This window comes from Winogradskya consettensis (assembly GCF_018332715.1).
GTDB lineage: Bacteria > Actinomycetota > Actinomycetes > Mycobacteriales > Micromonosporaceae > Actinoplanes > Actinoplanes consettensis.
In genome coordinates this window covers 56,417-114,087 of sequence record NZ_BOQP01000002.1, presented here as the reverse complement: position 1 = coordinate 114,087, position 57,671 = coordinate 56,417, and the positions used below count along the sequence as shown (strand labels likewise).

Genomic DNA, 57,671 nt, shown 5'->3' with positions numbered 1-57,671 from the left:
CTCGACCTCGCGGTCGCGGACGGCCTTGTCCCAGCCCAGCGCGTCGCCCATGATGGCCGCTGCGTGGACGGCGGTCTCGCTGCCGCGGTGGGTGGTCTCGAAGGAGATGCGGGTGCGGCGGGTCAGGACGTCGTCGAGGTGCAGGGCGCCTTCGGCGGTGGCCGCGTATGCGATCTCGGCCGCGAGGTATTCGGGGGCGCCGGCGAGCGGTTCGGCCAGCGCCGGGTCGGCCTCGATCATCGCGAGCAGGTGCACCGTGAGGGTGCCGTAGCGTTCGAGCAGGTGCTCGATCACGCCGGTCGTGACGCCGTGCCGGCGTGCTGCGTCCTGCCGGTCCCGCCAGGCGGAGGCGTAACCGTCGGCGCCGAGCAGCGGGAGCTGGTCGGTGACCGAGGGGCGGTCCACGCCGAGACGGCGGACGGCCTGGTCGATCACGTCGGCGGCCATCACCCGGTAGGTCGTGTACTTGCCACCGGCTACCAGGAGCAGGCCGAGCATCGGCTCGACCACGGCGTGCTCGCGGGAGAGCTTCGACGTCGAGTCGGCCTCGCCGGAGAGCAGGGGGCGCAGACCGGCGTACACCCCTTCGATGTCGTCGGTGGTGAGCGGGCGCTCGAGGATGGTGTTGACCTGGTCGAGCAGGTAGCTGATGTCGCGCGCGGAGGCGGACGGGTGGGAGCGGTCGAGCTCCCAGTCGGTGTCGGTGGTGCCGATGATCCAGTGCCCGCCCCAGGGGATGACGAAGAGCACCGAGGTCGGGGTCCGCAGGATCAGCCCGGCATCGCCGGTGATGGCCGAGCGGGGCACCACGAGGTGTACGCCCTTCGATGCCCGCACCCGCAGCCCGGGCCGCACGCCGACGTCGCTGAGCATCCGCGACATGTCATCGCTCCACACCCCGGTGGCGGCGACGACCGTGCGGGCGCGCACCTCGAACTCGGGGGAGTCGGGGGATTCCAGGTCGCGGACCTTCACACCGACCACCTGGCGGGCCTCGCGCAGGAAGCCGGTGACCCGGGCGCTGGTGACGACGGCCGCGCCGAGGCTGGCCGCCGTGCGGGCGATGGTGACCACCAGCCGGGCGTCGTCGACCTGCCCGTCGTAGTAGCGGATCGCCCCGGTGATCTTGTCGGCGCGCAGGCTCGGGAAGAGGTGCCGGGCGCCGTCGCGGGTCAGGTGCTTGTGCAGCGGCATGCCCCGGCCGGTGCCGAAGACGCCGGCGAAGACGTCGTACGCCGCGACGCCCAGCCCGTAGTAGAACCTGTTCCAGACGCGCGCGGGCGGCGAGGCCGGCTCCAGCGGCACCAGGATCGGTACCGGGCGCACGAGGTGCGGCGCGAGCCGGCTGGTGAGCAGCCCCCGCTCGGTGAGCGCCTCGTGCACCAGGTGCAGCTCGAGCTGCTCCAGGTAACGCAGGCCGCCGTGGATGAGTTTGCTGGACCGGCTGGAGGTGCCGGCCGCCAGGTCGCGGGCCTCGACGAGGGCGACTTTCAGCCCGCGTGAGGCGGCGTCCAGGGCAGCACCGGCGCCGGTGACCCCACCACCGATGACGAGCACGTCGAACTGCTCGTCACGCAGCCGCCGGAGATCGGCGACACGACGCACCGGCGAGAGCCGACCGGCGGAATACCGGGAATCCGAAGGAGAACGCACGCCCCCACCGTAGCGCCGTCCGGCCCCTACCCGAATCGGTGTGCCGCGACGTACATGAGCATCTCGGTGACGGAACCGGCCGGATCGGACACCGGGAACTGCACGGATCTGATGACGGAGCCCTCATCGGCCAGCAGGGTGAGGCGTTTGAAGCGGTCCGTGCCGCCGGCCCGGAACGTCGGTAACCGCAGGCTGGCCGCCAGTTTGCCGTCCTGGTCGGAGAGGAGCGGGAAGGGCAGACCCGCATGCTGGGCGAAGGCCTCCAGCTGATCGGGGCGCTGAGTGCTCACCCCCTTGATGAGTACGCCCTGAGCAGCGAAATCCCCGCTCCGAGCCGCATATGTCGTCGCCTCGAGCGTGCACCCCGCAGCCCCCGGGATCTCGCCCCAGCCGGGCGGATAGCCCTGCGATCCGGGCGCATAGGCCCCGGGAAAGAAGAACAGCACCGTCGGCGCTTCGAGGGTGAGCCCGGGGATCCGATGGCCGACGAGGTCGTGCACGCGGTGTGCCTCGGCGGATGTCGGCGCGGCGGTGGCCGTGAGCGTGCCGTCGCCCATCACGTGCCGCGTCCCCCAGTCCTGCAGGGAGATCAGCACCGGGAGCAGTCCCTCACCCTTCGGTGTGAGCAGGTAGTCGTGGCGGGGTGGGTTGTCCTGGTAGGCGACGCGACGCAGCACGCCCTGCTCGACGAGGCCGCCGAGCCGTTCGGTCAGTGCTCGCCGGCTCATGCCGAGCTCGCGCTGGAGCGCGTCGAAGCGGGTCACTCCCCCGGCGACGTCGCGCACGATCAGGAACGTCCACCAGTCGGTGAGCACGCTGAGGGCCTGCTCGATGCCGCAATCGGCATTTACCAGGTCGACTCGTCGCACCATCCCCACTATAGTCCGTTCCAGATTGGAACTCAGTAGGGATGAACGGGGGTCGGGGACCGTGGACGTCTTCTGGCGGTGGTGGACGGCCGGGACCATCAGCGGTCTGGGCTCGGCGGTCGGCGGCGTGGCGCTGCCACTGACGGCGCTCGCGGTCCTCGACGCGACCCCTTTCCAGATGGGTCTGATCGCCGCGGCGCAGTACGCGGCGTGGATCGTCATCGGGCTGCCGTCCGGGGTGATCGTGCAGCGCCTGCCGCTGCGGGGCGCCCAGCTCGGCGCCGACCTGGCCCGCGCCGTGGCCGTCGGGTCCATCCCGCTCGCCTGGTGGCTCGGCGAGCTCACGATCACGCAGCTGGTGGTGACCGCGCTGGTTGTGAGCTTCGCCAACGTGATCTTCGACGTGGCGAACTCGACGTTCCTGCCCGAGATCGTCGACCGGGACCAGCTCCAGTCGCGCAACAGCCTCAGCTCCGGCACGCACGCCACGACCTCACTCGCCGGCCCGTCGCTCGGCGGGATCGTGGTGCAGGCCGCGGGGTCCGTGCCGACGCTGCTGGTCGACGCGGCGAGCTATCTGGTCTCGGCGGCTTTTCTGCGTACGCTGCCCGCGCGGCGCGTGCCCCGGCCCGACCGGTGGCCGCCGATGGGCGAGCTGATCCGCGAGGGCTTCACGTTCGTGGTGCGGCACCCGGCGATGGGCCCGGGCATGTGGGCGGCCACGGCGGTGAACTTCGTGTGCGGCGCCCAGTACGCCCTCTACCCGCTCTACCTGGTCCGCGAGCTGCACGCCCCGGCCGGCGTGGTCGGCGTGCTGCTGGCCGCGGACGGCGTCGGCACCCTGATCGGCGCCGCGCTGACCACCCGGTTCACCGACGCGGTGGGCACTGCCCGGGGGCTGATCGCTGCCGGGTTCGTGGCTGCCGCGGGTGCTGTTCTGGTGCCGTGGGGTGCGGGGCTCTGGGCGTACGCCATCTTCGTGGCCGGGAATTTGTTGTTCTCGGCGGGAGTGGTCGTGCTGAGCGTGACCACCCGCACGTACCGGCAGATCGCCAGCCCGCCGGAGCTGCTCAGCCGGGTCATGGCGACGGTCCGGTTCGTCTCCTGGGGTGCCATTCCGGTCGGTGGCCTGGTCGCGGGCGCTCTGGCCGGGGCGATCGGCGCTCGCGGCGCCCTGCTGGCGATCGGCGCGGTGGCCGCGTGCGCACCGCTGGTCTGGCTGGCCTCGCCGGCGCGGAGCGTCCGGGACCTGACCGATCTGGCCCCGGCCCCGACTCCGCAGCACAGCAAGCTCTGAGGCTGCGCCTGCGCTGCACCTGAACAGCACTTTTCGGTTTCTAGCGTCAGTGGGGCCCGGACCAACAGGTCCGGATCTCAGCGCGCCCCGCGGCGCCGACACCACTGAGGCTGGCATGCAAGCTCTGCGTTCCGCTCCGCACCGCGCGCTCGCCGTGCTCGTGGTCATCGCCGTCGGCGTTGCCATGACGTTCTACATGACCCGGGCCGAGGCGGTGATCACCAACCCGTTCAGCTCCGAGTTCTCGACGGATGCCAACGGCGCCATCCTGATGCGCGGCAACGCCAACCTCACCTGTCCCACGGCCACCGCCGGTTGCACGGACGCCCTCAACGGCACGGGTGCCACCGCCGACGCGCTGAACAACAACGCGTACGTGATGGAGAACCTCGGCGCGAACGTCGGCCAGGGGATCTTCAACTCCAGCAGCGCCACGGTGACGCTGCCGGCGAACAGCACCGTGCTCTTCGCCGGTCTGTACTGGGGTGCGGACACCAAGGCCGGCACGAGCGGCGTGGTCGCCCCGACGGCCGCGGACAACAACAAGGTCAAGCTCAGCATCCCCGGCGGCGGTGGCGCCTGGACCAACGTGACCGCGACGAAGATGTTCACCGACCCGTCGCTCACGGCGTACCAGGGTTACGCGGACGTCACCTCGACGGTTGCCGGCGCCGGCAGCGGGTCGTACTCCGTGGGCAACATCCAGGCGGGTACGGGCAAGGACCGGTACGCCGGGTGGTCGCTCGTCATCGCGTACCAGAACGCCTCCCTGCCGATGCGCAACCTGCGCGTCTACGACGGTTTCGGCGTGGTCAGCAGCGCCTCGAGCAGCGTGAACATCCCCGTCGACGGGTTCAAGACGCCGCTGACCGGCACGGTCAAGACGAACATCGGCGCCGTGGTCTACGAGGGTGACCTCGGCAAGACCGGCGATGTGCTGCAGCTCGACAGCACCTCGATGAGCGACTCGAAGAACCCCGTCGACAACTTCTTCAACAGCACCGTCAGCGAGGGTGGCACGCTGATCGGCGACCGTACTCCGAACAACCCGAACCTGCTCGGCCTCGACGTCGACCAGTTCGACGCGACCGGCAAGCTCGCCAACGGCGCGACCAGCGCCTCACTGACGCTCACGACCACCAACGAGACGTTCTACCCGGGCGTGGTCACGTTCGCCACCGACCTGTACGCCCCCGACCTCACCACGACGCTGACCGGCACCGACAAGACCGGCGACCCCGCGCGGCTGATGCCCGCTGACGAGATCGAGTACTCGATCAGCGTCGTCAACAAGGGCACCGACAACAGCGGCGGCACCGTGCTCACCGACGCGGTCCCCGCCGGCACGACCTACGTCCCGGGCTCGCTCAAGATCGCCGGCACCGCGATGACCGACGCCGCCGCGGACGACACCGCCGAGTTCGTCACGGACTCCGCGCAGGGCAAGACCGTGTTCCGGATCGGTACGGGCGCCACGTCCACCACCGGCGGCACCCTCGCGACAAACGCCACCGTGGTGGTCACCTACCGGGTCAAGGTCAAGGACACCACCCCGTCCGGGACCACGATCACCAACGTCGCCGCGCTCTCCTACTCCGGCGCGTCGACGGGCCGCACCATCACCGGCACCAGCAACGTCGTCAACGCCACCGTCGACAAGCCCGTCGCCGACCTCGCCGCGACGGTGACCGCGTCCACGAACACCGTGCAGCGCGACGCCCTTCCCGCCGCGATCACCTACCAGCTGACGGTCACCAACAACGGCACCGACCGCGAGCCGCTCCCGGTCGCGAAGCTGACCCTGCCGACCGGTGTCACCGTGGTCACGCTGCCCGCCGGCTGCACCCAGTCGGGCCAGGACATCACCTGCGCCCTGGGCGCGCTCGCCAGCGGCACGGCCGCCACGGTCACGATCAACGCGACCGTCGGCTCGACCGCGGCGCTGAGCTCGCCGGCCACCGCGACGGCCTCGGGTTCCGGCACCGACAACACCCCGGGCAACAACACCGCGACCGCCTCGCTCTGGGTCAACACCGCCCCAACGGCGGCTGACGACACCGCCGGCACCGCAACCGGCACTGCCAAGACGATCAACGTGCTCGGCAACGACAACGACCCGGATGCCGGCGACACCTTGGTCGTCACGATCCCTGCCCAGCCTGCTCACGGCACCGCCATGGCCAACGGCGACAACACGATCACGTACACCCCGGCGGCTGGATGGGCCGGCACCGACACCTTTACGTACCAGCTGAATGACGGTCACGGCGGCACCGCCACGGCCACCGTCACCGTGAACGTCGACAACGCCCCGCCGGTCCCAGCCGACTATCAGGTCGCCACCGCCGCCAACACCGCTAAGACGATTGCTGTCCTGGCCAATGTGACGGACCCGAACGGCGACCCGCTGTCGGTCTCCGCTGTCACCCAGCCCGTCAGCGGCGGCTCGGTTGCGATCACTGGCGCCACCGTGACGTTCACCCCGAACGCGAGCTTCCGTGGTGTGGCTACGTTCAAGTACACCGCCTCCGACGGCCGCGGCGGCACGGCCAGCGGCAACGTCGAGGTAACCGTCGCCAACGCCGGCCCGGTCGCGCAGGACGACATCGCGACCACCCCGTACCACACGGACAAGGTCATCGACGTGCTCGCCAACGACACCGACGCCAACAACGACCCGCTGACCATCACCTCGAACAGCTCGCCGGCGCACGGCACCGCGGACCTCATCGGCGGCAAGATCACCTACCGGCCGGCGGTGAAGTTCTCCGGCACGGACACGTTCACGTACACCATCTCCGACGGCAACGGCGGCACCGCGACCGGGACTGTCACCGTGACCGTCGCGAACGCCCCGCCGACCGTCACCGACTCGACCGTGACCACCCCGTACGGCACTCCGGTCAGCATCGACCTCACCACGACCGCCAACGACCCGAACGACGACACGATCACCGTCATCGGCACCGTGAACGGGGCGCACGGCCTGGTCGGCGTAGACGCCGACGGAAACCCGGAGTACACGCCCGACGCCGGCTGGTCCGGACCGGATTCCTTCAGCTACACGATCAAGGACGGCCACGGCGGCACGGCGACCGCCACGGTGAACGTCACCGTCGCCAACGGCAAGCCCGTGGCGGTCGACGACCCGGTCACCGCGCAGGCGAACATCCCGCTGGTCATCCCGGTGAAGGCGAACGACTCGGACCCGAACGGCGACCCGCTGACCGTGACGGTCGACGTCGCGCCGGCGCACGGCACGGCCGTCGTCAACCCGGACGGGACCGTGACCTACACGCCGGCGAGCCCGGGCTTCCGCGGCACCGACACGTTCCACTACACGGTCAGCGATGGCACGGACTCGGCGGGCGCGACCGTCACGGTCACCGTCGTCAACTCGGCGCCGGTCGCCCAGGCGGACGCGGTCAGCACCGCGACCGACACCCCGGTCACGGTGACAGTGCTCGGCAACGACACCGACCCCAACGGCGACGCGATCGCGGTCAAGGGCTTCACCAACGGCGCGCACGGCACGGTCACCCTGACCGGCGGCAACCTGGTGTACGCCCCGAACACCGGGTTCGCGGGCACGGACACGTTCACGTACACGATCGAGGACCCCGAGCACCAGACCGCCAACGCGGTGGTCACCGTGACCGTGCTCAACGCGAACCCCATCGCGGTCCCGGACACCGCTCTGGGCCAGCCCGGTGTCCCGCAGATCCTGAAGGTGCTCGACAACGACACCGACCCGAACCTCGGCCAGTCGCTACGGGTGATCTCGGTGACCCAGCCGGCCCACGGCACCGCGGTGCTGAACGCGAACGGCACGGTCACGTACACGGCCGACGCGGGCAGCTCCGGCATGGACACCTTCGACTACACCGTGACCGACGACGCCGGCGGCACCGACACGGCGACCGTGGTGATCAGCATCGACTCGGCGCCGGTCGCGACCCCCGACACCGCCGCGGCGGGCGCGGGCACACCCGTGGACATCGACGTGCTCGCCAACGACACGGACGCCGAGAACGAGGCGCTGACCCTGGTCTCGGTGAGCCAGCCGAAGCACGGCACGGTGAAGATCGTCGACGGCAAGGTCCGCTACACCCCCGACGCCGGGTACGCCGGCACGGACACCTTCACCTACGTGGTGCGTGACGCCGCCGGCGGCCAGTCCACCGGCCAGATCTCGGTGACCGTCGCCAACGCCGCCCCGGTGGCCGTGACCGACCAGGCCGCGGTGCTGAGGAACGGCAAGGTCGACATCGACGTGCTCGCGAACGACACCGACGTCAACGCCGACCAGAAGCTGACCGTGACCTCCGTCGGCAACCCGGCGCACGGCACGGCCACGGTGACCGCCGACGGCAAGATCCGCTACGTGCCGGAGACGGGCTTCATCGGCACCGACCGCTTCGACTACGTGATCAGCGACGGCAACGGCGGCACGGCCACCGGCACGGTCTCGGTGACCGTCACCGGCGGGTCGGCGGTCGCGCTGCCCGACAGCAGGTCGACGCCGTACCAGCACGCCGTCTCGGTGAAGGTGCTCGACAACGACCTGAACCCGTACGACGCCACGCTTCTGATCGTCGGGGTGACCCAGCCGGCCAGCGGCACGGTGACGTTCACCGGCACCGAGGTCCGCTACGAGCCGCCGGCGGGCTTCTCCGGCACCGTCTCGTTCACGTACACGATCAGCGACGGCACCGACCGGTCCACCTCGACGGTGACCATCAAGGTCGGCGCGCCCCCGGCGGTGCCCGACAAGAGCGTGACCGCCAAGCCGGCCACGCCGGTCACCGTGACGCTGCCCAAGGTGGACAAGAACAACAACGCGGTCACCGTGGTGAAGGTCGGCAAGCCCGCCCACGGCACGGCCAAGCTCAACGCCGACGGCACCGTCACCTACACCCCGGAGGCGGGCTTCGCGGGAGCGGACAGCTTCTCGTACTCCGCGGTGGACGAGGACGGCAACATGGCGTACGGCACGATCAAGGTCAAGGTCGACGGCCCGAACAGCGCGCCCAAGGCCAAGGACGACACGGCAACGGTCGACGCCGGCAAGTCCGTCGTGATCAAGGTGCGGGCCAACGACAGCGACGCCAACGAGGACACCCTCAAGGTGATCAGCGTGGCCAAGCCCAAGCACGGCCACGCCGTGATCAACGCCAACGGCACGATCACGTACGCCCCGGACGACTCGTACCAGGGCGGCAAGGACAGCTTCACCTACACGGTCAGCGACGGCCACGGCGGTTACGCCAAGGCCACCGTCACGGTCACGGTGAAGCAGGTCGCCGACGCCACCACCGGCACGGTGATCAAGCTGCCGAAGACCGGTGCGGACATCATGTCGGTGGGCGGCGTGGGCGTGCTGACGCTGATCGTGGGCGCCGCGTTGTTCTTCTTCGGCGGGCGTACCCCAAGCTGGCTGGTCCTTGCCGGTGGCCGTGACCGCGGTCCGGGCCGGCACCGGCCCGGGAAGCATGCGCTGCGGATGTAGAGCTCAGCCCTTGATGCCGGTCTGAGCGATGCCTTGGATGAACTGGCGCTGCAGGAACACGAAGACCGCGATCACGGGTACGGACGCCAGCAGCGAACCGGCCATCAGGATCGGATAGTCGGTCTGGTACTGCCCCTGCAGCGAGGCCAGCCCCGCGGAGAGCGTCATCTTCTCGGGGTCGGTGTTGACGACGAGCGGCCAGAACAGGTCGTTCCAGGACCAGAGCAGCACCAGCACGGCCAGGGCCACCATCCCGGGCCGGGCCAGCGGAAGCACGATGGACCAGTAGATCCGCCACGGCCCGGCCCCGTCGATGCGGGCGGCTTCCTCCAACTCGATGGGCAGCCCCAGGAAGAACTGCCGCAACAGGAAGACGCCGAACGCGCTGAACAGCCCCGGCACGATCAGCGCCGGCAGACTGTTCAGCCAGCCCAGGTCGGCCATGATCTGGTACTGCGGGATGATGAACAGCTGCGGCGGGACCATCAGCACGGACAGGAAAATGGCGAAGAGCGCGTTGCGGCCGGGGAAGCGCAGCCGGGCGAACGCGTAGGCCGCCATCGAGCAGAACAGCACCTGGCCGGCCGTGCGAGCCACCGCGGTGATGGCCGTGTTGAGGAACTGCGTGCCGAACGGCAGCAGGTCGAAGACCTTGCCGAAGTTGGCCCAGTGCCCCTCCGGAAGCAGCGTCGGGGGCACGGCGGTGGCACTGCTCAGCGTCTTCAGCGACGTGATGATCTGCCAGAGGAACGGCAGGACCATCAGGACCGAAGCGATGATCAGTACGCCGTGCAGCACGATCCGGGGAACCCGTTCACGCATAGTGCACCCACTTCCGCTGGAGCCGGAACTGCAGCGCGGTCAGCACCGTGATGATCAGCAGCAGCATGATGACGATCGCCGCGCCGTACCCGCGGTCGTTGGTGACGAAGGCCCGGTCGTAGAAGAGCTGCACCACCGTCTCCAGCCGCGGGTACGCGGGGTTCGCCCGCGCCGCGTTGCCGGACCCGGCGATGATGAAGACCAGGTCGAAGAGCTGCAGCGACCCGATCACCGACACCACCGAGACGAAGAACGCGGTGGGTGAGAGCAGCGGCAGCGTGATCCGCAGGAATTGCCGCAGCGGCCCGGCGCCGTCCAGCTCGGCGGCCTCGTAGTAATCGGCCGGGATCGCCTGCATGCCCGCCAGGAAGATGATCAGGTTGTAGCCGACGCTGGTCCACACCCCGATGACCACCAGCGCGTAGAGCGCGGTGTCCGGGTCGGCGATCCAGTTCGGACCGTCGATGCCGACCAGCGACAACACGTAGTTGATCAGGCCGTAGTCACCGTTGTAGAGCCAGCGCCAGACCATCGCCACGGCGACCGGCATGGTCACCACGGGCAGGAAGAAGAAGGTCCGGTAGATGCCGACACCGCGCATCTTGCGGTTCAGCAGGGCGGCGAAGACGATCGCGAGCGGGATCGAGAGCAGGCCCAGGAACGTGTACGCGAACGTGTTGACCAGGGCGCGGCCGACCTCGGGATCGTGGATCAGGCGCACGTAGTTGTCGGTGCCCGTCCAGGTGTGCCCGCCGAACGCGCCCCATTCGGTGAACGAGTAGTACGCCGTCTGCAGCACCGGCCAGAGGTAGAAGACGGCCAGCCCGAGGGCCGTGGGGGCGATGAACGCGTACCCCCACAGCGCCTCGGTCACGCGATGCCTCTGCATCTTCATTCCTTGGCCAGCAGCGCGTTCATGTCGGCGGCCAGCGCGGTGGCCGCCGCGTCGACCGGCTGCTCGCCGCTCCACGCCTTGGTCAGGTGGGTGAGCTCGGCCTCGTTCCACGCCGCGGTGTTCTTCGAGACCGGGTAGGGAACCGCATAGGCGACCTCGTCGAGGAAGGTCTGCAGCTTCAGCTCCGGGTGCGCGGCGACCCAGGCCGTCTGGGTGCCGTTGTACGCGGGGATGGGCCCCGTCTTCCCGAGGATCTCGGCGGCCGGCTGCGACCCGAGGAACTTCACGAACTCCCACGCCTGCTTCGAGTGCTCGGACTTGCCGCCGACCTGGTTGGAGACACCGTGGATGATCGTCGCCTGCTTCTCGCCCCTGGGCAGCGGCGCGACGTCGATCTTGCCCTTCGTGTAGTCGTTGCCGCTGAACTCGGAGACGTTCCACGAACCGCCCCAGTACATCGCGACCTTTCCGGCCTCGAAGAGCTGGATCGGCGTGGTGTCGGTCATCGTCTTCAGGTCCGGCGACTGCTTGCCGGCGATGAGATCGGTCCAGAACTTCAGCCCGGCGATGGTCTTCGGGTCGGCGTACCCGGAGGTCTTGCCGTCCGGGGAGATCACGTAACCGCCGGCCTGCGCGATCGTGTCGTACTGGTACTCCTGGAAGCTGCTCAGCGGCGCCGCCGTGCCGAAGACGCCCTTGGCGGGGTCGGTCAGCTTGGCGGCCGCTGCCTGGAAGTCGGCCCAGGTCCAGTCATCCTTCGGGTACGCCACCTTGGCAGCGTCGAAGAGCGTCTTGTTGTACCAGACCCCGACGGTGTCCATGTCCTTCGGCAGCCCGTAGCTCTTGCCCTCGAACGTGTAGAGATCCGCGAGCGCCTTCGGGTAGACGCTCGTGTCGACCTGCTCGGGGTTGGGGCTGATCACGCCGTTGGACGCGTACAGCTGGAAGTTGGGCCCGTTCATCCAGAAGACGTCCGGGGCCGCGCCGCCGGTGGCCGCCGCCTTGAGCTTGGTCCAGTAGCCCTCCCACGGGGTCAGCTGGACGTCGATGGCGATGTTCGGGTGGGTCTTGGTGAACTCCGCGGCGAGCGACTCCATCGCGGGCTTCTGGTTCTGGTCCCAGACCGCGTAGGACAGCGTGACCTTCTCGTTGCCCGACTCATCGTCCCCGCCGCCCGAACAGGCGGCGGTCAGCGCCAGGGCCACGACCCCCAGCAGTGCCGTTCCGATTCTCGTTGTCCCGCGCATCCGCATGGTCCCCTCAGACTCCGCCGCGGCCCGGCGGCCCAGCGCTATGGGGAATTATCATGGGAACCCTGAAAATTAAATCAAGACCGCACTTGGTTACGACTTTGTCAACCTTTGGCCGGCGACCCCCTCAGGCCCGGGCGAATTGGTCGATCGAGGTCAGCCCGGAGCCGGACGCCAGGACCGTGCCGACGTGATCCGCGGCCAGTTTCACGGCGCCGAGCGCCACCCCCCGGTCGGCCAGGGTCGAGACGCGGATCTCCGGCGTCCGGATGCACCAGCGGTCCAGCTCGGCGCGGAGCGGGCCGATCAGCAGGTCGGCCGAGCCGGCGAACCCGCCGCCGACGACCACCAGCTCCGGGTCCAGGGTCAGGACCAGCGCCGAGACGCCGACCGCCAGGTCCTTCACGTAACGCTTGATCGCCGCAACCGCGCGCCGGTCACCATCTCGGGCGGCCGCGAAGATGTCGCCCTCGCCCGGCCAGTCGCGCAGGTGCTCGGGCGCTCTCGTCCAGCCCACCGCGGGCAGCGCGCCGATCTCGCCGGCCGCGTTGCCGAAGCCCCGGTGCAGCTTGCCGTCGATGATCAGACCGGCACCCGTGGCCACGCCCGAGAGGATGAACACCACGTCCCGGGAGTGCCGGGCGACGCCCTGCCAGCTCTCCGCGAGCGCGGCCAGCTTGCTGTCGTTCTCGACCAGGACCGGGCCCGTGACCAGCCGGCCCAGGTGCGCGGCGAGGTCCACGCCGGTCCACTCGTGCAGCGCCTCGGAGAGCATCACCTTGCCGGTGCCGTCGACCAGGCCGGTGGTCGCCACCCCGCTGGCCCACAGCCGGTCGCCGCTCAGAGCGCCCGCACGCAGCACCCCGCGCACGGCGTCGTCGGTCGCGGCCAGCCGCTCGATCCGGCCCAGCCCGGGGGCGGCCTCGACCCGGTGGCTGTGCAGCACCTTGCCGTCCAGATCGGTGAGCAGGGCGAGCACCCGGTGCCGACCGATGTCGACGCCGAGCAGGTGCCCGGCGTCCGCCCGGAAGCGGTAACGCCGCGCCGGCCGGCCCACCCCGCCCGCGGTCTTCTCCGCCTCCGCGACCCAGCCGCGCTCCGTCAGATCCCGCACCACGTCCTCGGTCGAGGCCCGGGACAACCCCGTGCGCCGGGCCAGCTCGGTCAGTGTGAACCCGGCCTCATCGGCACGCAGCACCCGGATCGCGGTGAGCGCGTTGAGGTGACGTAGCCGGGAGAGATCGCCACCCGTGGTCTCCGCGGTCAACGCCGTCCCCCTTGACTTCAGCCGTCAGTCGCCTTTAATGATGGTCTCCATCATAATGAAGCCCGGAGGCTCCATGTCCGCAGTGACTCTAGCTCTCGCCGGGGCCGGTCTCCGGGGTCAGGCGTATGCCCGGCACGCCGTGGCCTCGGGTCACGCCCGGGTCGTCGCGGTCGCCGAACCCGACCGGCACCGCCGGGAGAGCATCGCGGCCGAGTTCGGCATAGCCCCCGAGCACGTGTACGCGGACTGGCGCGACCTCGCCGCCGAACCCCGCCTCGCCGACGCCGCGATCGTCGCCACCCAGGACCGCATGCACGTCGGCCCGGCGGTGGCGTACGCCGACCTCGGCTATCACATCCTGCTCGAAAAACCGATGGCACCGACCGACGCCGAGGCCACCGAGATCGCCGACGCGGCCCTCCGCAACAAAGTGATCTTCGCGGTCTGTCACGTCCTGCGGTACACGCCGTACACGCAGATGCTCAAGGGCCTGCTCGACGAGGGCCGCATCGGGCGCCTGGTGAGCGTCCAGCACCTCGAACCGGTCGGCTGGTGGCACCACGCCCACTCGTTCGTGCGCGGCAACTGGAACAGCTCCGTCACCTCGGGCCCGATGCTGCTCACCAAGAGCTGCCACGACATCGACTGGCTGGTCCACCTCTTCGGCCGTACCCCGCAGCGGGTCAGCTCCTTCGGCAGCCTCACCCACTTCCGGGCCTCGGAACGCCCGCCGGGAGCCGCGGACCGCTGCCTGGACTGCCCCCTGAAGCAGACCTGCCCCTACGACGCGGAGAAGTTCTACCTCGACGCCCTCGCCGACGAGGAACAGCACTTCTGGCCGCTCGGCGCGATCACCGCGGAGTTCACCGAGCCCGCCGTCCGCGCCGCGCTGCGAACGGGCCCCTACGGCCGCTGCGTCTACGCCAGCGACAACGACGTGGTCGACCACCAGGTGGTGAACATGGAGTTCGAGGACGGCGCGACCTGCTCCTTCACGATGAGCGCCTTCACCCCGATGGAACACCGCCGCACCCGGCTGATGGGCACCCACGGTTACCTCGACGGTGACGGCCACTCGGTCCGCTACGTCAACTTCCGCACCGGCGCGGAGGAGACCCTCACCGCCCAGGGTGTGAGCGGCCCGGACGCCGGCGACGGTCACGGTGGCGGCGACGAGGCCCTGGTCGAGGCGTTCCTGGCTGCGGTGGCCTCCAACGACCCGGCCCTGCTCTCCTCGGACGCCACCCAGAGCCTCGCCACCCACCGCGTCGTCTGGGCCGCGGAGCAGGCCCGCCTGACCGGCACGGTCGTCCGCCTGACCCCCTGACCGGCGCTGTCGTCCGCCTAACCCCCTGACCGGGCCGCGGTCTGCGATCGTCCTTCCTGGCGCAGCTCCACGCCGGTCGGCAGGAACCGGATCTCCAGGTCGAGCCCCGGGTGCACGTGGTGACCCTCCGGGTGCGCCACCAGCACCACCGGGGGCTGACCGGCGGCGGAGAAGGTCAGCCGTTCGCCGACCACCGCGATGTCGATCGGGTAGTCGTCGCGCAGCACGTAGCGGCCCGTCACGTCACTCAGCGGCGCGGCCGGGACGGCGGTGGCGTACAGGCGGTCGGCAGCGGCACGGATGCTGGCCAGCACCTCCCATCCGTCCTCGGAGTTCGTCATGGCAGCGACGGCGGTGCCGCGGTCGGGCCACGCGAACGAGAAGCAGGTGTAGCCGACGTTCTGCCCGGTGTGCCCGAACCGCCTGCGCCCGGCGCTGTCGTCGACCTCCGTGCCGAGTCCGAAGCCGCCGGGCACCTGCTGCGTCACCATCTGGGTGGCCAGATCGTGGCTGAGCAGCTTCGAGTCGCCCGCGACCGCCCGCGCGATCTCGAGCTCGAGCAGCAGCAGGTCGGTGGGGGTGCTCCACAGTCCGGCCGCGGCCAGCTCCGGCTGCGTCCGCCACCCGCCGGCGATCGTGGCGCCGCCGCCGTGATGCCCCCGGGCCACCGGATGCCGGTGCGGGAATCGCTGGTCGAAGCTGCTGCCGGCCATCGCCACCGGCTCCAGCACGAGGGTGCGCATGAGCTCGTCGAACGAGGACCCGGTCGCGTCCACCATCACCTGCTGCAGGACGGAGTAGTGGCTGCCCGAGTATCGGAACCGGCTCCCCGGTAACAGCGCCGGCCGCACCGGCGGAGTGCTCGCCGGACCGCTGCCCTCCAGGACCTGCAGCAGCGACGGCGCATCGCAGTCCTGGGCATAGCCGCGGTACCAGGTGTCGGACAGCCCAGCGGTGTGCGCCAGAAGCTGTCGCACCGTCACGCCGCGCAGTTGCCACGAGGCCAGGTACTCGGCGACATCGGCATCCAGCTCCAGCACACCGCTGTCGGCCAGTCGCAGCGCGCCGAACGCCGTCACATGCTTGCTGATCGAGCAGGCCGGGAACGCTGTGTCCGCGGTCACCGGCGCCTCAGCACCCGTGCTGCCGTACCCCGCCGCCCAGACCCTCCCGGTCACGTCTCCGACAGCGATGCTGACACCCGGCACCCGGTAGCCTGCCATCAGCTCGGCCAGCGTCGCCACGTCCGGTGAGAGCCGCCCGGACGTCACCTGCCGGTCGAGCTGGTCCAGCACCCGTTCCCATTCGTCGTCTGCCATGCCGTCGAGTTTCCCGCAACGCAGCGCGGGCCGCCCCCGGAGGGACGGCCCGCGTCGGTGGAACTGGTGGTGCAGGGTGGGGCTGGACTCAGAAGTCCATGTCCCCGCCGCCGGGGGCGCCGGCCGGGGCCGGGTTCTTCTCCGGCTTGTCGGCCACGACGGCCTCGGTGGTGAGGAAGAGCGCCGCGATGGAGGCGGCGTTCTGCAGCGCCGAGCGCGTGACCTTGGCCGGGTCGATGATGCCCGCGGCCAGGAGGTCGACGTACTCGCCGTTGGCGGCGTTCAGGCCGTAGCCCGGCTCGAGGTTGCGCACCTTCTCGACCACGACACCGCCTTCGAGGCCGGCGTTGACGGCGATCTGACGCAGCGGGGCGTCGAGGGCGACCTTGACGATGTTCGCACCGGTGGCCTCGTCGCCCACCAGGTCGAGCTTGTCGAACGCGGTCTTGCCGGCCTGGACCAGCGCCACGCCACCGCCGGGGACGATGCCCTCTTCGACGGCTGCCTTCGCGTTGCGAACGGCGTCCTCGATGCGGTGCTTGCGCTCCTTGAGCTCGACCTCGGTGGCCGCGCCGACCTTGATGACCGCAACGCCGCCGGCCAGCTTGGCCAGGCGCTCCTGCAGCTTCTCGCGGTCGTAGTCGGAGTCCGACTTCTCGATCTCGGCGCGGATCTGGTTGACCCGGCCCTGGATCTGCTCGGCGTTGCCGGCACCGTCGACGATGGTGGTCTCGTCCTTGGTGATGACGATCTTGCGAGCCGAGCCGAGCAGGCTCAGGTCGGCGGTGTCGAGCTTGAGGCCGACTTCCTCGCTGATGACCGTGCCACCGGTGAGGATGGCGATGTCGTCCAGCATGGCCTTGCGGCGGTCACCGAAGCCCGGGGCCTTGACGGCGACGGACTTGAAGGTGCCACGGACCTTGTTGACGACCAGGGTGGCCAGGGCCTCGCCCTCGACGTCCTCGGCGATGATCACGAGGGGCTTGCCGCCCTGCATGACCTTCTCCAGGACGGGGAGCAGGTCCTTGACCGCGGAGATCTTGCTGTTGGCGATGAGGATGTAGGGGTCGTCGAAGACGGCCTCCATGCGCTCAGCGTCGGTCATGAAGTAGGCCGAGACGTAACCCTTGTCGAAGCGCATGCCCTCGGTGAGCTCGAGCTCGAGACCGAAGGTGTTGCTCTCCTCGACGGTGATGACGCCTTCCTTGCCGACCTTGTCCATCGCCTCGGCGATGATCTCGCCGACCGTGGAGTCACCGGCGGAGATGGAGGCGGTGGAGGCGATCTGCTCCTTGGTCTCCACATCCTTGGCAAGCGCCGACAGGGCCTCGGACACGGCAGAGACAGCAGCCTCGATGCCCCGCTTGAGGGCCATCGGGTTCGCACCCGCGGCGACGTTGCGCAGACCCTCGCGGACCAGCGCCTGGGCCAGGACGGTCGCCGTCGTCGTGCCGTCGCCGGCCACGTCGTCGGTCTTCTTGGCGACCTCCTTGACCAGCTCGGCGCCGATCTTCTCGAAGGTGCCCTCGAGCTCGATCTCCTTGGCGATCGACACACCATCGTTGGTGATGGTGGGAGCGCCCCACTTCTTTTCGAGGACGACGTTGCGGCCCTTGGGACCGAGCGTCACCTTGACGGCGTCGGCGAGCTGGTTCATACCACTCTCGAGGCCGCGACGAGCTTCCTCGTCAAATGCGATGATCTTGGCCATACGGCTGTGTCCTCCTGGACATTCGCGGTGCCGGGCCTCCTCGGCCCGCTCTCCGCTGGTTGCGGAACGCTTTGGACGTCGCCACCTGGCGATGCGACGTCCTCAGGTCGAGCCGGATAAGCCCGCGACGACCGGTCCCGCACCCCGGCGCCGATGGCGGCACCGCGGCCAGGGACCCCACCGTCCCGACCTGATTGGCACTCACGCATCGCGAGTGCCAATGACCTGTTTAGCACTCTGCCAGGGCGAGTGCAAGGACAACGGTCATGTCCAGGGGGCCCGCGCAACCCCGATCCGACCGCCCCACCGCTGCCCTTGGCCGGACTGAAGGCCCACCTTCTTGATCACGATGCGTGAACAATTCCCGGCCCGGGGATCAACGGCGCCGGCAGTCGTGACGGCGGTCACCCCATTCAGGGATGGACCGATCGGCCGGTGAGCCGTAATGCAACCGGTCCATACCTCGGCGCGTGTTCCGTAATACGTTTTTTGCCCGTTTCAATCCGGGCAGATCAATGCTAAATTTCGCATTGCCGCAGGTTGACGCGGAGTGGGCGGCAAGTTGACGTTGCCTGTACGGTGCGGGTGCGGCTGGCATGCCGCGGGACTACGGACACCCCGATGGTCTGGGGAGGGCGATCCGGTTATGCCCGGATTGAGGAGTGAGCGGAGTGGACAACCGTATCGTCGGCGCCGGCAAGAGCGCCCACCTACGGGAGCCGGACAGCAAGCGGATTCCGGCACAGCGATCACCCAGCGTCACCGACTCGGTCGCCGAGTCGCCACAGTCCCCGAGCACCGGCGCCAAGCCCCTGCTCAGCGTCGTGGTGCCGGCTCACGACATCGACGCCTATCTCGATGAGTGCCTCGCTTCGATCGCCGCGCAGACCTACCACAACCTCGAGGTCGTGGTGGTCGACGACGGCTCGGTCGACGGCACCGGTGCGATCGTCGACGAGTGGGCCGCGAAGGACCCCCGGTTCAAGGCCGTGCACCAGAGCGAGGCCGGCCCCGGCAAGGCACGCAACGTGGGCATCGCCATCGCCCAGGGGACGTTTCTCACCTTCGCCGACGGCGACGACGTGGTTCCGCCGTATGCGTACGAGATGATGATGACCACCCTGGAGCACAGCGGCTCCGACTTCGCCTGCGGCGCGGTCCGGTCCCTGACGTCCCGGGGTGCGAACGCCTCGCACATGCACACCCCGATCTTCGGCAGGACCGTGCTGCGTACCCATGTCAGCCAGCGGCTCACCCTGCTCAAGGACCGCACGGTCTGGAACAAGGTCTACCGCCGCAAGTTCTGGGACGAGCACGGCCTGACCTTCCCCGAGGGCGTCGTCTTCGAGGACGTGCCGGTCGCGCTGACCGCGCACGCCATGGCCACCGCCGTCGACGTCGTCAACGTGCCGGTCTACTACTGGCGCAAGCGCGAGAGCGGCGAGAAGTCGATCACGCAGCGCCGCACCGACTGGGAGACCACCGCCGACCGGCTGCGCGCGGTCGACCGGGTCAGCCGCTTCCTCGGCGAGCACCACCAGGGCGAGGTCAAGCAGGCCTACGACTCGAACGTGCTGGTCGACGACTTCGCGATCGTGCTGGGCGCGCTGCCCGACGCCGACCCGGAGTTCCAGGCGAAGTTCATGCGCGAGGTCAACCTCTTCCTTGCCCGGGTTCGTCCCGGCACGATCGAGAGCCTGCCGCCGAAGTTCGCGGTCTGCTGGTCGCTCATCCGCGCGGGCAAGCTCGCGGAAGTCATCGAGGTCCTGCTCGCGAGCCGCCCCGGCATGCCGATCGAGACCAAGAACGAAGGCAGCCGCCGCTTCGCCGACCTGCCGTTCCTGGACGACCCGTCGGCCGGTGTCCCGCGCGATCTCTACGACATGGGCAAGCCCGCTGTCCGCAGCCGGGTCACCAACGTGTTCTGGCGTGACGGCAAGCTCGTCATCCAGGCCTATGCCTACATCGACGGCACCGCCGCCAACTCGCGCTGGACGTCGGCGCGCATCGTCCGGCTGCGCGAGCGCAAGTCCGGGCGCACGCTCACGCTGCCGGCCAGCCCGCGCCGCGACCCCGAGGCGACCGCGACCTCCACCCACCCGGACAAGTCCTACGACTGGTCCGGCTTCGAGGTCACCATCGACCCGGCGCAGCTGCAGTCCGGCGGCGGCTGGGAAGAGGGCCGCTGGCAGATCGCGGTCGGCATCATCGCCGGCACCAAGCTGCGCAAGGGCCGGCTGAAGCTGGGTGCGCACCCGACCCGGCTGAACCTCGTCCCGCAGTACATCGACGCCACCACCCAGCTGACGCCGGTGGCCGACGGCTCCCACATCCTGCTGCGCGTCGACAAGGTCACCGCCAAGGCCACGGCCATCACGTTCGAGAACGAAACGATGGTCATCGACGGTCTCGTGATCGGTGCCCCGCCGAGCGGCGGCAAGCTGCGCCTGTGCCGGGTCACCGACGTGGCGGAGACGACCGCGGCGGTCGAGTTCGGCACGACGAAGAACGGCGCCACCCCGTTCCGCGCGGTGGTGCGTCTCAACGAGCTGTTCGAGCACGCCGGTCCCCCGGTCATGCCCCCGCCGGGCGGCCCGATGGACCGCTGGCGCATCCAGATGACGTTCGCAAGCGGCGGCAAGCAGTCCGTGCACCTGCTCAGCGACGAGCTCGACACCGCCCGCTCGGAGATCTACGACCGGCACATCTTCATCCGGCGTACGGCTGCGGGCTTCCTCTGGCTCTGCGCCCGCGCGCAGGGTCCGGTGGCCGACACGGCCGCGTGGTCCGCCGACGGCACGCTGACGCTGACCGGTGACTTCCGGCCGGTCGACGGGGCCCCCGAGATCAAGCTGCGGATGCGCGGTGCGGCCGAGGAGCGCTCGCTCGACGTCGCGATCGACGGCAACCGGTGGACCGCGAAGATCAACCCGAGCCGGGTGCCGTCCTGGGGCGACGCCGTCGAGCTGCGCCCCGGCCTCTGGGACCTGCTTGTCAGCCATCGGGCCGGCGGCTCCTACGAGGTCACCAACCTCGTCGTGGCCAACGCCGTCCGCGCGATCTGCCCGGCCTACTCCCCCGACGAGCACCGCGAGTTCACGCTGGAGCTGTCCGAGGGCGACTTCGTGGCGCTGCGGGCCGGTTCGGTGCTGCAGGTCGAGGAGCGCGGGGCGTATGCCCGCACCCAGCTGCGGCAGAAGCGCATCGCGACCCTGCGGCGCAGTCCGCTGCGCGACGCGGTGCTGTTCGAGAGCTTCGGTGGCCGGCAGTATTCCGACAGCCCCAAGGCGATGCACGAGGAGCTCGTCCGCCGCGGGCTTCCCCTGGAGGCGCAGTATCTGACGGTCCGCGACGGCCAGGCCGCCACGCCGGAGACGCTGTCGACCGCCCGTCTCGGCGGCACCGAGTGGTACGACGCGCTCGCCACCAGCCGTTACATCGTCACCAACTCCCACCTGCCGGACTGGTTCGAGCGCCGCCCCGGCCAGATCGTGGTGCAGACCTGGCACGGCACCCCGCTGAAGCGGATCGGGTTCGACGTCACCGACATCCGCCACGCGGACCGCAACTACCTGCAGCGGGTCGAGAAGGAGACGCCCAACTGGACGTTCCTCGTCTCACCCAACCGCTTCAGCACCCCGATCCTGCAGCGGGCGTTCCGCTACGGCGGGGAGATGCTGGAGTCCGGCTACCCGCGTAACGACGTGCTGTTCCACAACGACCCGGTCGCCACGGCGGCCATCGGCAAGCGCATCGGCCTCCCCGCGGGCAAGCGCGTCATCCTGTACGCCCCGACCTGGCGCGACGACGAGTTCTACGGTCAGGGCCGCTACAAGATGTCGATGCAGCTCGACCTCGCCGCCGCCCGCCGGATGCTCGGCGACGACCACGTGCTGCTGGTCCGCCGGCACCCCAACGTCGTCGACCCCATCCCGGACGACGGCTCCGGCTTCGTGATCGACGTCTCGACGTACCCCGACATGGCCGACCTGCTCTCGGTGACCGACGTGCTGATCACCGACTACTCCTCGGTGATGTTCGACTTCGCCAACACCGGCCGGCCCATCCTGCTCTTCACGTACGACCTCGAGCACTACCGCGACAAGCTGCGTGGTTTCTACTTCGACTTCGAGCGTGAGGCCCCCGGCCCGCTGCTGATGACCTCGGAGGACGTCGTCAAGACGCTCGCCGAGATCGCGGTGGACCCGGGTGCGTACGCCGACGAGCGCGCCGCGTTCCAGGCCCGGTTCTGTGACCTGGACGACGGCTCGGCGACCAAGCGCGTAGTCGATCGGATGCTCGAGCTGGGCTCCTGAGCCTTTCCGGCACGCGGCAATCCGGCTATCCGGGTTGCCGCGTTCTGTTTCAGGGGGTAGGCAAGGCAGCATGACCAGCGTTCTGGCACCGCCGATGACCGTGCACCGGGTCACGCCCGAGGATGCGGCACGGATGCGCGCCCTGCGGCTGGAGATGCTCGCCGACAGCCCCCTGGCGTTCCTGGAGACGCTGGCGCAGGCCGCGGCGCGCTCGCACGCCGACTACCGGCGCCGGATCGTGCAGGCTTCCCAGGGCATGCACCTCGCCCAGTTCGTCGCGGATCCCGCGGGCGGGCGGCTCATCGGGCACGCCGGCGGCACGGTGCTGCCGGAGCACCCGCGGGCCACGGTGATCTTCGCGGTCTACATCACCCCGGCGCGGCGCGGCTCGGGTGTGCTCGGCGCGCTCGTCGACGCGGTCGCGCAGTGGTCGGTGGAGGCCGGGCGGCACGAGCTGATGCTCGAGGTCGTGGTCGGCAACGACCGGGCGGTCCGGGCCTATGAGCGGCTGGGCTTCGAGGACACCGGCGTGCGCGTCCCGCACCCCGCCGTGCACGGCCTGCAGGAGCTCCAGATGCGCCGCCGCGCGTGAGCACGGCCGGGCGCGTGACGCGAAAGCCGGGCGGCTCATGAAGCGCAACGCCGTCAACGGGACCACCGCGGTGGGGCTCGCCGTGGCGGTCCTCGGTGGGGCGAAGCTGCGGCGCGGTCGGGACGGCATCATCGTCGCCGAGGGGTATCGGCGACGGGTCCCGCCGGCCACGTGTTTCACGGTCGGGTCGGTGATCATCACCCGGCGCAGCGCGGATTGGCTCCTGCATGAGGACCGCGCGGGGCTGTTCGACCATGAGCGCGCGCACGCCCGGCAGTACGCCCTGCTCGGTCCGTTCTTCTGGCCCGCCTACTGGGTGGCGTGCGGGTATTCGTGGGCGCTGACCGGCTGCTACGGCACCCGCAACGTCTTCGAGCGGCGGGCGGGCCTGGCCCGGGGTGGTTACGCGGAGCGGCCGCTGCGACCGCGGTTCACACGGTCACCTGCCACTGGCTCCAGGTCTCGCGACGCCGGAAGCCCATCGCCTCGTTGACGCGGAGCATCGCGACGTTGTCCGCGGCGTTGAAGGTGTCGATGGCTCGGAGTTCGGGGCGGGTGCTCCGGGCGTACCTGAGATTGGCAACCTTGATCGTCAGGCCTAGGCCGTGACCGCGGTGGGCGGGGTCGACAATGGTGATCTGCTGCCAGGCCTGCCAGCGGTCGTCGTTCGGGCAGGTGATCTGGGTCCAGGCGATCAGGCGCCCGGTCCCGATGTGTACGGCGGCGCTGCTGTAGCCGGTGCGGTTGCGCGCGATGATCGCGGCCTCGGACTCGCGGACCCGGGCGGCGTCGATCTTCTCGGCCTCCCAGTTGAGGTCGCCGCTGGGCGCCTCCGTCATGAGGCTGCTGTCCAGCAGGGCCACATCGTCGATCAGGTCGTCGGGTGCGTGATCGGTCCACTGGACGAGCCGGTAACCGTCCGCGATCGGCACGTCGAGGTTCAGGGCGTCGAAGTCCGCGACGTCGAGGCGGCTGCGCAGCTCGGCCAGCCCGGCCTTGGCACCCATCGCGGTGGCGAACGCCGGACCGTCCGGGCGCCGGTCGACGGTCGGGCCGATGAGGTGGCTGCGGCCGAGGGCGCGGGCCCGCTCCACCGCGAGGGTGTACAGCGCCCGGCCGATGCCCTTGCGTCGCCGGTCGGGGTGGACCGTCACCTGGAGGTTGACGTTGCTGAGGTTGTCGAGCTGGGGCAGGCCGAGCTCGACGTAGCCGGCCACCTGGCCGTCGTCGTCGTGGGCCACGTGGAACTCGAAGTTGTGGCCGGGCCACGGGTCATGGATCCGGGCCAGGAACGCGGCCCTCGACCAGGGCGGGACGTCCGGGGTGTCGGCCTCGGCGGAGGCCTTGGCGACGAGGTAGACAGCTTCCTCGTCGGCGGTGCTCAGAGCGGAGATGTCCATCCGGCGGATGGTCCTCGGTCCGCGTCCGGAGCACGACTGGTTTTCGGCCGTGAGGCCGCAAGGGTTTTTGGTCGAGAGGGCGCGCGCACGATGCCTCCGGCACCGGGTCGTTGGGCCCCTAGGAGATTGTCACCAAGCTCATAAGGTGGGGCCTCGTACGGCGTCGCGCCCTCCCGCGTAGAGCATCCTGCCGACCCTGGAACCCCCGCGCAAGACCTCGCCGGGGTTATTTCTCCACGGTGGGCAGGACGACCACTACGGACGGTTAACCCAGCAGGCCGGCCTCGCGTGCACCGCGCAGCGAGGGCTTGATCGTGTGGGTCGGTCCGACGAGGCCGGCGATCGCGTCGATGGTCTTCAGGCCCTCGCCGGTGTTGTAGACGACGGTCTCCTTCTCGGGGTCGAGCTTGCCGCTCTCGACCAGCTTCTTGAGCACGGCGACCGTGGTGCCGCCCGCGGTCTCGGCGAAGACGCCGGTGGTGCGGGCCAGCAGCCGGATGCCCTCACGGATCTCGTCGTCGTCGGCGTAGTCCATCCATCCGCCGGTGCGCTTGACGGCCTCGATGGCGTACGCCCCGGCGGCCGGGTCGCCGATGTTCAGCGACTTCGCGATGCCGGTCGGCTTGACGGGGATGATCGTGTCGGTGTCGTTGTGCAGCGCGGTCGCGATCGGGTTGCAGCCCGCGGACTGTGCGCCGAAGACCGTCCAGCCGCCCTCGGGGGCCTCGACGAGGCCGATCTCGATCAGCTCGCTGAACGCCTTGTCAATCTTCGTGAGCAGCTCGCCGGAGGCCATCGGGATGACGACCTGGGCCGGGATGCGCCAGCCGAGCTGCTCCGCGACCTCGTAGCCCAGGGTCTTGGAGCCCTCGGCGTAGAACGGGCGCACGTTGACGTTGACGAACGCGGTGTCCTCGAACTCGTCGGTCTCCACGAGCTCGCCGCAGAGCCGGTTCACGTCGTCGTACGAGCCTTCGATGGCGACCAGCTCCCCGCCGTACACAGCGGTGGTGATGATCTTGCCTGCCTCGAGGTCGCTCGGGATGAAGGTGATCGAGGGCACGCCGGCCCGCGCGGCGTGCGCGGCGACCGAGTTGGCCAGATTGCCGGTGGAGGCGCAGGCGAACCGGGTGAAGCCGAGCTCGCGGGCGGCCGTGAGAGCCACCGAGACGACCCGGTCCTTGAACGAGTGGGTCGGGTTGGCGGAGTCGTCCTTGACCCACAGCGGGGCGCGCAGCCCGATCTCGGCGGCGAGGGCCGGGGCGCTGACCAGCGGGGTCATGCCGGGGTCGAGGGTGACCCGGGTGGCGGGGTCCTGACCGGCGGGCAGCAGGGCGGCGTAACGCCAGATGTTGTCCGGGCCGGCCTCGATCTGCTCACGGGTCACCGTGGCGAGGGCGGCCTGGTCGTACGCGACTTCCAGCGGGCCGAAACACTCGTAACACGCGTGCTGCGCGGCGAGGGGAAATTCGGTCCCGCAACCGCGGCAAACCAGGGCACGGGCGGGGCTTGTGGACGTGGTGGGGGCGGCAACGGCCGTCATGACGAGGCTCCTTCTCATCTTCCCCGGACGCGGAATCTCCGCGAAACGGGACGGAATTAGCACCTGCCGCACGCCGCACTCTTTGATTGCTCGTCGTCAGTGACGAGCAGAGTGCGGACACGGTGGTTGCCGGGGCGTCATCGGGCCGTATCCCTCAGCCCCTCTGGATGAGGTATTCAGTTGTTTCCTCCACCTTACGTGCAAGCACCGGGAAGCCAACCCTGCCGTCCCGAGGTGTGAGCGAGTCCTCTCCTTCCGTAAGGACAGCTAATCGATAGCCATCTATGGATTCACAGCTGATTCTTAGGTTGGAAACGCTCCCAGACCTCTAGCCTCCATTGAAAGTCATGGATTGTTTGCCGCTCGTTCACCGAGCGGCCACCGCACTGGAGGCGCCGATGGCCCGGCTCACGCTGTTCCTGATCGACCTGGTCGCTGTGAGCGTCCTGGTCTTCGGCCTCTACTTCCCACGGCACCGGCGTCGCGACCTGATCACCGCGTTCCTCGGCGTCAACGTCGGCGTGCTCGCGGTGGCCGGGTCGCTGACCTCCAGCACCGTCGGGGCCGGGCTCGGGCTGGGCTTGTTCGGGGTGCTGTCGATCATCCGGCTCCGCTCGACGGAGCTGGACCAGCACGAGGTCGCGTACTACTTCTCCGCGCTGGCGCTGGGCATCCTGGGGCCGCTCGGCGGCGACTCGTTCTGGCTCGCCCCGTCGCTGATGGCGCTCGTCATCGCGGTCATGTACGTCGGCGATCACCCCCGCGTCTTCCGGAGCTACCGGCGGCAGACGGTGGTGCTCGACGAGGCCATCACGGACGAGACCGCCCTGGTCGCGCGGCTCGAACAGCTCCTCGGCGGGCGGGTGCACGCCGCCACGGTCGAGCGGGTCGACCTGGTCACCGAGACCACCGTCGTCGAGGTCCGCTACTCCCTCCCGGCCCGGTCCGCCCTGCCGGTCCGGGAGAGGGCGGTGGCGAAGTGATCGCGGAGACCCTCGACCGGCTGCCCCCGATCGGGCTCGCCGAGCTCACCGACCGGGCCGCGCTGATGACCCGCCGCGACCGCAAGTACGTGCTCCGCCGCGCGGACCTGCACGCACTGCTGCCGGAGCTGACCCGGGGCGCCCGGGCGCTGGACATCGAAGGGCTGCGGCTCTTCCGCTACGCCTCGGTCTACTTCGATACCCCGGAGCTGACCAGTTACCGGCTCACCGCGCTGCGCCGGCGCCGCCGGTTCAAGGTGCGCACCCGGACGTACGTCGACTCCGGCGCGTGCTGGCTGGAGGTCAAGACCGAGGCGGGCCGGGGTGGCACCGCCAAGTCCCGGCTCCCGCATCCCCCCGACGACCACCACGACGTGACCCCGGGCCGCTGGTTCGTGGACGGCCTGCTCGGCGCCGAACCGGGCGATCTGGGCCCGGTGCTGGCCACCGACTACCACCGGGCAACGCTGTTCATGCCCAGGTCACAGAGCCGCCTGACGATCGACGTGGGCCTCAACTGGGCCGACCTCGGCGGCGCCGCGGAGCTCAGCCTGCCGGATCTCGTCGTGGTCGAGACCAAGACCCTCGCGGCGGCGGCCGAGGCCGACCGGCTGCTCTGGGCGCACGGCCACCGGCCCATCGCGATCTCGAAGTACGCGACCGGCCTCGCCGCGCTGCGCCCGCACCTCCCCTCAGGACCGTGGCGCCGCCTCCTCCGGCGCCACTTCACCCCCACCGAGTAGGAGTAACGATGCGCAAGACCCTCGTCCCCATGGCCGCCCTCCTGGCCACTCTCGTGGTGGTCCCCACGACAGCAGCGCCGGCTGCCGCCGGACCGGCCGCCGCCCAGGCGCTCGCGGCGAACGCCCCGGATCACGACGACGCTGCGGACCACACCTGGAACACCGCGGACGAAGTGGCGGTCACGCTCACCGGCACGGGCGCCACGTCCGCGGGCCCCGGCGTCACGATCAGCGGCAGCACCGTGACGATCACCGCCGCGGGTACGTACCGCTTCGCGGGCTCCCTCACCAACGGGCGCATCGTCGTGAACAGCACGGGCACCGGCATCGTGCGGCTGATCCTGAACAACGCGAGCATCACCAGCTCGACGGCGGCACCCCTGGCGGTGACCGCTGCCGACGAGGTCATGGTGGTGCTGCCCGACGGCACGACGAACAGCCTCACCGACGCGGCTGGGCAGAGCCAGACCGCGGCTCTGTTCAGCGAGGCGGACCTCACCCTCACGGGCAACGGCGCGCTGACCGTACGCGGAAACGCCGCCGACGGCATCGCCACCGAGGACGGCCTCGTCATCGATGCCGGGGCGCTCACCGTCACCGCCGCCGACGAGGGCATCCGCGGCCAGGACTACGTCGTGCTGACCGGCGGCACCCAGCGCATCACCGCCGGGGGCGACGCCATCAAGTCGAACGATGCCACCGACACCACCAAGGGGTACGTCTACCTCGGCGCCGGCACCCGCACACTCACCGCCACAGGCGACGGTATCGACGCCACCACCGACGTGATCGTGGCAGGCGGCGCACTCACCGCCACCACGGGCGGGGGCAGCGGCACCACCCCCGGCACCGCCTCGACCAAGGGCGTAAAGGGCGGCGTCCTCGTCGTGGTCAGCGACGGCTCCGTCAACGTGAACTCGTCGGACGACGGCATCCACTCCAACGCGAACATCACCATCGACGGCGGCACGGTGACCGCGGCGAGCGGCGACGACGCGGTGCACGCCGACACCGCGCTGACCGTCTCGGCGGGCACGGTCACCGTCACCAAGTCGTACGAGGGCCTGGAAGCCATGCAGACCACCCTCGCCGGCGGCACCATCACGGTCACCGCCACCGACGACGCCGTCAACGCGGCGGAGGAGGGCGTGCCCGAGATGCAGAACGCCCCCTACGCCTTCATCAGGGTGACAGGCGGCGTCGTCACGGTGAACGGCGGCACGGACGGCCTGGACAGCAACGGCGTCCTGACCATCTCCGGCGGCGTCGTGGTGGCCAACGGCTCACCGACCCGCGGCGGCGGCGAGGGCGGTCTCGACTCCAACGGCGCGCTCACGATGACCGGCGGCACGATCGTGGCCACCGGCCTCACCGCGTCGACCAGCACCCTGCCGACGAGCGGCCAGGGCTGGGTGGCGTACTCCTTCTCCGCGAACCAGCCCGCCGGCACGGTCTTCCACCTGGCCACCACGTCCGGCACTCAGCTCGCGTCCTTCACCTCGACCCGCGTACTCAAGGGCGTGATCTTCGACCTGCCCACCGTCACCCGCGGCACGCAGTACCGCGTCTACACCGGCGGCTCGGTCAGCGGCACCGCGGTCGGCGGCGGCCTCTACACCGGAGGCACCCTCTCCGGCACCCTGATCGCCACGGTCACGGCCGGTTCCGGCCGCGCCTGACACCGTAGGCCCGGCCGCCTGCACGCGGCGGCCGGGCCGGCGCCGTCCCCAGCGGGGGATCAAAGGCGCAGGTGACAGCTGGTCGTACCGCTTCTCGGCTCGAGTCGGCGCGGGACCTCGGCGAGGTGGCGCGGGGTGCATAGGGTGACGCAGGTCATCGTCGACCGAGCAAGGAGGACCGGCTTGAGTGCCGTCCTGGAGATAGCGGGTCTGCAGAAGACCTACCGCAGCCGGAAGGGGGTGCGGAAGGCGCTGGACGGCTTCGACATGGTCGTCGAGGCGGGACAGGTGCACGGCTTCCTCGGCCCCAACGGCTCCGGCAAGACCACCACGCTGCGTACGTTGCTCGGTCTGATCCGGCCCAACGGCGGGCGCATGTCGATTCTCGGCCGGGAGGTGCCCCAAGCGCTGCCCGAGGTCGCCGGCTCGGTCGGCGCGATCGTCGAGAGCCCGCAGTTCTTCGGGAACTTCTCCGCTCAGGACACGCTGTCGCTGCTCGCCGACGCGGGTGGCGTACCCAGGACCAGGGTTTTCGAGGTCCTCGAGCTGGTCGGTCTGCGGGACCGGTCGAAGGACCGGGTCAAGACCTACTCGCTGGGCATGAAGCAGCGGCTGGCGGTCGCGTCCGCGCTGCTCAAGAATCCGAAGCTGCTGATCCTGGACGAGCCGGCGAACGGGCTCGACCCGGGTGGCATCCGGGAGATGCGCGGGCTGATGGCCGGTCTCGCCGAGAGCGGGATGACCGTGCTGCTCTCCAGCCACATCCTGGGCGAGATCCAGCTGATCTGTGACTCCGTCACGATCATCGCGGCCGGACGGCGGGTCGCCGCGGGTTCGGTGGCGGAGGTGCTTGCCACGCATGCTTCCACTTCGCTGCGCGTACGCCTGGAAGCCGTCTCCGACCTCACCTCTTCGGCAGCGGCGTTGCGGGACGCCGGCGCCCAGGTCGTCGTCGAGCCGGACCATCTGATGGTCTCGGGGCTGGCCCAGCCGAGCGCGGTCACCCGCACGCTGGCCGAGCGCGGCGTCTACGTGAGCGAGCTCAGCCCGGTCACCGCCGACCTCGAGAGCGTGTTCCTGGAGCTGACCGGCACCGCGCCCGTCCAGGGTGAGAACCGCCAGGTGGACCAGACGGTGATGTCGGGGACCGCCCCGGCACAGAGCGGCGGGTGGGGACGATGAGCCTCTACACGGCGGAGACGCGGCGGCTGGGCAAGCGCCGGTTCACGAAGTTCCTGCTGGGTGGCGTGATCCTCGTGCTGATCGCGATCGCGGTCGGCATGTTCTTCACCAACGAGAAGAACACCCCGGCGACGATCGCCGCGGCGCAGGCGAAGGCCGACAGCGAGTTCCAGGCCGCGGTCCGGCAGTCGGCGACGGACAAGCAGACCTGCGTGGCAGCCCAGGGTACGCCCGACGCGTCCAACTGGCCCACGAACTGCGACGACGTCTACCAGCCGCAGACGTCGGACTTCCAGGCCGCGTGGTACATGCCGGCCACGTTCGACTTCCGCGAGCAGTTCCCGAACATGATCACCGCGCTGGCCGCGATCGTGGCGGTGGCGGCGTTCGTGATCGGAGCGTCCTTCGTGGGTGCCGAGTGGGCCAGCGGCGGCATGATGAACCTGCTGCTCTGGCGGCCCCGGCGGCTGCAGGTGCTGAGCACCAAGATCGGCGCGTTGCTCAGCCTGCTGACCGGGTTCACGATCGTGCTCATGGCTGCCTGGACCGGCGTGTTCGCCCTGATCGCGAATCTGCGCGGCTCGCTCGACACGATGACCTCGGGAGCCTGGCAGTCCATCGTGCTGATGGAACTGCGCGGGCTGGCCCTGGTGCTGGTCGCCGGCGCGGTCGGCTTCGGGCTCGCCTCGATCGGCCGGCACACGGCGGTCGCGATGGGCGTCGCGGTCGGTGTGGTGGTGCTGCTCCAGTTCGGCCTCTACATCGTGCTGGCCATGGCGAACGTACGGTTCGCCGAGGTGGTGCTCGCAACCTCGTGGGCGACGGCGTGGATGGACAAGACCGTGACGATCACGGACTGGAATTCCTGCAACTTCTCCGGCAACAACGGCTGCGAGCCGAACACCCTCGATCTCACCTGGCACGCGGCGGGTGGCGGGCTGATCGCGTTGCTGGTGGTCGTGGTCGGTATCGCAATGTGGACTATGCGTAGCCGAGACATCACGTGAAGTAATTTGCCCTGGAAGGCGCGCGCGGGGGATCGTCGGCTGCGAGGATTACGACGGTCCCCCTTTCGTGTGTGCTCGCCGACCATCTGCGAGGAATCCTCATGCAACCCGACGCCTCCACCGAGCCACAGCAAGCCGCCTCCACCGAGTCGCAGCAGGTGCCCGCCCCCCGCGAGGAGGCGGAGCCCGCGCCCGCTCTCACCGACCGTGAGCTGCAGATCCTCGCGTTCGAGCAGAAGTGGTGGAAGCACGCCGGCTCCAAGGAGCAGGCGATCCGGGACGCGTTCGCTCTGTCGTCGACCCGCTATTACCAGTTGCTCAACGGGCTGCTGGACAACCCGGCGGCGCTGGAGCACGACCCGGTCCTGATCGGCCGGCTCCGGCGCCTGCGATCAACCCGGGCCCGCACCCGCCGTCGTTAGTCCGGCTACCCGGCAGAGTGCGTTGACGCGTACGCCTCAAGCCACGCGACCTGCACCGGATCGAGCGACGGCCGCACCCGCTTGCGCGCGCTCGCCACGTGCTCGGCGGTCACGGTCGTGGCGTCGAGCGACTGACGCATCGCCGCCAGCGCCGCCTCACGGATCAGCGCCGCACAGTCCGCCGCGGAGAAGCCCTCCAGGTCGGCGCCGAGCGCGTCCAGGTCGACCGCCTCGTCCAGCGGCACGGACTTGGACGACGCGCGCAGGATCGCCGCGCGCGCCTCGCCGTCCGGCGGCGGCACGAAGACCAGGCGCTCCAACCGGCCCGGGCGCAGCAACGCCGGGTCGATCAGGTCGGGACGGTTCGTCGCGCCGATCACCACCACGTTGCGCAGCGACTCCACGCCGTCCAGCTCGGTGAGCAGCGCCGCCACCACCCGGTCGGTCGTGCCACCGTCGGTGGCCTGGCCGCGGGTCGGGGCGAGCGCGTCCACCTCGTCCAGGAAGATCAGCGTCGGCGCGGCCTCCCTGGCCCGGCGGAACAACTCGCGGACGGCGCGCTCGCTGTCGCCGACCCACTTGCTGAGCAGCTCGGCGCCCTTCACCGAGAGCACGTTCGCCTTACCCGTACCCGCGATCGCCTTGACCAGGTACGTCTTGCCGCACCCGGGCGGGCCGTAGAGCAGCACTCCGCGCGGCGGCTGCACACCGAGCCGGGCGAACGTGTCCGGATAGGTCAGCGGCCAGAGCACCGACTCGGTGAGCACCTCCTTGACCTCGGTCATGTCACCGACGTCGTCGAGGGTCACGTGGGCGACCTCCAGCGTGGAGTCGGCCATCGAGGTCGGGCGGACCACGTCGAGCGCCGCCTCGAAGTCGGCCATCGCCACGGTCGGCGACTCGGTCTCCTTCTGCCGCAGCGCCGCGTGCACCCCGGCCTCGCGGGCGAGCGCACCCAGGTCGGCGGCGACGAAGCCGGGCGTACGGGCGGCCACGTCATCGAGGCGCACGTCCTCGGCCAGCGGCATGCCCCTGGTCAGCACCCGCAGCTGGTCGTTGCGCATGGACGTGTCCGGCAGGGGCACCGCGAGCTGCACGGCCAGCAGGTCGGGCGCGCGCAGCGAGGTGTCCACGGATTCGGGGCGGCTCGTCGTGCAGACCACCGCCGCGCCGGAGCCGACCAGATCGGTGAGCACCTGCCGGAAGACGGTGGCGAGCGGGCCGGGATCCTCGCGCGGGGCGAGCGCCTCGACATCGCTGATCAGCAGCACGCCGCGCTCGGTCGCCTTGAGGTCGCGGGCCAGGTCACGCAGGCGGGTGGCCGCTGAGTCGTTGGTCAGCGCCGCCAGCTCCGGTGCCCACACCGAGCGGACCTCCGCACCCACCCCGGCGGCGACCGCGCGGACCAGGGCCGACTTGCCGGAGCCCGCCGGACCGGTGACCAGCACGCCGAGCGAGACCGTGGTGCCCAGCCGGTTGAGCACCTCGCGGTGGTGGAAACCGAGGTCGAGCAGCTCGGTCAGCTCCTGCGCCTGAGCACGCAACCCCGGCAGGTCGTCGATGCTGGGCGGTGGCGTCGCTGTGCCGCTACCCAAGCCTGGACTATCAGTCGGCGGAGCCATGGACGCGGACTCCCACGTGGTGACGGCGACCGGCCGCTCCGGGCGTACCGATGAAAGACGGGTGCCCTGCCAGGCAACCACCGTGTCCATCGTGACCAGCGCACCCTCGGCGTCCTCGACCTCGACCACCTGCAGGAGCTGACTGGTCCAGAGATAGCCCACCCGGTTGGCCAGGCTCCGGCGGACGCCGTCGATCAGCGCGCGATGCCCGGCCTGCGGCAGTACGTCCTGCGGCAGCAGCGAGACGTCGTCACCGGCCGTGACGACCTTGCCCAGCAGGGCCAGGCGCAGCATCTCCCCGGTCACCACCGCGGTGATCTCCGGCGGACCGGCGAGCGTGACCCGGCGGGCCGCGACCACCGGCAGCGGCGTCACGGTCACCTCGTCGCCATCGCGCAGCTGCAGGTTGCCGATGGTCAGATCGTCGGCGTAGAGCGCCGCACGGCTCGCCCCCGCATCGGCCCGCGCCGCGACGCCCGCCGTGGTCCGCCGGCCGGTGAGCCGAAGTGGATCGCCGGGATTGATGGCGAGCGCGGCCATCACCTCCGGATGCAGCCGGACGATGCCGCGGCGGGGAAGCTGCCCCGGTCGTTCGTGCACGGTCAGCGTGAGGTCGTCGGGCACCGGCGAGCCTTCCATTCGGCCTGGGTACAGGGAGAGGACTAAGTTGACACGCTATCGCCGTCAGCCCAGCCGGGAGGGCCCACCGCCATGAGGCACCGCTACGCCGCAGTCACCGTCGCCGCGATCACCCTGCTCGGGGTCGCCGCGTGTTCCAAGGACGACGACAAGGACGCGGGGGCCTTCGTCAACCCCGATCCGGCTGCGTCGTCCGCCGCGCCGGTGTCCGAGGTGCCCGAATCCGCTGCTCCGGGGGCGAAGAAGGGGCAGGCTCCGGTGGGCAAGGGCTCGTCGGAGGTGCTCGCGGCGGGTGGGCTCGGGCCGTACCTCATCGGGGTCGGGCAAAAGGATCTGTCCTCGGCGAAGCTTGTCGGCAAGGTCACGAAGAAGGGCGACTGCGCGACGAGTGCGGGGCTGAGCAAGTACGACACCCCCGCGCTGGCGTTCAGCGACGGCAAGCTCAAGCGGGTCACCGTGACCAGCACGGCGGTCAGCACGCAGGCCGGCGCCAAGGTCGGCACGGCGTACGACCAGGTCAAGGCCCTGTATCCGAAGGGTAAGCAGCTCGACGACTGGATCGGGGCGAGCGCCTGGTACACCGTCGACGGCAAGAACGCGCTGTTGTTCCGGATCGACAACGGCAAAGTAGCCGCGATCATGGTCGGCGAGGCCCAGACGGTCCAGTTCTACTTCACCGATCAGCAGGGCTGCTGACGGTTCACAGCTCATGCTCAGCGGCACGCCGATAGCGTTGCCCGCATGTCTGCCCTGACGACCCGGCTGCGCCGTGCCCTGCCCCGCCTCTCGCGGCGGCGGGCCACAGCCGGTGGCGTGGTCCTCGTGCTCGTGGCCGCGCTGGTGACCTGGGCCGCGCTGCCCGAACGGCACTCCTGGACCGCCACCGACCAGCTGATCACGGTGAACTCCGGGCCCTCGGGCACCGAGCCGATCACCCTTGACACCCGCTTCTACCTGCCGAAAGACCATTCGGACAAGGTTCCGGCGGTGCTGCTCGCGCACGGATTCGGGGGTACGAAGGAGTCCGTCAGCGACGACGCCGAGTCGATCGCCGACCGGGGATACGCCGTACTGACCTGGACCGCCCGCGGTTTCGGGCGCAGCGGTGGTGAGATCCACCTGGACAGCCCGGACTACGAGGTCAAGGACGCGCAGCGACTGCTCGACTGGCTCGCCGCGCAGCCGTCGGTGCGGACCGACGCGGCCGGTGACCCCCGGGTCGGGGTGGTCGGCGGCTCCTACGGTGGCGCGCTGGCGCTGATGCTGGCCGGCGTGGACCAGCGGGTCGACGCGATCGTCCCGCTGATCACCTGGAACAACCTGACCACGTCGTTCTTCCCCTCGGGAGTGTTCAAGAAGAGCTGGGCGGGGCTGTTCTTCGGCTCCTCCTCCGGAGGCTCCGACCCCGCCTGCGGCCGATTCGCGGCGGACGTCTGCGCGGCCTATCTGAAGATGGCGACAACGGGTGAGCCTGACGCCGCCACGACGGCGTTACTGGCCAAGTCGAGCCCGGCCTCCGTGCTCGACAAGATCAAGGCGCCGACGCTGCTGATCCAGGGCGAGGTCGACACGCTCTTCCCGCTCTCCGAGGCGGACGCCAACGCCAAGGGCATCGCCGCGACCGGCACCACGGTCCGGGTCGCCTGGTTCACCGGTGGCCACGACGGTGGCGACGGGCCGCAGACCGACCAGGACCGGACCCACGCGCTGACCGCCCAGTGGCTCGACCACTACGTGAAGGGCGAGGGCGCGGCGCCCTCGAACAGCTTCACCTACTCGCGGGTCGCCGGATTCAGTGCGCTCGACCGGGGGCTGGTTACCAACGGTTACTCCGACCCCAGTTACCCGGGGCTAGCGGGAACCGGGAGCACTTCGCTGTCCGTGACCGGCGCCGCGCAGCGCATCGCCGCGCCGCCCAACGGCAACCCGGCCGGGCTCTCGTCGCTGCCGGGTGTCGGCGGTCAGCTCAGCTCGCTGCTCGGTGGCGCCGCCGGTGACCTGGCCGGCCAGCACGCCACATTCGAGTCGACGCCTCTGACCAGCGCGGTCGAGGTCGCCGGCTCGCCCAGCGTCAAGCTGCGCGTCGCGTCGCCGACCGGCACCGCGACCGTGTTCGTCAAGCTCTACGACGTCGACCCGACCGGGGCCGAGACGCTGAGCGGTGGCCTGATCGCGCCGGTCAGGCTCACCGGCCTGCCGGCCGGGATCAGCGCTGCGCAACCGGTCACCGTGACGCTCCCGGCGATCGTCCGGCGCATCGATCAAGGTCATACCGTACGCGTGGTGGTCGCCACTTCCGACCAGGCGTTCTTCACCCCGGCCACCCCCACGGTCTACACCGTCGCCGTGGAACCCGTCGTCACCGTGCCCACCGTGGTCGGCACCCCGATCGCCAACCCGCAGGTCATCTGGCGCTGGGTTCTGCTCGGTGTGCTCCTGGTCATCGTCGCCGGCGTCGTCCTGACCGTGCTGCTCACCCGCCGTCGCACTCCCGCCAAGGTCGACGAGTACGCCGACACCCCGCTGATCGTGCGTGACCTGCGCAAGGCGTACGACGACGGGTTCGTGGCGGTCGAGAAGGTCGCCTTCCGGGTCGAACGGGGGCAGGTCGTCGGGTTGCTCGGGCCCAACGGCGCGGGCAAGACCACCACGCTGCGCGTACTCATGGGCCTGACCATGCCGACCTCCGGGGACGCGCTCGTGTTCGGCCAGCCGCTCGTGCCCGGGGCGCCGATCCTGTCCCGGGTCGGCGCGCTCGTCGAGGGTCCCGGCTTCCTGCCACACCTCAGCGGGTACGAGAACCTGACGGCGTACTGGCAGGCCACCGGTCGCCCGCTCGCCGACGCCCGCTTCGACGAGGCGCTGGAGATCGCCGGACTGGGCGAGTCGGTCCACCGGCGCACCAAGAACTACAGCCACGGCATGCGCCAGCGGCTCGCCATCGCGCAGGCCATGCTCGGCCTGCCCGACCTGCTGGTCCTCGACGAACCGACCGACGGCCTCGACCCGCCGCAGATCGCCGAGATGCGCCGGGTGCTCCGCCGCTACGCCACCGACGGGCGCGCGGTCCTCGTCTCCAGTCACCTGCTCGCCGAGGTCGAACAGACCTGCACCCACGCCGTCGTGGTCAACAAGGGCCGGATCGTGGCCGCCGGCCCGGTCGACGACATCGTCGGCGAATCCCCCTCGGTCCAGCTCGGCGTCTCCGACGTGGCCGCTGCCTCAAAGGTCCTGGCCGGGCTGGGCGTCCGCGGCGTCACCCCCGACGGCGACTCGCACCTGATCGTCGACATGAACGGCACACCCCGCGAGGAGGTGGTGGCTTCCCTGGTCAAGGCCGGAATCGGCGTGGACCGGGTCATGCCCCGCCGCCGCCTCGAAGACGCATTCCTGGCCCTGGTGGGCGACAACTCGCGAGGAAGTGGCGACCGATGACCGTTTCAGAGGCCCCAGCCGCGGGCTACCGCCCCGCTGCCACTCTGCCGATCCGGGCGGAGATCAGGCGGCAGGCGGGCCGACGGCGTACCCAACTGGCCCTGGGTTTCATGGTCCTGCTGCCGTTGATCATCCTCATTGCCTTCGAGTTCGGCGGGGGCGACGATGACAACAACGGCGGCGGGGCGTTCTCGTCGCTCAACGATCTCGCCACGTCGGGCGGCCTGAACTTCGCCCTGTTCAGCATCTTCGTCTCGGCCAGCTTCCTGCTGGTGGTCGTCGTCGCGCTGTTCTGCGGCGACACCGTCGCCTCGGAAGCCAGCTGGGGCAGCCTGCGCTACCTGCTCGCCATCCCCGTGCCGCGGGCCCGGCTCCTCGCCGTCAAGCTGATCGTCGCGCTCGGCTACTCGCTGACCGCCCTGCTCACCCTGGCCACCACGGCCCTGCTGGTGGGCACCCTGCGCTACGGCTGGCATCCCCTGGGCAGCACGGTGTCAGCGGAGATCCCCGCCGGCGAAGGCGTGCTCCGGCTCCTCGGCATCCTCGGCTACCTCGCCGTGGTCCTGCTCGGCGTCGCCGGCCTCGCCTTCCTGCTGTCCGTCGTCACCGACGCCGCCCTCGGCGCGGTCGGCGGCGCGGTCCTGCTCTGGATCCTGTCGAGCATCCTCGACCAGATCACCGCCCTCGGCTCGATCCGCAACTTCCTCCCCACCCACTACAGCGACGCCTGGCTGGGCCTGCTCTCCACCCCGATGCAGACCGACGACGTGGTCAAGGGCGCCATCTCCGCGGTCTGTTACGCCACCCTCTTCTGGTCCGTGGCCTTCTTCCGCTTCACCCGCAAGGACGTGACTTCGTAGCGGGACTTCTTAGACTGGGCGGATGGCTCGATGGCAACCTGACGCGCGCGAACGCCTGGAGAAGGCCGCCCTCGAGCTCTTCACCGAGCAGGGCTTCGCCGAGACAACCGTCCCGCAGATCACCGCCCGCGCCGGCCTCACCACCAGGACCTACTTCCGCCACTTCGCCGACAAGCGCGAGGTCCTCTTCGCGGGCGAGGACGAATACCCGGCGAAGGTCGCCCGCATGGTCGCCGAAGCCCCACCCGACCTCACCCCGATGGCCCTCATCGCCCACGGCCTGCACACCATGGCCACCACCGCCTTCGAGGGCCAGCGCGCCCGGCTGAAAGCCCGCCAGGCCGTCGTCCAGTCCGACGAAGGCCTCCGCGAACGCGAACTCCGCAAACTCTCCGCCATGTGGGAAGCCATCGCCGAAGGCTTCCAAACCCGAGGCTTCGACAACCTGACCGCCACGGTCGCCGCCCGCATCGCGGTAACAGCCTTCAACGTCGCCATCGAACGCTGGCTCGCGGCCCCCGACGACCAGCCCCTGACCGGCTTCGTCGACGAAACCTTGAAATCCCTGCGCGCCATCACCGCGGAACCGCTCTAGTCGTTCTCGCTGCCAGGCACGATCCGAAAGCCGCCAGGATTGCGCAGCACCAGCCGGGTGCCCCGCCGGACCAGATCACCCCGCACAGAGACGTTCAGCATCTGCTCATGGGCACGCGTCGCCCGGCCGTAGTCATCGGCGTCGAGATCCATCCAGATCCGGCGCAGCCGATCCTCGCCCTCGACGGAACCGGCGACGCTGATCTCACCCGGCCCCGACCCCTCGCGGTGCAACCGCACCACGTTGCCGATCACCGCTACGGACTCCTCGGCGATGCGCTCACGCAACTCCTGCGCGGCAGCCTGCAGCACTGGAAGGTGATCGTGCCGGAACCGGACGGGGCCCAGTGTCCGGCCCAGCAACGGCCTCGACGCGGCCAGCGACAGATCCAGCTCGAACGGATGCCCTGCCTCGCCGCCCAATCCCACCAGGGCTTCGCACAGATTGGCGCTGACGCCTTGCCTGATCGAAGCCGTAAAGGCGTCCAGGCCATCAACACTGGTAAGTGCAGCGTTGGCGGCACTGTGCGCCGCTTGGACCGCTTCGTACACCCGGAGAGAAACCCGTCGTTCGAAGGGCTCGGATGGCGCCAGCGCGCCCACATCGTCGCCTGAGGTCAGACGCGGCGGGATGGGCGTATGCGCGGCGATGACAAAGCTGCCCTCTGTGCTCGGGCCGATTTGCACATCCCTGAGGAATCGCAGCACTTCAGCGGGCTTCCGGGCAGGCTGCACGGCCTTCGGTTGCTCCGCACTGACCGAATAGGCCGCGGCAAGAATCAAATTACGAAGGCTCTCGAACGCCTGGACGCCGTCGTCCAGCCCGATCATGCCCGGCGAACGATCGGTGGGGAAAGTACGAACGCTGTGCACATCCATGGACACGGTGGAGATGTCGCGAAGTATCTCCAGCTCGGAACGCCCCTCGACCACCGCAAGGGTGCGCAGAATGTCCAGGACCCGCAGACCGTAATCCCGAAGCCTCGAGTCGACGGGCTGAACCGCCTCGAACTCGTCGCCCTCAACCATCTTTACCCACTGGACACTGACCACGCCTCGGTCCCGGGTCGTCCAACCGTGCGCACGGAGATACATTGCCAGCTCGATCGGGGACCGGGCAGCAAGAGCAGCCCGATCGGTGACCTGTACGTCAATCACGCGACCGCCCCCTCCAGATCCCCTATCAACAGTGCCCGCAGCGTCACCGGCGTCAGCAGATTCGCCTTCGGCACGTCGAGCACGATGCTCTTGCCATGTTCCTCGACAGACTGGGGTGCGAATTGTGCCATCGCAAGCCAGTAGCCCGCATTACCTAGCGTCATGCCTTCATGACGGCAAGCCGCATAGTCGGACGCCTCCACCGGAACAACGACGACGAAGAGGAACCGAGGGATCTGAAATCCCTCCCCGGCGATCTTGTTATAGCTCTCGATCGGCAGGCGAACGCGGTAGTGCTCGTCCCGGAGGTCGGGGGCCGACTTCGACTTGACTTGGCATTCAATCTTCGGCGACCTGACCGTACCTCTGGGACCGGACGCGGCGATCTGCCAGTCAACGCCATCCACATCCAGGTTCATCCTGCTGGTGGTCAGCCCAGCGGCGCTTGCCAACGCGAAGATGAAGCCCTCGCCGTGCAAGCCCTGATGGACGTTAGCGTTCACCTTCGTGCGCCACCTTCCGCTGTCGAACGTGCGTACTATACCGCGCGTCAAGAAGCGTGAATTCCAGTGCTTCGCGCAGCCGCTCCGCTCGCAGAGCTGACCTCTGCAGGATTGCTCACATGGCACTCACCGAGCGGCTGATACCGAGATGGCTCCAGATGGTGGACAGCGCCGCCAAACGCTTGGCACCCGGGCTATTCGAGTAGCGCGTTGAGGGTGTGGCGGGCGGTGGCAGCCATGGCTGGGTTGGTGACCTGGTAGTAGGGGAGGGCTCCGATGGCTTGGATGAGGGCCCAGCCCTTGCCTCGTTGCCAGCGGGCGTCGTCGGCCGATGACGCCTTCCGGTAGGTCGGGCGGGCCTTCGGGGGGAGGAGGTTCCAGGCCGGCATCAGGTCTACGGCCGGGTCGCCGATGTTGGCCGCGCCGAGGTCGATCACGGCTGCCAGGGAGCCGTTGCGGGTGAGGAGGTTGCCGGGCATGAGGTCGGCGTGGAGCCAGACGGCCGGACCGGGGTGGGCGGGGGCGGCCAGGCAGTCGGACCAGATGCGGGCCAGGGCGGTGGTGTCGGTCAGGGTGGCGCATTCGGCGAGCATCTGGCGGACGTAGGCGTCCTCGGTGTGCAGTGGGCCGCCGCGGCCTTCGCCCGGCCAGCTGCGGCCGCCGGTGTCGATGGCGTGGAGTTCGGTGACGAAAGCTGCCAGGTCGGTGGCGAAGGACTGCGGGTCGGTCAGGGTGGTGACGGGGTCGCCCGCGATCCATCGGTACGCCGTCCACGGCCCCGGGTAGCCGAAGCCTGGTTCGCCGAGGGCGAGGGGCTCCGGGACCTGCAGGGTGAGGTGCGGAGCGAGGTGCCGGGCGTTTTCCTGCTCGGTTCGCAGCTCGGTGACGTCGGCGGGTAGGAGCGGGAAGCGCAGGACGATGTCGTCGCCGAGGCGGAAGAGGGCGTTGACGGTGCCGGTTGAGGGCAATGGGCGTACGGGCAGGGTCTGCCAGGCCGGGAACTGGGCCGCGACCAGGGCAGCGACCGTGGGGATCGGGATGTCGAGCTGGTCCTTGTGCATTTTCATGCGCAGATGACCTCGACCCCGGCGTCGCGGAAGCGGTCGACGACCTGTTGGGGGGCGCTGAGATCCGTGACCAGGGTTTCGACCTTGCCGATGGGGCAGATGCGGGCGAAGGCGTGACCGCCCAGCTTCGACGAGTCGGCGATCACGACGACCTTCTTGGCGCGGGCCACCATCAGGCTGTTCATGGCGGCCTCGCCCTCGTGGTGGGCGGCGGCGCCCAGCTCCACGTCCAGGGCGTCGACGCCGAGGAGCACGATGTCGAGGGTCACCTCCTTGAGCAGGGCGCCGCCGAGGGGACCGACCAGCTCGAAGGACTGCGGGCGGACGACGCCGCCGGCCACGACGATCTTCATCCGGGAGCGGACGAGGAGCTCGTTGGCGATGTTGAGCGCGTTGGTGACGACCGTGAGCTGGGCGCCTTCGCCGCTGGTGTTGAGGTCGGGGCGGACGGCCAGGGCTCGGGCGACCTCGGTCATGGTGGTGCCGCCGTTGAGGCCGACGACCGTGCCGGGGGTGACCAGGATCGCGGCTGCCTCGCCGATGCGCTGCTTCTCCGCGGAGTGCTTGGCGCTCTTGTAGCGCAGCGGGAGGTCGTAGGAGACGCCGTTGGCGACCGCGCCGCCCCGGGTCCGGGTGATCATCTGTTGCTGGGCGAGCTGGTCGAAGTCGCGCCGGATGGTGGCCTGTGAGACCTCCAGGCGGTCCGCCGCGTCCTCGACCGTGACGCGGCCGCTCTCGGCCAGGAGCTCCAGCAGGGCATTCCACCGCGCGTACCGGTCCACCGGTTCTCCCTGCTCGTTTCGTGTCAGGTCTGTGCACATTAGTGCTCGAAAGGCCCCGTAGCAAAGACGGCACCTGCGCGTAGGTTGCGTCGCCGCCGCTGTTCCACGCAGAATGACGCTCGAAAGACCCGCCTACTGAGCGGATATGCGCAGCACACCAGAGGGACTGGATGAGTCACGTCAAGGTGGAGATCGCCAGCCAGCCCGACTGCTGGCGGCAGGCCGCCAAGATGGCCGACTCGGCGGTGTTGCCCGCGCCGGGTGAACGGGTGGCGGTCGCCGGGTGCGGCACGTCGTGGTTCATCGCCAAGGCGTACGCCGCCCTGCGCGAGCAGGCAGGCCACGGCGAGACCGACGCTCACCAGGCTTCGGAGTTCCCGATCGGGCGCGACTACGACCGCGTCATCACGATCACCCGGTCCGGCACGACCACCGAGGTCATCGACCTGCTCGCCGCCCTCGACGGCCGCACGCCGACCACGGTGATCACCGCCGACCCGGAAGCCCCGGCCGTCGCGATGGCCGGCGAGGCGATCGTGCTCGACTTCGCCGACGAGCTCTCCGTGGTGCAGACGCGGTTCGCCACGAGCACGCTCGCGCTGCTCCGGGCCCACCTCGGCACCGACATCGAGGCCGTGGCGCGGGACGGTGAGGCTGCGGTTCGGTTGCCTCTGCCCGTACACCCCGCCCTGGCCGAACAGATCACCTTCCTGGGCCGCGGCTGGACCGTGGGGCTCGCCGAAGAGGCCGCGCTGAAGTGCCGCGAGGCGGCCGGCTGGTGGGCCGAGGCGTACCCGGCCTTCGAATACCGGCACGGCCCGATCGCGATCGCACGGTCCCGGCGGGTCGTCTGGGCCTTCGGCGAGGTTCCCGAGGGGCTCGCGGCCGAGGTCGAGGCGACCGGTGCGAGCTTCGTGCACAGCAAGCACAACGGCGGTTACTGGGGTGCCGGCGAGGACTTCGACCCGATGGCCGACCTGATCGTGGCGCAGCGGGTCGCCGTCCTGTTCGCGACCAGCCAGGGCTTCGATCCCGACCACCCCCGAGGGGTCACCCGTTCTGTAGTACTGCCATGACGCAACGCGGCGTCGTTCTCACCCCCGCAAGGAAGGCACGATCGTGAGTAACGACGTGGTGGTGGCGCTGGACGTCGGCGGCACCGGTATGAAGTGCGCCCTGGTCAAGCCGGACGGCACCGTGGTGCACGCCGAGCGGCACCCGACCCTGGCCCAGCGCGGCCCGGAGGCGGTCACCGCGAACATCCTCGACATCGCCACCGGGCTGGCCGGGCGGGCCCGCGCCGAGGGCCTCGAGCCGGTCGCCGTCGGGCTGGTCGTCCCGGGCGTGATCGACGAGGAGAACGGTGTCGCGGTCTGGTCGAGCAACGTGGGCTTCCGGGACGTACCGATGCGGGCGCTCATGCAGGAACGGCTCGGACTGCCCACCGCGGTCGGCCACGACGTCCGCGCCGGAGGGCTCGCCGAGGCCCGGCTCGGCGCCGGTCGCAGCGAGCGGCACGTGCTGTTCATCGCGATCGGCACCGGCATCGCCGCGGCTCACGTCGTCGACGGCAAGGCAGAGGCGGGCGCGCACGGCGCTGCGGGCGAGGTCGGGCACATAGTCGTACGCCCCGGCGGGCCGGCCTGCCCCTGCGGCGGGCGGGGCTGTCTCGAGGCGGTGGCCTCGGCATCCGCGGTGGGGCGGCGCTATGTCGAGCTCTCCGGCGAGGCCGGCGTGACCGCGTACGACGTGGCGACCCGCGCGGCGGCCGGCGAGGAGCTGGCCAACCGGGTGTGGACCGAGGCCGTCGAGGCGTTCGCCGACGGGCTGCTCACCGCGCAGGCGCTCTACGACGCCGGGATCATCGTGCTCGGCGGCGGGCTCGCGGAGGCCGGGGAAGCCCTGCTCACACCGTTGCGGGCGGCGCTGCAGGCCCGCATCACGTTCCACCGGATGCCGCAGATCGTGCGCGCGGCACTCGGCGACACCGCAGGCTGCCTCGGCGCGGCCCTGCTGGCTCTCGACCACCTGGAGGTCACCCAGTGAAGATCCACGGCCGCATCGTCCGGCCCGGCGCGATCGTGCCCGGGTACGTCGAGGTGGACGGCCCCGCGATCCTGTCCGTCGGCGAATCCGCGCACGCCGGCGACGACATCATCGTGCCCGGCTTCGTGGACCTGCACTGCCACGGTGGTGGCGGGCACACCTTCACCCAGGGTGTTCTCGAGGAAGCGGCGCAGGCTGCGGCATTTCATCTCGCGCACGGCACCACCACGATGCTGGCCAGCCTGGTCAGCTCACCGTACGAGCTGATGCGCGACGCCACCGCCGCGTACCGGCCGCTGGTCGAGAACGGGACGATCGCGGGCATCCACTTCGAGGGGCCCTATCTGAGCAGCGTGCGATGCGGCGCGCAGAACCCGGACTTCCTCCGCGACCCCTCGCTGGACGAGCTGGCCGCGCTCATCGAGCTCTCCGGGCAGACGATCCGCATGGTCACGATCGCCCCCGAACTGCCCGGAGCCCTGGACGCGATCCGCTTCCTGGCCGGGAACGGGGTCGCGGCCGCGATCGGGCACACCGATGCCTCGTACGAACAGACCCTCGCCGGGGTGGCCGCCGGCGCGACGGTCGGCACCCACGTCTTCAACGGCATGCCCCCGGCCCACCACCGCGAGCCGGGCCCGGTCGTGGCGCTGCTCGACTCCCCCGCGATCGTGTGCGAGCTGGTCGCGGACGGCATCCACCTGCACGACGGCACGCTGCGCTTCGCGGCGCACGCCACCGGCCCGGACCGGGCGGCCCTGATCACCGACGCGATGGACGCCGCCGGCATGCCCGACGGCGACTACGAGCTCGGCGGTCAGGCCGTCACCGTGACCGGCCGGGTCGCCCGGCTGGCCCGCAACGGCTCGATCGCCGGCAGCACCCTGACCATGGACGCGGCGTTCCGGCAGGCCGTCGGCGCGGGGCTCGACCTGGTCACGGCGTCGGCGATGGCCTCGACGACCCCGGCCCGGGTGCTGGGGCTGAGCGATCAGGTCGGTGCGCTGGAAGCCGGGTTGCGCGCGGACCTCGTGGTGCTCTCACCCGATCTCACGGTGAAACAGGTGCTGCGGTCCGGATCCTGGGTCTGAAGCCCAGCAGCACCGCCACCCGCGCGAGGATCCGGGTCAGGACAAGGCCGAGCAGCAGCCCGGCCACCGAGTCGGTGATCCAGTGGAACGCGAGGTACGTCGTGGTCACGAACACGATCGCCGGGGGCAGGATCCGCAGCGCCAGGTAGGCCCTGTCCGGCATCGGCTGGGCCAGCAGGGCGTTGATGAGGACGGCGATGACGCCGTACCAGGCAAGGGCGTTGGCGACATGGCCTGAGGGGTAGCTCATTGAGAGCGAGCCGGTGGCCAGCGGGTCCGGATTGAACAGGATCTCGCGGTTCGCGCCCTTGAAGTGCGGTGCGGCGCGGTCGAACCAGATCTTCAGCGGCCCGATCGTAAGATAAAACAGGACATATGCGGATCCGAATAGCAGGACCGGACGCACCGACCGCAGCCGCCAGGTCGCAAAGGCCGTCAGAACGATCGCCACCGGCGTCAGCACCTGACCGCCCTGGCCGAGGTAGTTGAACACCCGCAAGGTCCAGTAGAAAGGCGCGGGCCGGTGGGTGTCGACCCAGTCCGCCACTCGGAGATCCAGACTCAGCAGATGGCCGTTGGCCAGCGCGATCGTCAGCACGATGAACAGCAGCAGCGACACGATCTCGGGCACCCAACCACGTATCCGCTGCATGAGGGTCACGTTACAAGGTCACAGGAAGTACTTGAGCTTGCTGTAGAGCAGGTCCGCGCGTACGCCGGAATTGGGGCAGCCACCGAAGTGATGCAGCGCGACCACCTTGTCGGTCTTGCGGGACAGCACCGGGCTGCCGCTCGATCCGCCCTCGGTGTCGCAGTTGTAGGAGACGTCGGATTTCGCCGTGTACCCGTCGAAGGCGTTGCTGACCACCGCGCAGGTGCCGGCCCTGTCACCGAGGCGCCCGGCGATGCGGGTGGGTTCGCCGGCCGGGTGCTGCGGCACGTAGAGCTCCTGGCCGCGGACCGGGCGGGCGGTGTCGAGCGTCAGGTAGCCGAACTTGCGGACCGAGTCGAAGTTCTCGACGGTGAACAACGTGTAGTCGTACACATGGTCGGTGGTGATGACTTTCTCGCCCCAGACCTTGGTCGGCCGGAAGACCTCGTAGCCGCCGCACTTCGCGCACTGGTAGTTGAACCAGACCTCGGTCTCGTAGGCCTCGTCCGAGTTGTCGAAGCAGTGGTTGTTCGTGATCATGCGGTTGCCAGCGCCGACCCGCCAGCCGGTGCAGAGCTCGGTGCCGTTGATCAGGAGCCGGGCGATGGCCTTGGACCGGGTGTACGCGACCGGGTCGGCCGAGCGGTAACAGACCGCGTCCTTGCTCTCGTCCGAGCCGCAGACCGACTCCTCGCGCCCGGTCAGCCCCGGCCGCAGGAGCTGGCCCGTGGGCTTCGTCACCTGGTCCTGCCGGCTGTAACCCTTGGCAACCTTGTCCACGTGGATCCGCGCCGACTTGAACCCGGGCTGGGTGCCCCGGTGCAGCTCCAGCACCGCGGTGTCGCCGGTCACCGACATCGCCCACCTGCCGGACTCGAGCCCGTCGTAGCGGTAGGACTCCGCGCCCGTGGCGTCTGCCACGGTCAGGTAGTCGCCGGCGACCAGCACCATGCGACTGAAGTGCAGTTTCACGTAGGAAGCGGCCGGATAGCGGAACACCTCGCGGTCCGGGGCGCCGTAGCCGAGCAGTTTGTCGAGTGCGAGCACCTCACCGACGTGTTGCCGGCCGTCCTCGGCAGGGGTGACGACGGGGTTGATCAGGGGGTCGTGCCAGATGCCGACAGCGCGGCCCGTGTCGCCGCTGCGCGTCCATGCCAGGACGCCCGCCATGCCGATAAGGGTCACGGCGGCGCAGACCCCGGCGATAATGCTCACCGAGCGTCGCACATTCACTCCTACCCCTCGTGTCTCGCTTGTGTGTAACGAGCCACGTGCGGCAGCGACGCGCCGATGCGAGGGGGCACACTGGTCTGCGTGCGACTCACTTCAGCCCTCATCGACCCGGCGCTGCTGGACCTGCCGTGGAGCGTGCCGCTTGAGGAGTGGCCCGCCGACCACCTGGTCGCACTGCCGCAGGGCATCTCGCGACACATCGTCCGGTTCGTCAAGCTCAACGACACCGTCTACGCCCTGAAGGAGACCCGCGAGAAGATCGCCGAGAAGGAATACGACCTGCTCCGGGCGCTGGAGCGGATCGACTTCCCGGCCGTCGAGGCGGTCGCCATCGTCACCGACCGCGTCGACGAGCAGGGCGAGCCCCTGGAGACCGTGCTGGTCACCCGGCACCTCAAGTTCTCGCTGCCCTACCGCGCGCTGTTCTCGCACACGCTGCGGCCGGAGACGATGAACAGGCTGCTCGACGCGCTCGCCGCGCTGGTCGTGCGGATGCACCTCACCGGCTTCTCCTGGGGTGACTGCTCGCTGTCCAACACGCTCTTCCGCCGCGACGCGGGCGCGTTCGCCGCCTACCTCGTCGACGCGGAGACCGGCAACATCTACCCGAAGCTCTCCGAGGGCCAGCGCAGCGAGGACATCGAGATCCTGCGGCTCAACATCTTCGGCGAGTGCCTCGACCTGCAGGCCGCCGAGCTGCTGCACGAGTCGATCGACCCCGAGTCGGTCGTCGACGACATCGTGGCGCGCTACGACCGGCTGTGGCACGAGGTCACCTACGAGCAGGAGATCCAGCGGCGCGACGCCCGGCACGACATCGAGGGGCGCATCCGGCGGCTCAACGAGCTCGGCTTCGACGTGGCCGAGGTGGCGATGTCCACCGTGGATGGCGGGGTCCGGGTGCGGCCGAAGGTCGTCGACGCGGGTTATCACACGCGGCGGCTGATGCGGCTCACCGGTCTGGACGCCGAGGAGAACCAGGCCCGGCAGCTGCTCAACGATCTCGACACGTACAAGGCCGAGAGCGACCTCACCGACGAGCAGCAGGCCGCGCACCGCTGGCTGACCGAGGTCTTCGAGCCGGTGGTCCGCGCGGTGCCGGCCAACCTGCGGCAGAAACTCGAGCCGCAGGAGATCTTCTCGCAGATCATCCAGCACAAGTGGCTGCTCTCCGAGCGCGCCGGTCGTGACGTGGGCATGGCACCGGCGGTGCAGTCCTACCTGACCGACGTGCTTGCCCACAAGCCCGATGAGCAGGCCGTCCTAGGCGTCGAGGTCGGCGCTCTCTCCTAGTTCCAGGGGCAACGGCGGCGGGCTGGCCTGCTCGACGAGGGCGCGCAGGCCGGCTCGGCGGGCCGCTACGACCACGCGGTCGTCGGTGGCGAGGACGCGGCGGGGGTCGGGGGCCCAGTCGACCCACTCCTGGCCCGCGGCGGCCAGGCCGATGACGCGTACGCTCCCCGCGCGCTCGATCTGGCTGAGCGGAGCACCGTCGAGGGGCGACCCGCCGGTCACCCGCACGTTCGCGAGCAGCACCGCGTGCCGGTCCACCGGAATCGTCGCGATCACGTCGCGTTCCAGCATCGCCGCCGCGAACGCGGGCGCGGCCAGCCGGGAGACGCTGCGCGAGATGGCGATGTTGAACGCCGTGTCCACCCGCTGGGCGAAGTCGTCGTCGAACAGGCGCAGGACGACGCGCAGGTCCGGGCTCACGGCGCGGGCGTTCAGCGCGGCCTGCAGGTTCGTCACGTCGTCGGTAGAGACGACCACCAGCGCCCGGCTGGTCGCGATGGACGCCTGCCGCAGCACGTCCTCGGACGCCGCATCCCCGATGATCAGTGGCACCCGGAGCTGCTCGGCGACCTTCACCCCGCGGGCCTCGCGGCTGATGTCGACCGCCACCACGTCGATGCCGAGGTCGACCAGCTGGCGCAGCACCCTGGTGCCCACGTTGCCGAGCCCGACGACGACTACGTGGTCCTCGCGGCGGCCGGTGAAGCGCCCACCGGCGAGGGCGAGCCGGGCGTTGACCATGCCCTCGACCACCGCGGCGGTGATCAGCGGCAGCAGCGCGAGCCCGGCGATGGTGAGGATCAGCTGGGCTGCCTGCCCGACGGCGTTGCGGTTCTCCTCCACGTCGGACGAGCCGACCGCGGTGAGCAGCGTGACGTAGACGGGTTTCCAGAAGCCGGCGTAGTGCAGGGAGTGGGCCAGCACGCCACCGGACAGTGCCGTGATCACGAGCGTGACCAGCACCGCGATGCCCAGTTTGCGGTTCAGTGCGGCGCGCAACGCCCGGCCGAGAGACGTGAACGGCCGGCGTCTGCGGCGCGCCGGGGCGGGCGCCTGTCCGCGAGCCTCGGCCAGGACCAGGTCGCCGGGTTGCTGCGCGGGCATCGCCGGTTCGTCGGGCAGCAGGTCCACCCGGCCGTTGCCGTCGGACGCGGTCAGGGTGCAGACGACCTGCTCGGGGCGGACGTTCTCGCGGCGGGCCACGTGGACGGTGCGGCCGGGCAGGCGTACGTGGGTGGGTGCCAGGTCGCCGAGGGACGCTGCCACGAACGCGGGGGCCACCATGGACGCGTCGGACAGCACCGCGCAGTCCTCGAAGAGCCGCCGGACGCCGTAGCCGAGACCGGTGTTGAACATCCGGATCACGAGCCGCAGATCCGGCTCGACGGCCTGGGCGCAGAGGGCGGCGTGCAGGTTGACCACGTCGTCCGGCATCACCAGGGCCAGGGCGGCGGCACCGTCGAGGCCGGCGGCGCGGAAGGTGCGCTCGTCGAGACGGTCGGCGCGGATGACGCGTACGCCGCGCAGTGCGGTCAGGTCCGGAACGTCACGCCGCAGAACGGTCGGCACGATGACGGTCAGCCGAATGCGGTGGCCGGCGTTGGCCAACTCCTCGGCGAGCGTGTAGACGAGCGCGTCGGCGCCGCAGACCACGAAGTGCGGGCGGTTGTCCCCGTTGCCCGGCAGCGTCTGCCGCAACCGCGAGACCAGGGAGCGGCGGGCGGGATCGACGGACATTGCCGCATCGTAGTCACCCGATACCCGGTCGTGTCGCCGCTCGTTCCCCTCTGCGGTGCGTTTTGTCCCAGGTTTCCCCGGAGGCGTCATGCGGAAGTGGCTCAGCGCTTGGGTTCTCATCGGTGGTCTCGCGCTGCCGGTCCCGGCGACCGGCGGCCTTCTTCCCGATGGCCGGGCGGTGGTCACCGAGGGTGTACCGGCCATGCCACCGGGAGGAACGCCCATCAAGCCGCACTCCGAACGGACGTTCTCGCCCAGCCGTCCGGTGGCCGGCGAGGACCCCGACTACTGAGCGATCGCGTCGGGGACCCGGCGGCCCACCACCACCGTGGCAGTGACGAGCAACACCATCAGCGCGGCGATCACGAAGACCGGGGCCGGTCCGAGCGGGGCCAGCAACGTCAGCACCGCGACGAACGGGTACGCCGCAATGAACGGCCCACGCTGATGCGGCCGGATGTGCAACAGCCAGACGACAAGGAGATAGACAGCTACGGGTACGGCGACCGCGTACGCCGCCACGGTCCCGGAGATCTCCGCGTGGTGGCTCTCGTACTCGACCTCCACCGCGATCCCGGCGCCGACCGCAGCCGCCGCGGCGAAGATGAAGTAGTGGCCGTAGCCCCACAGCTCCGAGTTGTGCAGCGTCCGGATCAGGCTGTGCGCCGACCGGTCGAAGTAGAGCCACCAGAGCCCGAAGACGATGACCAGCCCGGCTGCCGCGACCGAGACCAGGCCTGCCTCGTGCTCCCCGGTGTCCAGCCCCGTCCGGATGGCGATCGTGGCCGCGGAGACCGACTCGCCCAGCATGATGATCGTGAAGAGGCCGTACCGCTCGGCGATGTGATGCGGGTGCGGGGCGGTCGACCCGCCCGGGGAGCGCTCGGCGAGCACCGGCACGAGCAGCTCGCAGACCACCAGCGCGGCGAACGCCGGGGTCAGCAGGTCCTCCGGCAGCGCGAGCCGGAGCAGCCACAGGATCTGCACGACGACGATGCCGACGGCGTAGTAGATCGCGGTTGTCCGGCGCTCGCGGTCACCGCGGGCGGCCCGGATCCACTGGGCGACCATCGCGAGCCGCATGATGACGTACCCGATGGTGATGGCGGTGTAGTTGTTGGCGTCGAATGCGTCGGCCACTCCTGCGGCGAGCACGAGCGCGCCGCCGATCTGCACCAGGGTGGTGATCCGGTAGACGTCGTCGTCGGTGTCGTACGCGGACGCGAACCAGGTGAAGTTCATCCACGCCCACCACACCGCGAAGAAGACCTGCAGATAGCCCTCGACGCCGTGCCAGATGTGCCCCTCGGCGATGGCGTGGTGCAGCGGGGTGGCCGCCTGCGCGACAGCGACCACGAAACACAGGTCGAAGAAGAGCTCGAGCGGCGTCGCCACCCGGTGGTTCTCGGTCGTGTCCCGGGCCCGCATCGGCGCCAGCCAGCTACGACTCGTCATGATTCCCCCTGGGTGGTGTCCCAGGACAGCAGGAGGAAACGCTCTTCCTCGTTCGCCCCGGCCCTGCGATAGGTCTTCTGGGCGGCCTCGTTGTCGACCTCGGTGCCGACCCACATGCCGTAGCAGCCACGCTCCCGGGCGATCCCGGCGAGCGCCGTGACCAGCGCCGTGCCGACACCGGTGAGCCGGGCGTGCGGGGCGACGCCCAGCTCGTACAGAAACATCTCGGTGCCTTTGTCGGGGTGCGTCATCTCCACCCCGGTGACCATCCCGACGGCCCGGTCGTCCACGTATGCCAGCAGCAGGTGATGATCCGGGTGGGCGAGGAACTTCTCGGTCGCATCCGCCAGCGGCGGGGCATCGAAGAGATCGGCCGCTGCGTGAACGGCGGCAGCGTCGGTTACCCGCTCAATGCGCATAGCGCCACAATAAAGCGGCGGAAAATCGTATTGGAGCCCCCGGTCGGAATCGAACCGACGACATCCTGTTTACAAGACAGGTGCTCTAGCCAACTGAGCTACAGGGGCGCGTGCCACAGCATACCGGTAACCCGATGACACCCGCCGAACGGCCGTACCAGCGGTGCGACCTTGGCAGAACGTGAAAAAAGACTTACGGTTGCGCTGCATGTGGTCTTCCACACGCATGTTCCTCCCACTCGGATCGTCCGGCACGTTCCTGCCGGTGGAAAGGAAGTAGCACCACCATGGCTACAGTTACCTATGACAAGGCCTCCCGGATCTACCCGGGCTCCGAGCGCCCCGCGGTGAACGAGCTCACCCTGGAAGTCGGCGACGGCGAGTTCCTCGTCCTGGTCGGCCCCTCCGGTTGTGGCAAGTCGACCAGCCTGCGCATGCTCGCCGGTCTCGAGGACGTCGACCGCGGTCGCATCCTGATCGAGGGCAAGGACGTCACCAACCTGCCCCCGAAGTCGCGCGACATCGCGATGGTCTTCCAGAACTACGCCCTCTACCCGCACATGTCGGTGTACGAGAACATGGCGTTCGCGCTCAAGCTGCGCAAGACCCCGAAGTCGGAGATCGACCGCCGGGTGAAGGAGGCCGCCCAGCTCCTGCAGCTCGACGAGTACCTCTCCCGCAAGCCGAAGGCGCTCTCCGGCGGCCAGCGCCAGCGTGTTGCCATGGGCCGCGCGATCGTGCGTGAGCCCCAGGTCTTCCTCATGGACGAGCCGCTGTCGAACCTCGACGCCAAGCTCCGCGTCCAGACCCGCTCGCAGATCGCCACCCTGCAGGCCAAGCTCGGCATCACCACCGTCTACGTGACCCACGACCAGGTCGAGGCCATGACGATGGGTCACCGGGTCGCGGTCATGCTCGACGGCAACCTGCAGCAGTGCGACACCCCCCGGACGCTGTACGACAACCCGGGCAACGTCTTCGTCGCCGGCTTCATCGGCTCCCCGGCCATGAACATCAAGACCGTGTCTCTCACCGAGACGGGCGCGGAGTTCGGCGCGCTGGCCGTGCCGCTGACCCGCGAGCAGATCGAGAGCGCGCGCACCGGCGGCAGCAAGGTGACCGTGGGCTTCCGCCCCGAGGCGACCTCCCTGGTCGCCCCGTCCGAGGGTGGCCTGCCGATCGTGGTCGACCTGGTCGAGGACCTCGGCTCGGACGCCAACGTCTACGGCCACGCCGACCTGGAGGGCGTCCAGGAGCGCTTCACGGTCCGCACCGACCGGCGCAACATGCCCAGCATGGGCGAGACCGTCTACATCAAGCCGCAGGTCGAGTCCGTTCACCTGTTCAACGCCACGAGCGGCGAGCGCATCTGATCACGCTTGACTGAGAAGGGCGACCCCGCGCGGGGTCGCCCTTCTTTCTATTCGGTGAAAGTCTGCAGGACAAAATCCTCGTCGGCCACGCAGGCGAGATGCTCGCTGTCCCAGGAGCAGGTCTGGGACCGTACGCCCTTCAGCGAACCCAGCGGCACAGGGTTGTCCCCGAGGTGCTCGCCCGACATCGAAGGATCATCGGGCGACGCGCTCAGCGCCTTCGAGAACACCAGCATGTTCGCGGCGTCGATGCGCCCCACCACGATCTCCGGCTTGGTCCACGTGACCTTCCCGGCGGCGTCGAGCAGCATCACCTGCCCCGGCGAGGTCTCCTGGGTCGCGACCACGGCGTCACCGACCGGCAGCAGCGTGGCGACGTGCGGCGCGCTGCGATGCCACACCTCCCCACCCTTGGCCGCGTCGATCGCGACGACCTGCGCGGTCTCGCTGTCGTACGACGTCTTCTGCACCCCGCAGATCCGGTCGTCCCCGCACGGGCTCAGCGTCTGCACCCGGTCGTTCGTGCCCGGCGGCGTGTAGAGCACCCGCGGCTCACCGAGCTTGTCCAGGTCGTACGCCAGCATCCGGTGCGCGTCACTCGACTCGGACACGATCAGCCGCCCGTTGTACGCGACGATGTCCTCATCCGGCTGCGCGACGTTCGGCTGCGGTCCCGCCACGATCTTGCCCTTGTCGGCGTCGATCACCCGCACGGAGCGGTCGGCGCCGACCTGCACGATCCGCGGGTCCTTCCCACCGGTGCGCGCGACACCGCCCAGGTCCTCGACGTCGGTCACGGTGACGACTGTCGTGGTGCTCTGGCCGTACTCCGTGGTCGGGCTCTTGAGCTCCCACCCGGCCTTACCCTGCTTCCGGACCCCGAGCCCCACCAGCCTGTTCTCGCTCCGGTCGACCAGCACGGCGGTGTCCCCGGCGAAAAGCAGCTCGTCGTCGGAGTTGATCCGCCGCTCCCACATCTTGTGCCCGCTCTTCGGGTCCAGCAGAACCACCCGCCGGTCACTCGACGCGGACTCGACAGCGGTCACCGCGACGAGCGCATCGGGCACGCTGAAGAACGACTCCCAGCGGGTCGCCGAGCCGGCCTCGACGTTGCTCCACGCGACCTTCCCCGTCCCGGCATCGGCAGCCACCACCCCCAACTGCCCCGCACCGTCATCGGCGGCGAAGAACGCTGTCCCGTCCCGCAGTGCGGTCGCCGAAAAACTCGACGTCACCGGCGCGACCGGCTTCACCCTGACGGGCTCGCTCAGCGGCTGATAGTCCAGCGCCGGATAATCCGGCCAGGCCCGGACAACAAGCCCACCGCCCACACCGAGCACCACAACGGTCAAGGCCGCAACAACCCAGACCCACTTCTTACGGTACGCAGGAAGCCGCCGCTCCTCGCCATCCGTCGACGCCAGCCACGGCTCAGCCGGCGCCCCCGACGTCGGATAGGCCGCCCCACCGGCCGCCAGATGCGCCGCCTCCCCCGTCGCCCACGGGTCGACCGGATCGGCATACTGCGGCGCGGGCCCCTCCCCGGACTCGCCCGAAACCCCGTTGCTCAGCCCGGGTGGCGCGCTCCCCATCCCGGCCGCCTGCACCCCGTTGCTGTGCACCCCGGCGCTCAGCGCGGGCTCGGCCCTGGTCAATGGCATGGGCTCGACCCTGGGCTCGACTCTGGGCTCGACCCTGGGCTGCGTGTCGGGAGCGGGCTCGACAGCGGCTGCGACGGCCTCCACGGTCGCGGTCGGTGCGGCTTCTCCCCGGCCCCGCCCTTCCTCAGCGGCCCCTCCCCCGGCAACCGTTTCCCCAGCGACCGTTTCCCCAGCAACCGTCTGCTCGGCAACCGTTTCCCCGGCGACCGTCTGCTCGGCGACTGTTTCCCCGGCGACCGTTCCCTCGGGGAGCTTCCTGTCGGGGAGCGTTTCCTCCGCGGGCTTTCCTTCTGCGGGCTTCTCCGCGGCGGGCTTTCCCTCGGCGGGCTTCTCCTCGGTCAGGTCGGCGGCCAGGATGGAGCCCTCGGCGACGGGCAGCTCGGGCTGTTCGAGGACGGTCGGGGCGATACCCAACTCGCTGTGCAGCAGGCGCGCGACCAGCGGCACCCTCGACGAGCCCCCGACCAGGAACAACCCGGCAAGGTCGGCCGGAGCCAGCCCCGCGGCCCGGATGACCTCGCCGGCCTCGGCCACGCCCCGCCGCACCAGCCGCCCGGCGACCAGCTCCAGCTCCTCGCGGGTCACCTGCAGCGCGTTCTCGACGCCGGGCACCGGCACCGGCGCCTGGCTCGCGCGCGACAACATCTCCTTCGCCCCGCGTACGTCGTCCCAGAACCGCCGCCGCGCCCGCCACTGCGCGAGCGTCACCGGCTCGGACAACGCCGCCCAGGCCGCAGGCTCCTCGGCCCGCAGCGTGGTGCCCAGATGGTCCACCAGCGCCGCGTCCAGATCCAGCCCACCGAGGTCGTCCAGCCCACCGGACGCCGCGACCTCGAACCGCCCCCGCCCGTCGGCACCGGCCCTGACGTTGCGCACCACAGCGATGTCCAACGTCCCACCGCCGAAGTCGAAGACCCCGATGGCCGACCCGACCGGCACCGGCTGACGCAACACGTCGGCGAAATACCGCGCCGCCGCGACCGGCTCCGCCACCAACTGCGTAGCCACCAGCCGGCCTGGCAAGCCCCCCGCAGCAACCGGCGGCGTCCAGGCGATATCGATCAGCGTCGCGTTCGCACGCGCTTGAACGGGCGCGGCCTGCAAGACTCCGGTGGTGGGCGGCCACCCGGCCCGGGCGATCGCCGCGATCAGCACTTCCTGCCGCTGCGCACCCCACGCGGCAGGATAGGTCACCACCGCAGGCGGAAGATAACCCACCGTAGCGACAGCCTCACGCGCCACCGCCCCCAGCAGCGCCGCCAGCATGTCGGCCACCGGCACCTCGGCCCCGCCCAGCAACACACTCGCCGCATCAACGTGCCGCTTCGGATTGGGCTCGAGCCGGTCCGGCTCCGCATACCCGAGCCGCACAGCATCCCGCCCGACATGCAGCCGCCCGGTCGTATCCAGGTACACCGCCGACGGCAGCAACGGCTGCCCATCGAACAGCAGCGGCCGCACCCGCCCATCAGGCTGACGAAGCATCGCGATCGTATGGGACGTGCCCAGATCAACACCGAGCATGCAGGTCCCCTCCACCAACGTGACCACCCGGCCCGTCACGTTACCTGCCGCCCCCGACCACCCCCAGCCACGCCCGCTGGTCAGCGCCGAATCCCCCGGAACATCAGCCCAGGACCCACCCAAACGGGGACGTTCTCAGATCCGTTCCACAGCGCCGAGAAGATCCTGCGCCAACAAGGCGGTCGCAAGCGCCACCGTCTGCGGGTCCCCCAACCCTTCTTCGGCCCGCCCGGCCATCATCGGGATCGGCGCCTCCGGCCCCGCCCCGGCCAATTCGCCCATCTGCCGCAGAGCCTGATCGGTCACGGACGCACTGATCGGGTCCTCGAGAAGACGACGAATGCCTTCAGCCAACGATGCCGTCTCCACCGCCACGAGGATCCGATACCTATCGTGAGCGTCCTTGTCATTCAGCCGCCGCGGCGTCTCGACGCGCTCCGAGATCTTGTAGGTCTTCGCCACGAGCAACGCAGCCGGTCCCGCAACTCTCGCGTCATAGGCACGCTCGTCGGCCGGATCCAGCGCCCGCACCTTCTCGACAGTGTTGTCGACGACGGTTGCCTCCAACCCCCGAGCCCGCCGCATTGCGCGTCGGTCGTGCGGAGGTATCCGCGCGCCCCGGGCATTCGGGCCGCCTGCGCCGGCAAGTAGCTCCGGGACCATCAGGTCGACAGGTATCCCCATCGCGTTGATCCAGGACCCCGGTTGACCATGCAGAGGGTCGGGCAGGAAGCCGGCGGC

Annotated in this window: 44 protein-coding genes, 1 tRNA gene and 1 riboswitch (2 of these 46 running past the window's edge); of the genes, 22 read left to right on the top strand and 23 right to left on the bottom strand. The window is 69.9% G+C overall.

Annotated features, from left to right (window positions below; genetic code table 11):
- Positions 1-1,653 carry the 5' portion of a glycerol-3-phosphate dehydrogenase/oxidase gene (locus Aco04nite_RS01780; RefSeq protein ID WP_212995432.1) on the bottom strand. The gene continues 138 nt to the left of window position 1, outside the view, so only the first 1,653 of its 1,791 coding nucleotides appear in the window; its start codon is at positions 1,651-1,653; its stop codon lies beyond the left edge, outside the window.
- Positions 1,654-1,679: 26 nt separating this feature from the next.
- The gene (locus Aco04nite_RS01775; protein ID WP_212995431.1) at positions 1,680-2,522 is read right to left on the bottom strand and encodes a winged helix-turn-helix transcriptional regulator; all 843 of its coding nucleotides are present in this window, start codon (positions 2,520-2,522) and stop codon (positions 1,680-1,682) included.
- A gap of 61 nt (positions 2,523-2,583) precedes the next feature.
- On the opposite strand from Aco04nite_RS01775, the gene Aco04nite_RS01770 reads away from it, so the two are divergent.
- A complete protein-coding gene (locus tag Aco04nite_RS01770) occupies positions 2,584-3,819 on the top strand; it encodes an MFS transporter (RefSeq protein ID WP_244875676.1) in 1,236 nt (411 codons plus the stop codon).
- Positions 3,820-3,934: 115 nt separating this feature from the next.
- Positions 3,935-9,328, top strand: coding sequence for a beta strand repeat-containing protein (locus Aco04nite_RS01765; RefSeq protein WP_212995429.1), 5,394 nt, complete (start codon positions 3,935-3,937; stop codon positions 9,326-9,328).
- Positions 9,329-9,331: 3 nt separating this feature from the next.
- Here the strand turns inward: Aco04nite_RS01765 and Aco04nite_RS01760 are convergent, their stop codons facing one another.
- From Aco04nite_RS01760 to Aco04nite_RS01745, 4 genes are all read right to left on the bottom strand, one after another.
- Positions 9,332-10,150, bottom strand: a complete 819-nt coding sequence (locus tag Aco04nite_RS01760) for a carbohydrate ABC transporter permease (RefSeq protein ID WP_212995428.1) — start codon at positions 10,148-10,150, stop codon at positions 9,332-9,334.
- Positions 10,143-11,039 carry a carbohydrate ABC transporter permease gene (locus Aco04nite_RS01755; RefSeq protein WP_203838051.1) on the bottom strand — a complete coding sequence of 299 codons (897 nt, stop codon included), beginning with the start codon at positions 11,037-11,039 and terminating at the stop codon, positions 10,143-10,145. The genes Aco04nite_RS01760 and Aco04nite_RS01755 overlap by 8 nt, the downstream gene beginning before the upstream one ends.
- Before the next feature lie 2 nt (positions 11,040-11,041).
- A complete protein-coding gene (locus Aco04nite_RS01750; protein WP_244875675.1) occupies positions 11,042-12,292 on the bottom strand; it encodes an ABC transporter substrate-binding protein in 1,251 nt (416 codons plus the stop codon).
- A 130-nt stretch (positions 12,293-12,422) separates the two neighbouring features.
- Positions 12,423-13,562, bottom strand: coding sequence for an ROK family transcriptional regulator (locus Aco04nite_RS01745; protein ID WP_212995425.1), 1,140 nt, complete (start codon positions 13,560-13,562; stop codon positions 12,423-12,425).
- A 73-nt stretch (positions 13,563-13,635) separates the two neighbouring features.
- Between Aco04nite_RS01745 and Aco04nite_RS01740 the strand changes: the two genes are divergently transcribed.
- On the top strand, positions 13,636-14,889 hold the full coding sequence (locus Aco04nite_RS01740; protein WP_212995424.1) for a Gfo/Idh/MocA family protein: 1,254 nt from the start codon (positions 13,636-13,638) through the stop codon (positions 14,887-14,889).
- Between the two features lie 17 nt (positions 14,890-14,906).
- On the opposite strand, the gene Aco04nite_RS01735 is transcribed toward Aco04nite_RS01740, so the two are convergent.
- Positions 14,907-16,208: a serine hydrolase domain-containing protein gene (locus tag Aco04nite_RS01735; RefSeq protein WP_212995423.1), complete on the bottom strand. Its 1,302-nt coding sequence runs from the start codon at positions 16,206-16,208 to the stop codon at positions 14,907-14,909.
- An 88-nt stretch (positions 16,209-16,296) separates the two neighbouring features.
- Positions 16,297-17,919 carry a chaperonin GroEL gene (gene groL / locus Aco04nite_RS01730; protein WP_203838044.1) on the bottom strand — a complete coding sequence of 541 codons (1,623 nt, stop codon included), beginning with the start codon at positions 17,917-17,919 and terminating at the stop codon, positions 16,297-16,299.
- Positions 17,920-18,590: 671 nt separating this feature from the next.
- On the opposite strand from groL, the gene Aco04nite_RS01725 reads away from it, so the two are divergent.
- The 3 genes from Aco04nite_RS01725 (at position 18,591) to Aco04nite_RS01715 (ending at position 23,320) form a co-directional block, all read left to right on the top strand.
- Positions 18,591-22,235, top strand: a complete 3,645-nt coding sequence (locus Aco04nite_RS01725; protein ID WP_212995422.1) for a bifunctional glycosyltransferase/CDP-glycerol:glycerophosphate glycerophosphotransferase — start codon at positions 18,591-18,593, stop codon at positions 22,233-22,235.
- Between the two features lie 70 nt (positions 22,236-22,305).
- Positions 22,306-22,827 (top strand): GNAT family N-acetyltransferase, encoded by a 522-nt coding sequence (locus tag Aco04nite_RS01720; RefSeq protein ID WP_212995421.1) that lies wholly within the window; start codon positions 22,306-22,308, stop codon positions 22,825-22,827.
- A gap of 37 nt (positions 22,828-22,864) precedes the next feature.
- On the top strand, positions 22,865-23,320 hold the full coding sequence (locus Aco04nite_RS01715; protein WP_212995420.1) for a hypothetical protein: 456 nt from the start codon (positions 22,865-22,867) through the stop codon (positions 23,318-23,320).
- Here Aco04nite_RS01715 and Aco04nite_RS01710 read toward each other — a convergent pair.
- Both Aco04nite_RS01710 and thrC read right to left on the bottom strand, forming a co-directional pair.
- Complete coding sequence (locus Aco04nite_RS01710; protein WP_212995419.1) at positions 23,259-24,227, bottom strand: GNAT family N-acetyltransferase; 969 nt, start codon at positions 24,225-24,227, stop codon at positions 23,259-23,261. The two genes, Aco04nite_RS01715 and Aco04nite_RS01710, sit on opposite strands and share 62 nt — an antisense overlap.
- Before the next feature lie 265 nt (positions 24,228-24,492).
- A complete protein-coding gene (thrC, locus tag Aco04nite_RS01705; protein ID WP_212995418.1) occupies positions 24,493-25,770 on the bottom strand; it encodes a threonine synthase in 1,278 nt (425 codons plus the stop codon).
- Positions 25,771-25,781: 11 nt separating this feature from the next.
- Positions 25,782-25,944, bottom strand: a riboswitch (SAM riboswitch).
- Positions 25,945-26,117: 173 nt separating this feature from the next.
- Here thrC and Aco04nite_RS01700 point away from each other — a divergent pair.
- The 6 genes from Aco04nite_RS01700 (at position 26,118) to Aco04nite_RS01675 (ending at position 31,786) form a co-directional block, all read left to right on the top strand.
- Positions 26,118-26,753 carry a DUF4956 domain-containing protein gene (locus tag Aco04nite_RS01700; RefSeq protein ID WP_244875674.1) on the top strand — a complete coding sequence of 212 codons (636 nt, stop codon included), beginning with the start codon at positions 26,118-26,120 and terminating at the stop codon, positions 26,751-26,753.
- Positions 26,750-27,496 carry a polyphosphate polymerase domain-containing protein gene (locus Aco04nite_RS01695; RefSeq protein ID WP_244875673.1) on the top strand — a complete coding sequence of 249 codons (747 nt, stop codon included), beginning with the start codon at positions 26,750-26,752 and terminating at the stop codon, positions 27,494-27,496. The genes Aco04nite_RS01700 and Aco04nite_RS01695 overlap by 4 nt, the downstream gene beginning before the upstream one ends.
- 8 nt (positions 27,497-27,504) lie before the next feature.
- On the top strand, positions 27,505-29,175 hold the full coding sequence (locus Aco04nite_RS01690; protein WP_212995417.1) for a carbohydrate-binding domain-containing protein: 1,671 nt from the start codon (positions 27,505-27,507) through the stop codon (positions 29,173-29,175).
- Positions 29,176-29,358: 183 nt separating this feature from the next.
- The gene (locus Aco04nite_RS01685; RefSeq protein WP_212995416.1) at positions 29,359-30,357 is read left to right on the top strand and encodes an ATP-binding cassette domain-containing protein; all 999 of its coding nucleotides are present in this window, start codon (positions 29,359-29,361) and stop codon (positions 30,355-30,357) included.
- Complete coding sequence (locus Aco04nite_RS01680) at positions 30,354-31,364, top strand: ABC transporter permease subunit (protein WP_212995415.1); 1,011 nt, start codon at positions 30,354-30,356, stop codon at positions 31,362-31,364. Before Aco04nite_RS01685 ends, Aco04nite_RS01680 begins: the two co-directional genes overlap by 4 nt.
- Positions 31,365-31,465: 101 nt before the next feature.
- On the top strand, positions 31,466-31,786 hold the full coding sequence (locus tag Aco04nite_RS01675; RefSeq protein ID WP_212995414.1) for a DUF3263 domain-containing protein: 321 nt from the start codon (positions 31,466-31,468) through the stop codon (positions 31,784-31,786).
- A 5-nt stretch (positions 31,787-31,791) separates the two neighbouring features.
- On the opposite strand, the gene Aco04nite_RS01670 is transcribed toward Aco04nite_RS01675, so the two are convergent.
- Positions 31,792-34,047 carry an AAA family ATPase gene (locus Aco04nite_RS01670; RefSeq protein WP_244875672.1) on the bottom strand — a complete coding sequence of 752 codons (2,256 nt, stop codon included), beginning with the start codon at positions 34,045-34,047 and terminating at the stop codon, positions 31,792-31,794.
- A 72-nt stretch (positions 34,048-34,119) separates the two neighbouring features.
- Here Aco04nite_RS01670 and Aco04nite_RS01665 point away from each other — a divergent pair, with 72 nt between their 5' ends.
- From Aco04nite_RS01665 to Aco04nite_RS01650, 4 genes are read left to right on the top strand one after another with little or no spacing between them, the layout of a single operon-like run.
- Positions 34,120-34,743, top strand: a complete 624-nt coding sequence (locus Aco04nite_RS01665) for a hypothetical protein (RefSeq protein ID WP_212995413.1) — start codon at positions 34,120-34,122, stop codon at positions 34,741-34,743.
- A gap of 45 nt (positions 34,744-34,788) precedes the next feature.
- Complete coding sequence (locus Aco04nite_RS01660; RefSeq protein WP_212995412.1) at positions 34,789-37,482, top strand: alpha/beta fold hydrolase; 2,694 nt, start codon at positions 34,789-34,791, stop codon at positions 37,480-37,482.
- The gene (locus tag Aco04nite_RS01655) at positions 37,479-38,342 is read left to right on the top strand and encodes an ABC transporter permease (protein ID WP_212995411.1); all 864 of its coding nucleotides are present in this window, start codon (positions 37,479-37,481) and stop codon (positions 38,340-38,342) included. Before Aco04nite_RS01660 ends, Aco04nite_RS01655 begins: the two co-directional genes overlap by 4 nt.
- 22 nt (positions 38,343-38,364) lie before the next feature.
- Positions 38,365-38,937 carry a TetR/AcrR family transcriptional regulator gene (locus tag Aco04nite_RS01650; RefSeq protein ID WP_212995410.1) on the top strand — a complete coding sequence of 191 codons (573 nt, stop codon included), beginning with the start codon at positions 38,365-38,367 and terminating at the stop codon, positions 38,935-38,937.
- Here Aco04nite_RS01650 and Aco04nite_RS01645 read toward each other — a convergent pair.
- The 4 genes from Aco04nite_RS01645 to Aco04nite_RS01630 all read right to left on the bottom strand — a co-directional run bounded on the left by Aco04nite_RS01645 (position 38,934) and on the right by Aco04nite_RS01630 (position 42,446).
- Entirely contained in the window at positions 38,934-39,965 is a 1,032-nt protein-coding gene (locus Aco04nite_RS01645) for a hypothetical protein (protein WP_244875671.1), read from the bottom strand. The two genes, Aco04nite_RS01650 and Aco04nite_RS01645, sit on opposite strands and share 4 nt — an antisense overlap.
- A gap of 125 nt (positions 39,966-40,090) precedes the next feature.
- Positions 40,091-40,597, bottom strand: a complete 507-nt coding sequence (locus Aco04nite_RS01640) for a DUF4365 domain-containing protein (RefSeq protein WP_212995408.1) — start codon at positions 40,595-40,597, stop codon at positions 40,091-40,093.
- A gap of 194 nt (positions 40,598-40,791) precedes the next feature.
- Positions 40,792-41,664, bottom strand: coding sequence for an aminoglycoside phosphotransferase family protein (locus Aco04nite_RS01635; protein WP_244875670.1), 873 nt, complete (start codon positions 41,662-41,664; stop codon positions 40,792-40,794).
- Complete coding sequence (locus tag Aco04nite_RS01630) at positions 41,661-42,446, bottom strand: DeoR/GlpR family DNA-binding transcription regulator (protein WP_203843219.1); 786 nt, start codon at positions 42,444-42,446, stop codon at positions 41,661-41,663. Before Aco04nite_RS01630 ends, Aco04nite_RS01635 begins: the two co-directional genes overlap by 4 nt.
- Before the next feature lie 170 nt (positions 42,447-42,616).
- Here Aco04nite_RS01630 and Aco04nite_RS01625 point away from each other — a divergent pair, with 170 nt between their 5' ends.
- The 3 genes from Aco04nite_RS01625 to nagA are packed head-to-tail and all read left to right on the top strand — an operon-like array spanning position 42,617 to position 45,583.
- On the top strand, positions 42,617-43,522 hold the full coding sequence (locus Aco04nite_RS01625; RefSeq protein ID WP_212995407.1) for an SIS domain-containing protein: 906 nt from the start codon (positions 42,617-42,619) through the stop codon (positions 43,520-43,522).
- 43 nt (positions 43,523-43,565) lie between these two features.
- A complete protein-coding gene (locus Aco04nite_RS01620; protein WP_212995406.1) occupies positions 43,566-44,492 on the top strand; it encodes an ROK family protein in 927 nt (308 codons plus the stop codon).
- The gene (gene nagA, locus Aco04nite_RS01615) at positions 44,489-45,583 is read left to right on the top strand and encodes an N-acetylglucosamine-6-phosphate deacetylase (protein ID WP_212995405.1); all 1,095 of its coding nucleotides are present in this window, start codon (positions 44,489-44,491) and stop codon (positions 45,581-45,583) included. Before Aco04nite_RS01620 ends, nagA begins: the two co-directional genes overlap by 4 nt.
- Here nagA and Aco04nite_RS01610 read toward each other — a convergent pair.
- Together Aco04nite_RS01610 and Aco04nite_RS01605 are read right to left on the bottom strand one after the other, a co-directional pair.
- The gene (locus Aco04nite_RS01610) at positions 45,543-46,214 is read right to left on the bottom strand and encodes a phosphatase PAP2 family protein (RefSeq protein ID WP_244875669.1); all 672 of its coding nucleotides are present in this window, start codon (positions 46,212-46,214) and stop codon (positions 45,543-45,545) included. The two genes, nagA and Aco04nite_RS01610, sit on opposite strands and share 41 nt — an antisense overlap.
- A 39-nt stretch (positions 46,215-46,253) precedes the next feature.
- Complete coding sequence (locus Aco04nite_RS01605; RefSeq protein ID WP_244875668.1) at positions 46,254-47,462, bottom strand: trypsin-like serine peptidase; 1,209 nt, start codon at positions 47,460-47,462, stop codon at positions 46,254-46,256.
- 87 nt (positions 47,463-47,549) lie between these two features.
- Between Aco04nite_RS01605 and Aco04nite_RS01600 the strand changes: the two genes are divergently transcribed.
- On the top strand, positions 47,550-48,761 hold the full coding sequence (locus Aco04nite_RS01600; RefSeq protein ID WP_438874886.1) for a DUF4032 domain-containing protein: 1,212 nt from the start codon (positions 47,550-47,552) through the stop codon (positions 48,759-48,761).
- Here Aco04nite_RS01600 and Aco04nite_RS01595 read toward each other — a convergent pair.
- Positions 48,732-50,498 (bottom strand): potassium channel family protein, encoded by a 1,767-nt coding sequence (locus tag Aco04nite_RS01595; RefSeq protein ID WP_212995403.1) that lies wholly within the window; start codon positions 50,496-50,498, stop codon positions 48,732-48,734. The two genes, Aco04nite_RS01600 and Aco04nite_RS01595, sit on opposite strands and share 30 nt — an antisense overlap.
- Before the next feature lie 88 nt (positions 50,499-50,586).
- Here Aco04nite_RS01595 and Aco04nite_RS01590 point away from each other — a divergent pair, with 88 nt between their 5' ends.
- Positions 50,587-50,790, top strand: coding sequence for a hypothetical protein (locus tag Aco04nite_RS01590; RefSeq protein ID WP_212995402.1), 204 nt, complete (start codon positions 50,587-50,589; stop codon positions 50,788-50,790).
- On the opposite strand, the gene Aco04nite_RS01585 is transcribed toward Aco04nite_RS01590, so the two are convergent.
- From Aco04nite_RS01585 to Aco04nite_RS01575, 3 genes are all read right to left on the bottom strand, one after another.
- Positions 50,784-51,953 (bottom strand): low temperature requirement protein A, encoded by a 1,170-nt coding sequence (locus tag Aco04nite_RS01585; RefSeq protein WP_212995401.1) that lies wholly within the window; start codon positions 51,951-51,953, stop codon positions 50,784-50,786. The genes Aco04nite_RS01590 and Aco04nite_RS01585 overlap by 7 nt on opposite strands.
- On the bottom strand, positions 51,950-52,372 hold the full coding sequence (locus Aco04nite_RS01580) for a GNAT family N-acetyltransferase (RefSeq protein WP_212995400.1): 423 nt from the start codon (positions 52,370-52,372) through the stop codon (positions 51,950-51,952). The genes Aco04nite_RS01585 and Aco04nite_RS01580 overlap by 4 nt, the downstream gene beginning before the upstream one ends.
- Before the next feature lie 31 nt (positions 52,373-52,403).
- Positions 52,404-52,480: transfer RNA gene (locus tag Aco04nite_RS01575), tRNA-Thr, on the bottom strand.
- 179 nt (positions 52,481-52,659) lie between these two features.
- On the opposite strand from Aco04nite_RS01575, the gene Aco04nite_RS01570 reads away from it, so the two are divergent.
- Positions 52,660-53,745 (top strand): ABC transporter ATP-binding protein, encoded by a 1,086-nt coding sequence (locus Aco04nite_RS01570; RefSeq protein ID WP_212995399.1) that lies wholly within the window; start codon positions 52,660-52,662, stop codon positions 53,743-53,745.
- 47 nt (positions 53,746-53,792) lie between these two features.
- On the opposite strand, the gene Aco04nite_RS01565 is transcribed toward Aco04nite_RS01570, so the two are convergent.
- Positions 53,793-56,891 (bottom strand): Hsp70 family protein, encoded by a 3,099-nt coding sequence (locus tag Aco04nite_RS01565; RefSeq protein WP_244875667.1) that lies wholly within the window; start codon positions 56,889-56,891, stop codon positions 53,793-53,795.
- A gap of 174 nt (positions 56,892-57,065) precedes the next feature.
- A protein-coding gene (locus Aco04nite_RS01560) for a hypothetical protein (protein WP_212995397.1) crosses the window boundary here: on the bottom strand, positions 57,066-57,671 show its 3' portion. It continues 183 nt past the right edge of the window; only the last 606 of its 789 coding nucleotides appear in the window; the start codon falls outside the window, past its right edge; the stop codon is at positions 57,066-57,068.

Excerpts from the sequence above, each read along its gene's own strand:
- Aco04nite_RS01765 (WP_212995429.1), top strand. The coding sequence starts at position 3,935 with ATGCAAGCTCTGCGTTCCGCTCCGCACCGCGCGCTCGCCGTGCTCGTG.
- Aco04nite_RS01760 (WP_212995428.1), bottom strand. The coding sequence starts at position 10,150 with ATGCGTGAACGGGTTCCCCGGATCGTGCTGCACGGCGTACTGATCATC.
- Aco04nite_RS01755 (WP_203838051.1), bottom strand. The coding sequence starts at position 11,039 with ATGCAGAGGCATCGCGTGACCGAGGCGCTGTGGGGGTACGCGTTCATC.
- Aco04nite_RS01750 (WP_244875675.1), bottom strand. The coding sequence starts at position 12,292 with ATGCGCGGGACAACGAGAATCGGAACGGCACTGCTGGGGGTCGTGGCC.
- Aco04nite_RS01740 (WP_212995424.1), top strand. The coding sequence starts at position 13,636 with ATGTCCGCAGTGACTCTAGCTCTCGCCGGGGCCGGTCTCCGGGGTCAG.
- Aco04nite_RS01735 (WP_212995423.1), bottom strand. The coding sequence starts at position 16,208 with ATGGCAGACGACGAATGGGAACGGGTGCTGGACCAGCTCGACCGGCAG.
- groL (WP_203838044.1), bottom strand. The coding sequence starts at position 17,919 with ATGGCCAAGATCATCGCATTTGACGAGGAAGCTCGTCGCGGCCTCGAG.
- Aco04nite_RS01720 (WP_212995421.1), top strand. The coding sequence starts at position 22,306 with ATGACCAGCGTTCTGGCACCGCCGATGACCGTGCACCGGGTCACGCCC.
- Aco04nite_RS01715 (WP_212995420.1), top strand. The coding sequence starts at position 22,865 with ATGAAGCGCAACGCCGTCAACGGGACCACCGCGGTGGGGCTCGCCGTG.
- Aco04nite_RS01710 (WP_212995419.1), bottom strand. The coding sequence starts at position 24,227 with ATGGACATCTCCGCTCTGAGCACCGCCGACGAGGAAGCTGTCTACCTC.
- thrC (WP_212995418.1), bottom strand. The coding sequence starts at position 25,770 with ATGACGGCCGTTGCCGCCCCCACCACGTCCACAAGCCCCGCCCGTGCC.
- Aco04nite_RS01700 (WP_244875674.1), top strand. The coding sequence starts at position 26,118 with ATGGATTGTTTGCCGCTCGTTCACCGAGCGGCCACCGCACTGGAGGCG.
- Aco04nite_RS01690 (WP_212995417.1), top strand. The coding sequence starts at position 27,505 with ATGCGCAAGACCCTCGTCCCCATGGCCGCCCTCCTGGCCACTCTCGTG.
- Aco04nite_RS01680 (WP_212995415.1), top strand. The coding sequence starts at position 30,354 with ATGAGCCTCTACACGGCGGAGACGCGGCGGCTGGGCAAGCGCCGGTTC.
- Aco04nite_RS01675 (WP_212995414.1), top strand. The coding sequence starts at position 31,466 with ATGCAACCCGACGCCTCCACCGAGCCACAGCAAGCCGCCTCCACCGAG.
- Aco04nite_RS01670 (WP_244875672.1), bottom strand. The coding sequence starts at position 34,047 with ATGGAAGGCTCGCCGGTGCCCGACGACCTCACGCTGACCGTGCACGAA.
- Aco04nite_RS01665 (WP_212995413.1), top strand. The coding sequence starts at position 34,120 with ATGAGGCACCGCTACGCCGCAGTCACCGTCGCCGCGATCACCCTGCTC.
- Aco04nite_RS01660 (WP_212995412.1), top strand. The coding sequence starts at position 34,789 with ATGTCTGCCCTGACGACCCGGCTGCGCCGTGCCCTGCCCCGCCTCTCG.
- Aco04nite_RS01655 (WP_212995411.1), top strand. The coding sequence starts at position 37,479 with ATGACCGTTTCAGAGGCCCCAGCCGCGGGCTACCGCCCCGCTGCCACT.
- Aco04nite_RS01650 (WP_212995410.1), top strand. The coding sequence starts at position 38,365 with ATGGCTCGATGGCAACCTGACGCGCGCGAACGCCTGGAGAAGGCCGCC.
- Aco04nite_RS01645 (WP_244875671.1), bottom strand. The coding sequence starts at position 39,965 with ATGGTTGAGGGCGACGAGTTCGAGGCGGTTCAGCCCGTCGACTCGAGG.
- Aco04nite_RS01635 (WP_244875670.1), bottom strand. The coding sequence starts at position 41,664 with ATGAAAATGCACAAGGACCAGCTCGACATCCCGATCCCCACGGTCGCT.
- Aco04nite_RS01625 (WP_212995407.1), top strand. The coding sequence starts at position 42,617 with ATGAGTCACGTCAAGGTGGAGATCGCCAGCCAGCCCGACTGCTGGCGG.
- Aco04nite_RS01595 (WP_212995403.1), bottom strand. The coding sequence starts at position 50,498 with ATGTCCGTCGATCCCGCCCGCCGCTCCCTGGTCTCGCGGTTGCGGCAG.
- Aco04nite_RS01590 (WP_212995402.1), top strand. The coding sequence starts at position 50,587 with ATGCGGAAGTGGCTCAGCGCTTGGGTTCTCATCGGTGGTCTCGCGCTG.
- Aco04nite_RS01585 (WP_212995401.1), bottom strand. The coding sequence starts at position 51,953 with ATGACGAGTCGTAGCTGGCTGGCGCCGATGCGGGCCCGGGACACGACC.
- Aco04nite_RS01580 (WP_212995400.1), bottom strand. The coding sequence starts at position 52,372 with ATGCGCATTGAGCGGGTAACCGACGCTGCCGCCGTTCACGCAGCGGCC.
- Aco04nite_RS01570 (WP_212995399.1), top strand. The coding sequence starts at position 52,660 with ATGGCTACAGTTACCTATGACAAGGCCTCCCGGATCTACCCGGGCTCC.
- Aco04nite_RS01565 (WP_244875667.1), bottom strand. The coding sequence starts at position 56,891 with ATGCTTCGTCAGCCTGATGGGCGGGTGCGGCCGCTGCTGTTCGATGGG.